General features: G+C 71.7%; 60 protein-coding genes, 2 pseudogenes and 1 riboswitch (2 of these 63 only partly in view). Of the genes and pseudogenes, 26 read left to right on the top strand and 36 right to left on the bottom strand.

Annotated features, from left to right (window positions below):
* Both KY462_01145 and KY462_01140 read left to right on the top strand, forming a co-directional pair.
* Positions 1-1,351 carry the 3' portion of a glutamate--cysteine ligase gene (locus KY462_01145; GenBank protein MBW3576350.1) on the top strand. It extends 140 nt beyond the left edge of the window, so the window shows 1,351 of its 1,491 coding nt (coding positions 141-1,491); its start codon lies off the left edge, out of view; it ends in the stop codon at positions 1,349-1,351.
* A complete protein-coding gene (locus KY462_01140; protein ID MBW3576349.1) occupies positions 1,348-2,445 on the top strand; it encodes a hypothetical protein in 1,098 nt (365 codons plus the stop codon). Before KY462_01145 ends, KY462_01140 begins: the two co-directional genes overlap by 4 nt.
* A gap of 26 nt (positions 2,446-2,471) precedes the next feature.
* Here the strand turns inward: KY462_01140 and mca are convergent, their stop codons facing one another.
* From mca to KY462_01125, 3 genes are all read right to left on the bottom strand, one after another.
* Positions 2,472-3,359 carry a mycothiol conjugate amidase Mca gene (gene mca, locus KY462_01135; protein MBW3576348.1) on the bottom strand — a complete coding sequence of 296 codons (888 nt, stop codon included), beginning with the start codon at positions 3,357-3,359 and terminating at the stop codon, positions 2,472-2,474.
* A complete protein-coding gene (locus KY462_01130) occupies positions 3,356-4,201 on the bottom strand; it encodes a competence/damage-inducible protein A (GenBank protein MBW3576347.1) in 846 nt (281 codons plus the stop codon). Before KY462_01130 ends, mca begins: the two co-directional genes overlap by 4 nt.
* 110 nt (positions 4,202-4,311) lie before the next feature.
* The gene (locus KY462_01125; GenBank protein ID MBW3576346.1) at positions 4,312-4,515 is read right to left on the bottom strand and encodes a CsbD family protein; all 204 of its coding nucleotides are present in this window, start codon (positions 4,513-4,515) and stop codon (positions 4,312-4,314) included.
* A 155-nt stretch (positions 4,516-4,670) separates the two neighbouring features.
* Between KY462_01125 and KY462_01120 the strand changes: the two genes are divergently transcribed.
* Positions 4,671-5,564 (top strand): hypothetical protein, encoded by an 894-nt coding sequence (locus tag KY462_01120; GenBank protein ID MBW3576345.1) that lies wholly within the window; start codon positions 4,671-4,673, stop codon positions 5,562-5,564.
* 17 nt (positions 5,565-5,581) lie between these two features.
* Here the strand turns inward: KY462_01120 and ccrA are convergent, their stop codons facing one another.
* From ccrA to KY462_01100, 4 genes are all read right to left on the bottom strand, one after another.
* Positions 5,582-6,916 (bottom strand): crotonyl-CoA carboxylase/reductase, encoded by a 1,335-nt coding sequence (gene ccrA / locus KY462_01115; protein MBW3576344.1) that lies wholly within the window; start codon positions 6,914-6,916, stop codon positions 5,582-5,584.
* A gap of 68 nt (positions 6,917-6,984) precedes the next feature.
* Entirely contained in the window at positions 6,985-8,769 is a 1,785-nt protein-coding gene (locus KY462_01110; protein MBW3576343.1) for a sensor domain-containing diguanylate cyclase, read from the bottom strand.
* Positions 8,770-8,776: 7 nt separating this feature from the next.
* Complete coding sequence (locus tag KY462_01105; GenBank protein ID MBW3576342.1) at positions 8,777-11,935, bottom strand: fibronectin type III domain-containing protein; 3,159 nt, start codon at positions 11,933-11,935, stop codon at positions 8,777-8,779.
* A 39-nt stretch (positions 11,936-11,974) separates the two neighbouring features.
* A complete protein-coding gene (locus tag KY462_01100) occupies positions 11,975-12,475 on the bottom strand; it encodes an FxsA family protein (GenBank protein MBW3576341.1) in 501 nt (166 codons plus the stop codon).
* Positions 12,476-12,481: 6 nt separating this feature from the next.
* On the opposite strand from KY462_01100, the gene KY462_01095 reads away from it, so the two are divergent.
* From KY462_01095 to KY462_01075, 5 genes are all read left to right on the top strand, one after another.
* Positions 12,482-13,243, top strand: a complete 762-nt coding sequence (locus KY462_01095) for a TrmH family RNA methyltransferase (GenBank protein ID MBW3576340.1) — start codon at positions 12,482-12,484, stop codon at positions 13,241-13,243.
* Between the two features lie 20 nt (positions 13,244-13,263).
* Positions 13,264-13,518: riboswitch (TPP riboswitch) on the top strand.
* 7 nt (positions 13,519-13,525) lie between these two features.
* Positions 13,526-14,932: a sodium:solute symporter gene (locus KY462_01090; GenBank protein ID MBW3576339.1), complete on the top strand. Its 1,407-nt coding sequence runs from the start codon at positions 13,526-13,528 to the stop codon at positions 14,930-14,932.
* 1 nt (position 14,933) lies between these two features.
* The gene (locus KY462_01085) at positions 14,934-15,578 is read left to right on the top strand and encodes a transcriptional regulator (protein MBW3576338.1); all 645 of its coding nucleotides are present in this window, start codon (positions 14,934-14,936) and stop codon (positions 15,576-15,578) included.
* The gene (gene tenA / locus KY462_01080) at positions 15,575-16,237 is read left to right on the top strand and encodes a thiaminase II (GenBank protein ID MBW3576337.1); all 663 of its coding nucleotides are present in this window, start codon (positions 15,575-15,577) and stop codon (positions 16,235-16,237) included. The genes KY462_01085 and tenA overlap by 4 nt, the downstream gene beginning before the upstream one ends.
* 72 nt (positions 16,238-16,309) lie before the next feature.
* The gene (locus KY462_01075) at positions 16,310-18,421 is read left to right on the top strand and encodes a DEAD/DEAH box helicase (GenBank protein MBW3576336.1); all 2,112 of its coding nucleotides are present in this window, start codon (positions 16,310-16,312) and stop codon (positions 18,419-18,421) included.
* A gap of 26 nt (positions 18,422-18,447) precedes the next feature.
* On the opposite strand, the gene KY462_01070 is transcribed toward KY462_01075, so the two are convergent.
* The 4 genes from KY462_01070 to KY462_01055 form a co-directional block, all read right to left on the bottom strand.
* On the bottom strand, positions 18,448-18,777 hold the full coding sequence (locus tag KY462_01070) for a hypothetical protein (GenBank protein ID MBW3576335.1): 330 nt from the start codon (positions 18,775-18,777) through the stop codon (positions 18,448-18,450).
* The gene (locus KY462_01065; GenBank protein ID MBW3576334.1) at positions 18,770-19,612 is read right to left on the bottom strand and encodes an AAA family ATPase; all 843 of its coding nucleotides are present in this window, start codon (positions 19,610-19,612) and stop codon (positions 18,770-18,772) included. Before KY462_01065 ends, KY462_01070 begins: the two co-directional genes overlap by 8 nt.
* 54 nt (positions 19,613-19,666) lie before the next feature.
* Positions 19,667-20,254 (bottom strand): LuxR C-terminal-related transcriptional regulator, encoded by a 588-nt coding sequence (locus tag KY462_01060; GenBank protein ID MBW3576333.1) that lies wholly within the window; start codon positions 20,252-20,254, stop codon positions 19,667-19,669.
* 189 nt (positions 20,255-20,443) lie between these two features.
* On the bottom strand, positions 20,444-21,292 hold the full coding sequence (locus KY462_01055) for a PHP domain-containing protein (GenBank protein MBW3576332.1): 849 nt from the start codon (positions 21,290-21,292) through the stop codon (positions 20,444-20,446).
* Between the two features lie 66 nt (positions 21,293-21,358).
* On the opposite strand from KY462_01055, the gene KY462_01050 reads away from it, so the two are divergent.
* Entirely contained in the window at positions 21,359-21,739 is a 381-nt protein-coding gene (locus KY462_01050) for an NUDIX domain-containing protein (protein ID MBW3576331.1), read from the top strand.
* A gap of 59 nt (positions 21,740-21,798) precedes the next feature.
* Positions 21,799-22,578 carry a hypothetical protein gene (locus KY462_01045; protein ID MBW3576330.1) on the top strand — a complete coding sequence of 260 codons (780 nt, stop codon included), beginning with the start codon at positions 21,799-21,801 and terminating at the stop codon, positions 22,576-22,578.
* Here the strand turns inward: KY462_01045 and KY462_01040 are convergent.
* Positions 22,562-23,323 (bottom strand): hypothetical protein, encoded by a 762-nt coding sequence (locus KY462_01040; protein ID MBW3576329.1) that lies wholly within the window; start codon positions 23,321-23,323, stop codon positions 22,562-22,564. The genes KY462_01045 and KY462_01040 overlap by 17 nt on opposite strands.
* Before the next feature lie 178 nt (positions 23,324-23,501).
* Between KY462_01040 and KY462_01035 the strand changes: the two are divergent.
* Positions 23,502-24,599 (top strand): annotated as a pseudogene (locus KY462_01035) (Mrp/NBP35 family ATP-binding protein).
* 10 nt (positions 24,600-24,609) lie between these two features.
* On the opposite strand, the gene KY462_01030 reads toward KY462_01035, so the two are convergent.
* The 6 genes from KY462_01030 to KY462_01005 form a co-directional block, all read right to left on the bottom strand.
* Positions 24,610-25,149, bottom strand: a complete 540-nt coding sequence (locus KY462_01030) for a phosphatase PAP2 family protein (GenBank protein MBW3576328.1) — start codon at positions 25,147-25,149, stop codon at positions 24,610-24,612.
* Positions 25,150-25,237: 88 nt separating this feature from the next.
* Entirely contained in the window at positions 25,238-25,540 is a 303-nt protein-coding gene (gene tatB, locus KY462_01025) for a Sec-independent protein translocase protein TatB (GenBank protein MBW3576327.1), read from the bottom strand.
* Between the two features lie 29 nt (positions 25,541-25,569).
* Positions 25,570-26,775, bottom strand: a complete 1,206-nt coding sequence (locus KY462_01020; protein MBW3576326.1) for a trypsin-like peptidase domain-containing protein — start codon at positions 26,773-26,775, stop codon at positions 25,570-25,572.
* Between the two features lie 62 nt (positions 26,776-26,837).
* Positions 26,838-27,902: a hypothetical protein gene (locus tag KY462_01015; GenBank protein MBW3576325.1), complete on the bottom strand. Its 1,065-nt coding sequence runs from the start codon at positions 27,900-27,902 to the stop codon at positions 26,838-26,840.
* A 30-nt stretch (positions 27,903-27,932) separates the two neighbouring features.
* Positions 27,933-28,358 (bottom strand): zf-HC2 domain-containing protein, encoded by a 426-nt coding sequence (locus KY462_01010; GenBank protein ID MBW3576324.1) that lies wholly within the window; start codon positions 28,356-28,358, stop codon positions 27,933-27,935.
* Entirely contained in the window at positions 28,351-28,962 is a 612-nt protein-coding gene (locus KY462_01005; protein MBW3576323.1) for a sigma-70 family RNA polymerase sigma factor, read from the bottom strand. Before KY462_01005 ends, KY462_01010 begins: the two co-directional genes overlap by 8 nt.
* A gap of 198 nt (positions 28,963-29,160) precedes the next feature.
* On the opposite strand from KY462_01005, the gene KY462_01000 reads away from it, so the two are divergent.
* Positions 29,161-29,880, top strand: a complete 720-nt coding sequence (locus KY462_01000; protein ID MBW3576322.1) for a class I SAM-dependent methyltransferase — start codon at positions 29,161-29,163, stop codon at positions 29,878-29,880.
* 56 nt (positions 29,881-29,936) lie between these two features.
* The gene (locus KY462_00995; GenBank protein ID MBW3576321.1) at positions 29,937-30,185 is read left to right on the top strand and encodes a hypothetical protein; all 249 of its coding nucleotides are present in this window, start codon (positions 29,937-29,939) and stop codon (positions 30,183-30,185) included.
* 95 nt (positions 30,186-30,280) lie between these two features.
* On the opposite strand, the gene KY462_00990 is transcribed toward KY462_00995, so the two are convergent.
* Together KY462_00990 and KY462_00985 are read right to left on the bottom strand one after the other, a co-directional pair.
* Positions 30,281-31,186: a cell wall-binding repeat-containing protein gene (locus KY462_00990; protein MBW3576320.1), complete on the bottom strand. Its 906-nt coding sequence runs from the start codon at positions 31,184-31,186 to the stop codon at positions 30,281-30,283.
* Positions 31,187-31,211: 25 nt separating this feature from the next.
* Complete coding sequence (locus tag KY462_00985) at positions 31,212-32,144, bottom strand: hypothetical protein (protein ID MBW3576319.1); 933 nt, start codon at positions 32,142-32,144, stop codon at positions 31,212-31,214.
* On the opposite strand from KY462_00985, the gene KY462_00980 reads away from it, so the two are divergent.
* Both KY462_00980 and KY462_00975 read left to right on the top strand, forming a co-directional pair.
* Entirely contained in the window at positions 32,115-32,498 is a 384-nt protein-coding gene (locus tag KY462_00980) for a hypothetical protein (protein ID MBW3576318.1), read from the top strand. The genes KY462_00985 and KY462_00980 overlap by 30 nt on opposite strands.
* Positions 32,499-32,602: 104 nt before the next feature.
* Positions 32,603-33,895, top strand: a complete 1,293-nt coding sequence (locus KY462_00975; protein MBW3576317.1) for a YibE/F family protein — start codon at positions 32,603-32,605, stop codon at positions 33,893-33,895.
* A gap of 19 nt (positions 33,896-33,914) precedes the next feature.
* Here KY462_00975 and KY462_00970 read toward each other — a convergent pair whose 3' ends face one another.
* Entirely contained in the window at positions 33,915-35,444 is a 1,530-nt protein-coding gene (locus KY462_00970) for a leucyl aminopeptidase (GenBank protein MBW3576316.1), read from the bottom strand.
* Between the two features lie 68 nt (positions 35,445-35,512).
* Here KY462_00970 and KY462_00965 point away from each other — a divergent pair, with 68 nt between their 5' ends.
* The gene (locus tag KY462_00965; GenBank protein MBW3576315.1) at positions 35,513-35,986 is read left to right on the top strand and encodes a hypothetical protein; all 474 of its coding nucleotides are present in this window, start codon (positions 35,513-35,515) and stop codon (positions 35,984-35,986) included.
* A 25-nt stretch (positions 35,987-36,011) separates the two neighbouring features.
* On the opposite strand, the gene KY462_00960 is transcribed toward KY462_00965, so the two are convergent.
* The 7 genes from KY462_00960 to KY462_00930 form a co-directional block, all read right to left on the bottom strand.
* A complete protein-coding gene (locus tag KY462_00960; protein MBW3576314.1) occupies positions 36,012-37,391 on the bottom strand; it encodes a hypothetical protein in 1,380 nt (459 codons plus the stop codon).
* A 142-nt stretch (positions 37,392-37,533) separates the two neighbouring features.
* Positions 37,534-38,808, bottom strand: a complete 1,275-nt coding sequence (locus KY462_00955; protein MBW3576313.1) for an AI-2E family transporter — start codon at positions 38,806-38,808, stop codon at positions 37,534-37,536.
* 271 nt (positions 38,809-39,079) lie between these two features.
* Positions 39,080-39,583 (bottom strand): hypothetical protein, encoded by a 504-nt coding sequence (locus tag KY462_00950; GenBank protein ID MBW3576312.1) that lies wholly within the window; start codon positions 39,581-39,583, stop codon positions 39,080-39,082.
* A complete protein-coding gene (locus tag KY462_00945) occupies positions 39,583-40,635 on the bottom strand; it encodes a galactose oxidase (GenBank protein ID MBW3576311.1) in 1,053 nt (350 codons plus the stop codon). The genes KY462_00950 and KY462_00945 overlap by 1 nt, the downstream gene beginning before the upstream one ends.
* The gene (locus tag KY462_00940; protein ID MBW3576310.1) at positions 40,619-40,930 is read right to left on the bottom strand and encodes a hypothetical protein; all 312 of its coding nucleotides are present in this window, start codon (positions 40,928-40,930) and stop codon (positions 40,619-40,621) included. Before KY462_00940 ends, KY462_00945 begins: the two co-directional genes overlap by 17 nt.
* 83 nt (positions 40,931-41,013) lie before the next feature.
* Positions 41,014-42,132 (bottom strand): VIT1/CCC1 transporter family protein, encoded by a 1,119-nt coding sequence (locus KY462_00935; protein MBW3576309.1) that lies wholly within the window; start codon positions 42,130-42,132, stop codon positions 41,014-41,016.
* Complete coding sequence (locus KY462_00930) at positions 42,125-42,598, bottom strand: SRPBCC family protein (GenBank protein ID MBW3576308.1); 474 nt, start codon at positions 42,596-42,598, stop codon at positions 42,125-42,127. The genes KY462_00935 and KY462_00930 overlap by 8 nt, the downstream gene beginning before the upstream one ends.
* A gap of 114 nt (positions 42,599-42,712) precedes the next feature.
* Between KY462_00930 and KY462_00925 the strand changes: the two genes are divergently transcribed.
* Both KY462_00925 and KY462_00920 read left to right on the top strand, forming a co-directional pair.
* Positions 42,713-43,483 (top strand): alpha/beta hydrolase, encoded by a 771-nt coding sequence (locus tag KY462_00925; protein MBW3576307.1) that lies wholly within the window; start codon positions 42,713-42,715, stop codon positions 43,481-43,483.
* A 39-nt stretch (positions 43,484-43,522) separates the two neighbouring features.
* Entirely contained in the window at positions 43,523-44,095 is a 573-nt protein-coding gene (locus KY462_00920; protein MBW3576306.1) for a hypothetical protein, read from the top strand.
* A 19-nt stretch (positions 44,096-44,114) separates the two neighbouring features.
* Here KY462_00920 and KY462_00915 read toward each other — a convergent pair whose 3' ends face one another.
* Complete coding sequence (locus KY462_00915) at positions 44,115-44,429, bottom strand: DivIVA domain-containing protein (protein ID MBW3576305.1); 315 nt, start codon at positions 44,427-44,429, stop codon at positions 44,115-44,117.
* A 189-nt stretch (positions 44,430-44,618) separates the two neighbouring features.
* Here KY462_00915 and folP point away from each other — a divergent pair, with 189 nt between their 5' ends.
* Complete coding sequence (gene folP / locus KY462_00910; protein ID MBW3576304.1) at positions 44,619-45,428, top strand: dihydropteroate synthase; 810 nt, start codon at positions 44,619-44,621, stop codon at positions 45,426-45,428.
* Here folP and KY462_00905 read toward each other — a convergent pair whose 3' ends face one another.
* Positions 45,429-46,037, bottom strand: coding sequence for a CoA-binding protein (locus KY462_00905; GenBank protein MBW3576303.1), 609 nt, complete (start codon positions 46,035-46,037; stop codon positions 45,429-45,431).
* On the opposite strand from KY462_00905, the pseudogene KY462_00900 reads away from it, so the two are divergent.
* The 5 genes and pseudogenes from KY462_00900 (at position 45,987) to KY462_00880 (ending at position 50,638) form a co-directional block, all read left to right on the top strand.
* A pseudogene (locus KY462_00900) lies at positions 45,987-46,262 on the top strand ((2Fe-2S) ferredoxin domain-containing protein). The gene KY462_00905 and the pseudogene KY462_00900 sit on opposite strands and share 51 nt — an antisense overlap.
* 322 nt (positions 46,263-46,584) lie before the next feature.
* Complete coding sequence (locus KY462_00895) at positions 46,585-47,595, top strand: L,D-transpeptidase/peptidoglycan binding protein (GenBank protein MBW3576302.1); 1,011 nt, start codon at positions 46,585-46,587, stop codon at positions 47,593-47,595.
* Positions 47,596-47,680: 85 nt separating this feature from the next.
* The gene (hppD, locus tag KY462_00890; protein ID MBW3576301.1) at positions 47,681-48,790 is read left to right on the top strand and encodes a 4-hydroxyphenylpyruvate dioxygenase; all 1,110 of its coding nucleotides are present in this window, start codon (positions 47,681-47,683) and stop codon (positions 48,788-48,790) included.
* Positions 48,791-48,912: 122 nt separating this feature from the next.
* Positions 48,913-49,470, top strand: a complete 558-nt coding sequence (locus KY462_00885; protein MBW3576300.1) for a dCMP deaminase family protein — start codon at positions 48,913-48,915, stop codon at positions 49,468-49,470.
* A gap of 49 nt (positions 49,471-49,519) precedes the next feature.
* Entirely contained in the window at positions 49,520-50,638 is a 1,119-nt protein-coding gene (locus KY462_00880) for a Coenzyme F420 hydrogenase/dehydrogenase, beta subunit C-terminal domain (protein ID MBW3576299.1), read from the top strand.
* Positions 50,639-50,654: 16 nt separating this feature from the next.
* Here the strand turns inward: KY462_00880 and KY462_00875 are convergent, their stop codons facing one another.
* On the bottom strand, positions 50,655-50,981 hold the full coding sequence (locus KY462_00875; protein ID MBW3576298.1) for a ferredoxin family protein: 327 nt from the start codon (positions 50,979-50,981) through the stop codon (positions 50,655-50,657).
* A gap of 88 nt (positions 50,982-51,069) precedes the next feature.
* On the opposite strand from KY462_00875, the gene KY462_00870 reads away from it, so the two are divergent.
* Both KY462_00870 and KY462_00865 read left to right on the top strand, forming a co-directional pair.
* Entirely contained in the window at positions 51,070-51,726 is a 657-nt protein-coding gene (locus tag KY462_00870; GenBank protein ID MBW3576297.1) for an alpha/beta fold hydrolase, read from the top strand.
* Position 51,727: 1 nt separating this feature from the next.
* Positions 51,728-51,967 carry a hypothetical protein gene (locus KY462_00865; GenBank protein ID MBW3576296.1) on the top strand — a complete coding sequence of 80 codons (240 nt, stop codon included), beginning with the start codon at positions 51,728-51,730 and terminating at the stop codon, positions 51,965-51,967.
* 10 nt (positions 51,968-51,977) lie between these two features.
* Here KY462_00865 and hypF read toward each other — a convergent pair whose 3' ends face one another.
* The 5 genes in view from hypF to KY462_00840 are tightly spaced (at most 39 nt apart) and all read right to left on the bottom strand, a layout consistent with a single transcriptional unit that may run on beyond the window.
* A complete protein-coding gene (gene hypF / locus KY462_00860) occupies positions 51,978-54,227 on the bottom strand; it encodes a carbamoyltransferase HypF (GenBank protein ID MBW3576295.1) in 2,250 nt (749 codons plus the stop codon).
* Between the two features lie 27 nt (positions 54,228-54,254).
* Positions 54,255-55,349 (bottom strand): hydrogenase expression/formation protein HypE, encoded by a 1,095-nt coding sequence (gene hypE / locus KY462_00855; GenBank protein ID MBW3576294.1) that lies wholly within the window; start codon positions 55,347-55,349, stop codon positions 54,255-54,257.
* Positions 55,350-55,388: 39 nt separating this feature from the next.
* Positions 55,389-56,531, bottom strand: coding sequence for a hydrogenase formation protein HypD (gene hypD / locus KY462_00850; protein ID MBW3576293.1), 1,143 nt, complete (start codon positions 56,529-56,531; stop codon positions 55,389-55,391).
* Positions 56,528-57,154 (bottom strand): SIS domain-containing protein, encoded by a 627-nt coding sequence (locus tag KY462_00845; protein ID MBW3576292.1) that lies wholly within the window; start codon positions 57,152-57,154, stop codon positions 56,528-56,530. The genes hypD and KY462_00845 overlap by 4 nt, the downstream gene beginning before the upstream one ends.
* Before the next feature lie 29 nt (positions 57,155-57,183).
* A protein-coding gene (locus KY462_00840) for a hydrogenase assembly protein HupF (protein MBW3576291.1) crosses the window boundary here: on the bottom strand, positions 57,184-57,545 show its 3' portion. Its footprint extends 370 nt past the window's final position; 362 of the gene's 732 nt are visible here — the last part of the coding sequence; its start codon lies beyond the right edge, outside the window; its stop codon occupies positions 57,184-57,186.

The raw sequence follows: 57,545 nt of genomic DNA, 5'->3' as shown, positions 1-57,545 counted from the left end.
CCTGGAGCTGGAGATCTACCTGGTGGACCGCTCCGGCACGCCGATGATGGTCAACGACGAGGTGCTGGCGCGGATCGAGGCCGGTGACTTCCAGACGGAGCTGGGCCAGTTCAACATCGAGTTCAACCTCTCCCCGCACAAGATCGTGGGGACGGTCTTCCGCGAGCTCGAAGACGAGCTGCGAGCCAGCCTCAACCACGCCCTGCGCCGGGCAGAGGAGCTCGACGCCCGGATGCTGATCGTGGGGATCCTGCCCACGTTGAAGGACCTGCACGTCACCCGTGAGAACCTGTCGAACAACCCGCGGTACCACGCGCTCAACGACCAGATCCTGGCGGCACGGGGAGAGGCGTTCCGCATCGAGATCGAAGGTCGCGAACGCCTCATGACGATGGCGAACTCGATCATGATGGAAGCGGCGTCGACCTCGTGTCAGCTGCACCTGCAGGTCGACCCCGACGACTTCGCCCGGTACTGGAACGCGGCGCAGGCGCTGTCCGCCGCTCAGCTGGCGGTCGGGTCCAACTCGCCCTTCTTTCTCGGCAAGGAGCTATGGCGCGAGACCCGCATCGCGCTGTTCGAGCAGTCGATCGACACGCGCACCGCAGAGCTCGCGGCGCAGGGCGTGCGCCCACGCGTTTGGTTCGGGGAACGCTGGATCGACCATGTCCTGGACCTGTACGAGGAGAACGTCCGCTACTTCCCCACGCTCCTGCCGCTCGTCGACGATGAGGACCCGTTCGAGGTACTCGATCGCGGAGACGTCCCCCACCTGCGGGAGCTGGCGCTGCACAACGGCACGATCTACCGCTGGAACCGCCCCGTCTACACCGTCGCCCGCGGCCGACCACACCTGCGTGTCGAGAACCGAGTGCTGCCGGCCGGCCCCAGCGTCGCGGACGTCATCGCCAACGCAGCGTTCTACTACGGCGCGACGCGGGCGCTCGCCGAAGCGTCTCAGCCCGTGTCCCAGCAGATGTCGTTCGGGGTCGCCACCGACAACTTCTTCGCCGCTGCGCGCGACGGCATCGACGCGCAGCTGTACTGGCCTGGCTTGGGAACGCTGTCGGCCAGCGAGCTCGTCGGTGAGCACCTCCTGCCGCTCGCGGACGAGGGGCTGGGACGCTGGAACATCGACGCCCAGGACCGTGAACGGTTCCTCGGGATCATCGAGCAGCGTTGCCTCACGCGCCAGATCGGCGCGACCTGGCAGGTCGCCACTGTCCGTCACCTGACCGAGCACGACGGCCTCGACCGCGACGCTGCTCTGCTGGAGATGACCCGCTGCTACATCGAGCACATGCACGCCAACGAACCCGTCCACACCTGGCCGGTACCCTGCCACGCGTGAGGCGCGCGTCCGACAGGTACTTCAACGATCTCTGCGACGGGCTGCCCGACCACCTGCTCGACCTCGACGACCTCGAGCTGCTGGGTGAGCTGCAACGACCGACGCTGATCAGGGTCCCCGGAACCGGCGACGCCCCCCCGCGCGGCCTGGCGTGTCTGCTCCACGGCGACGAGGACACCGGGTACCGCGCGACGCTGCGGATCCTGCGTCAGCGGCACCGCTACCCGTTCGACCTCTTCGTCGTGATCGGCAACGTCCGGGCGGCCCTGGCCGACGGCGGCTTCAAGGCCCGCTACCTCGACGATCAAGAGGACCTCAACCGGGTCTGGGGGCGCGAACCGACCACGCGACTACGCCTGGCCGCCAACGGGATCCTGGATGTGCTCCGCCAGGCGAAGATCGCCGCGATGGTCGACGTGCACAACAACACCGGCACCAACCCCTTCTACGCGATCGTGACGCAGGTCCGCACCGCCCAGCTCAACCTCGCCACGACCTTCACGACGATGCTGCTGCACTGGGAGCTCGGCGTCGGGACGCTGATGGAGGCCCTCGACGACGTCTGTCCGGCGATCGCGGTCGAGTGCGGGCTGCCCGGCCAGGAAGCGTCCCTGGCGTTCGCCGTCGACGGCCTGCGTCGCTACCTGTGGACGCCCACGATTCGCGACGACGTGGTCGAGCGCGACTACGACCTCCTCGGCGACCTGCGCAAGGTCATGGTCCGCCCCGAGGTGCGGTTCCGGTTCGGCGGCGAGCTCGGCGACGACGTCGACTTCGTGGTCGAGCAGGACGCCGACGCGCACAACTTCCGGACGGTCCCGGCTGGCCACCTGCTGGGCCGTGTGGCGCCGGGCGCAGCCAACCCGCTGCTGGTGTGCGGCCCCGGGGGCGTGGATGCCACCGCCAGCCACGTGCGGGTGCTTGGCGGACGGGTCGTGCTGACCCGGGAGGTGACTCCGGTGATGATGACCCGCACCGAGCAAGCCGCCCGCAAGGACTGCCTGTTCTACATCGCAACGCGGCCACAGACCGCGGGCGCGGCAACCCCCGCCAGAGTCGACACCGAGCCTGCCAGCCCGGACATCCGCCGATGACCGGTCGACGATCGTGACCGATCGGGTCACTCGGCCACGGCCGAAGCCGGCTGGTCGTGGCTGTCGCCGGTGACGTCCAGGCCAGTCAACAGGTCGTCCTCGCAGTCGGAGGTCGAGACGTCTGATCGCAACCGCGTGAAGCACTCCCACGGGTAGATCGCACGCTCGAGGTCACGCGGCCACGCGAACCAGGTCCCGCCGGGGTCGACCTGGGTGCGGTGCGCCCGCAACGCGTCGTCACGCCGTTGGAACCACGCGTCCACGCGGATCTTGGCGTCGCATGGCCAGCTGCGCCGCTGCGCGAGCCGCTCCATCCAGCCCTCGAAGGGGCTGTCGGCGCCCCGCTCGAGGAGCGCACCGTGCAGCGCCAGGACCCGTTGTGGCGGGAACGCGTGGCAGGCGTAGACCTTGGGGACCCGACAGGGCGCGCCGGCGACGTCCGCATCGGGGTCCTCCGCCAGCTCGAGTGCGCGGACGGTGACCTCGTGGCACATGACGTGGTCGGGGTGCGGGTAACCACCGTCCTGCGGGTAGGTGACGACCACGTGTGGCCGCTCGTGACGGATGATGGTCGCGAGGTCCGCCCCGGGGCGGTCCACCGGCTGGCGAGCGAACGCATCCGGGGGGATGCCCGCCGGATCCTCATGGAAGCCCGAATCGACGTAGCCCAGGTCGTAGTGGACCGAGAAGCCGATGACCTGGCAGGCAGCCGCGAGTTCCCGCGCCCGCGTCGCGCTCATGTCGGCGGGTGAGACCGGCCCACAGGTGGGGTTGAGGACCTCGCCGGCCTCACCACCGGTGCAGGTCACCAGCGCCACGCGCGCACCGGCGTCCACGTATCGTGCCGCGGTTGCCGCACCCTTGGACGATTCGTCGTCGGGATGGGCGTGCACGAACAGGAGCCGCCCGTTCACAGCCGCTCCTGCGTGGCGGCGAGCCTGTCGCTCCACGCTCGGCGCAGCCGGGCCCCGCCAGGTTGGTCCTCCAACTCGCGCAGATGAGCCTCGACCGCCGCCACCGCCGCCGCGACCGCCACCGCCTCGCCCCGCAGTCGCACGATCATCGGGACGCCCGGGTACGAGCCAACCTTGACCTGCGGGTGCTCCTCGGCGAGGCGAGCGAAGCACCGGTTGAGCAGCGACTCAGGGAAGCCGTGGGCGATCTCGGCGATCGTGTCGTCACGTCCGCGGCCGCGGAGCAGCTGCGGTTCGACGACGTCCGTGACGATCGCTCGCAGCTGCGCGGGGACGCCGGGCAGGATCACGATCACCGCGCCGCCGTCAGCGTCGAGCCCGTCGTCGACGTCGACGCGGACGCCGGGCGACGAGCTCGGCTCGCCGCCCAGCAACGATCCGCCCGCCGGGATCCTGGCCATACGCATCATGTGGTCGACGAACTGGTCATCGACGTCGACGCCGTGAGCGGCGGTCCACTGCACCGCCGCCTCGACCCGCCGCTCGATCTCCCCGGCCGTCTGTAGCGGCACGTCGAGTGCCGCCGCCACCGCCTCGTAGGTGACATCGTCCGGCGTGGAACCGATCCCGCCGGTGGTGAACACCACGCGTGGACGTTCGCGGAGGAGCTCGTGGCCCAGGACGTCGACGATCTCGTCGACGTCGTCGCCGACGGCCACGATCCGTGCCAGCTCGATCCCGTGGTGGCGCAGTCGACCTGCCAGCCACCACGAGTTGGTGTCCTGGACGAAGCCCTCGAGGATCTCGTCCCCGATCACCACGATCGACGCGCCCAAAGCCATCAGTCTTCAGGCTACGTGACGGTGTCCACAGCCAGCGACGGCCGTCGACGGTGCTGTTCAACGCCGAGGGCGACCCGATGGGTCGCCCTCCGCATCGACGGTGTCGGCACCTACTCCTTGCGGGTCTGCTCCGCTCGGGCGGCTTCGGCCTCAGCCTGCGCCTCGCGCGCTTCGGCGGCCTGCTGGCGGGCCTCGTCGCGCTTGTCGACCTTCTCCTGTTGCGCCTCACCGGCCTCCTTGGTGTCCTCCTTGCCGGTGACCGCCCCGACGGCTTCCTTGGCGCGGCCCTTCAGTTCTTCGATCTTGTCGCTCATGTTGGTCTCCTCACGTCGGTCACTTCGACTTTACGGTCGCAGCGACCCGCCGCCGGGATCCCACCTGGACTGACGGGAAGCGATCTGCTCGGCGGGAGCCGGAAAGGGACGCTGCTAGCGTGCGCCGGCGGCCAACGAGCAACGAGCGACCGCCGATGTGGACCAACCCAGAAGAGGCGCGGAGCGACTTCGTCCTGGCGGCGGCCACCGCCCTGTTCGCTCCCCTGGTGTTCCTCCTGATCCGCGGGGTCCTGCCCTTCCTGACCACGGGCCTGCTCGGGCTGGCCGTGAACGTCGCCCTGGTGTTCGCTGCGTACGGGCTGGTGCCGCTCCTGCTGGCGCGGTACCGCGGCGACGGCGCATCGGCGTTCGGTCTGGACGGCCCGCGACGCGGCACCGCCCCTGGCCTGCTGCTGGCCGTCCCGATCGTGTTCGTGGGCGTCGTGTACCAGTGGAGCCAGCCCACCGCGGTCCTCGACGGCCAGCCCGTACGCGACCAGTGGCTGGCGCTGCTCGGGAACCTCGCAGTCCTCCCTGGCGGGGCGACCGCGTCGGTGCTGACGCTGCTGGGGTTCGTCGCGGCGTTCGCCGGGGCGGTGCTGCTGTACACGTTCCTGGCGGTCAAGGCCCGTGACGGCTTCGCCCAGAACGACATCGGTCAGCTGCAGGCGCTGCGCACGTTCGGGATGGGCGCCGCGATCGGCGCGCTGGTCGTCGGGATGCTCGGGACGCTCGCCGGTCGGGTCTCGATCGCGCGGGCGCTCCTCGACGCGGGCGCACTGATGGCGGTGGTGCTGATCGCCGACCGGCTGGTGCAACCCGGGGCGCGCACCACCCGCGCCACCGTGCTGGCGCCGGCGATCGTGGCGCTGATCATCGGGATCGAGCTGTTCTCGGGGAACTTCCTCACCACCCTGCGGGTGGCGCTGCTGGGTGCCGGGACGGTGATCGTCGCGGCGGTGCTCGTCGAGACCCGCCGCTACGCGTGGGCCGTGGTGCCGCTGTTCGCTGCTCTCATCCTCTACCCCACGGGCCTGCGACCGGTGTGATCCGCGGCCGGCGGCGATCACTCGAAGCGCTGGAACCGGTCGATGCGATCCTGGTGGCGGGCACGCTTGGCGCGATCCTGCACCCCCAGACCCGCCTGTGGGGCGTTGACCAGGATCCCGATCTTCCCCGCGTGCAGGTTGTGGTGCATGTCGTAGGCACCCTGGCCGGCCTCGTCGAGGGGGAAGGTCTTGGACAGGATCGGGTGGATCATGCCACGGTCCACCAGCTCCGTCGCTGCCCATGCCTCGTTGTAGTTCGCGAAGTGGCTCCCGAGGATGCGCTTCAGGTTCATCCACAGGTAGCGGTTGTCGTACTCGTGCCGGTAGCCGGTGGTCGACGCGCACGTCACCACCACACCGCCCTTCTTCACGACGAACACCGACGCCCCGAAGGTCGCCCGCCCGACGTGCTCGAAGACGATGTCGACGTCACCGCCGATCAGCTCACGGATCTTCTTCCCGAGGCGGCGGAACTCGCGGTAGTCCTGCTCGCCGGCGTCCGTCCAGAACTGGTATCCCTCGGCTTTGCGGTCGATGATCGCCTCGACGCCGACGTCCTCGAGCAGCCTCACCTTCGCGTCGGACGAGACCACGCAGACCGGGATCCCTCCTCCGTTGAGGACCAGCTGTGTGGCGAAACCCCCGAGCCCGCCGGTGGCCCCCCAGATCAGCACCTTGTCGCCCTGCTTCATGCGGGCTTCGTTGTGACCGACGAGCATGCGGTACGCGGTCGCCAGGACCAGCCCCAGCGACGCCGCCTCCTCCCACGTCAGGTGGGTCGGCATCGGGATGAGCTGGTTGGCCTTCACCATGGAGATCTCGGCCATGCCACCGAAGTTCGACTCGAACCCCCAGATCCGCTGGGAGGGGTCCAGCATCGAGTCGTCGTGGCCCTGCGGTGACTCCATGTCGACGTAGTTGCAGTGCACGACGACCCGGTCACCGGGCTTCCACCGTGTCACCCCCGGGCCGGTGCGCAGTACGACCCCCGCCGCGTCGGAGCCGACGATGTGGTAGTCGAGGTCGTGGCGCGCCCCGAGGTCGCCTTCACGGGCGAAGCGCTCCAGGAACGCGAAGGTGGGCACGGGCTCGAAGATCGACGTCCAGACGGTGTTGTAGTTCAACGCCGAGGCCATCGGCGCGATCAGGACCTCGTTGGGTCCCAGTGGCGGGATCGGCACCTCGTCGACGTGCAACGACTTGCGGGGATCCTTCTCGTGGTGCTCCAACCCCTCGAACATCTCCTGCTCGTCCTTGCGGACGACCGCCGCCCGCATCGTCTCGGGCAGCTCCAGGCGGGCGAGCTCGTCGCCCACCGCCCCGTCGAGGATGGCGTCGCGGATGGCGTCCATCGGCACGGTCCGGTCTCCTCCTGCGCTGGTGTTCGGCCGCCGGGACGCTAGCAACGGGCGCGGGGGACTCAGAGTCCGGGCGAGGGTCCTCCGCCGTCGGTCGCCCGTGCCGGCTCCATCGCACGGTCGGGGGCCCCACCTGCCGCCGCTGGCTGCTCCGGACGTGGCGGCCCGACCGGCGTCGCGACGTCGGCTGCGGTGGCGGCGGTCAGCTCGCCAACACGGTCCTCGGCGTGCACGACCCTGTTCCGTCCATGGCGCTTGGCCGTGTACAGCGCGGCGTCGGTGTCGCGGATCAGGTCGCTGCGTGACGGCACCCCGCCGGCGAAGGTCGCGACCCCGAACGACGCGGTCACCAGGCCCAGGAACCGCCCGTCCGACGCCGCGAAGGTCGACCGCTCCACCGCCTCGCGGAGACGGCCAGCGACCTGGCGCGCGTCGGCGGCGTCGGTCTCCACCAGGATGACGGCGAACTCCTCGCCGCCGTAGCGGCACACCACGTCCGAGGAGCGCAGCACCCGCTGCATCAGACGCGACAGGGCCCGCAGCAGGTCATCGCCGGCGGGATGACCGAACCGGTCGTTGATCTTCTTGAAGTGGTCGACGTCGAGCAGGACCAGGCTCACCGGCCGTGGCGCGGACGGCGAGGACAGCCGGGCGCTGCGGTCGAGCTCCTCCTGCAGCCGCTGCTGGAAGTGCCGGTGGTTGTACACGCCGGTGAGCGCATCCGTGATCGACAGGTCGCGCAGCTCGGCGTGCAGCCGCGCGTTGTCGAGCGCCAGCGATGCCTCCGTCGCCAGCGTGCTGAGGATCCGCAGGTCGCGGCCGCTGACCCGCGGCACGCGTCCCAACGGCTCGTCGACCTCGACCGTCAGCAACGCCAGGATCCGACCCTCGGTCTGCAGCGGAACGATCACCAGCGGGCTGTCGATCGTGAAAGCGTCTGCGAGCGGCGCCGGACGGGCGTGCTCACGCGCGATCAGGACCGGCCGACGCGTCTCCACGGCACGCCCGACCGGGCCGGGGCCCACCACCAGCCGGAACGCCGCGATCCGCTCGAGGTCCTCGGGGGCGAACCCGGCCGCCCCGGCCGGGACGAGTTCCGCTCCGCCCTGGGCCATCCACACGATCGACCGGTTGTAGCCGAGTTCGTCGACCACTCCCCGTGCGATCGCTTCGGAGATCTCACCGAGGTCGAGGCTGGCTTCGAGGTCGGCGCTCAGCTCACGCAGCAGCGCGAGCTCCTGGTTGGAGCGGCGCAACGCACGCTCGTTGACCCGGCTGAAGAAGGCGGTCGCGCCGGTGATGATCCAGATCGTGACGACCGCAGCCATGGCGTGGACCCGCACGACCTGCGTGGCGACCCGGTCGGCGTCGCCCAGCGTCGGATCGAGCCGGATGTTGAAGAACCCCAGCGTGACCTGCGCGCTGGTCTCGGCTGCGAAGCCGACCGCGTGGCCGTAGAAGATCGCGAACACGGCGATCGAGTGCAGGATCGCCAACTTCACGCCGCTCCGCCACGAGAACAGCACCGTGGCCGCGACCAACTGCAGGTGCATCAGGAAGATGAAGCCGCTGGTGGTCCCGCCGGTCAGCCACATCACCGCCCCGGCCCACGCCGCATCGACCAGCAGGGACAGGTCGAGCAGCCACCGCGACGTCCGCGGCCAGCGGTGCAGCACCGGGAGGAAGAGCCCGTTGACGACCAGGTAGCCCACGCTGACGCTGGCCAGGATGCTGACGGTGTTCGGCGGCGCACCGCGGAACACCGGCGCCAGCGCCAGCAGCAGCGCACCGACCAGCGCGATGCGGGCGATGGCCATCACCCGCAGGCGGCTAGCGAGCAGGCTCACGTCGGCTTCAGAGGAGATACTCAGCGTCGTCGTCCTCACCCCCTGTCGGTACGTCGGTCGCGGCGGGCAGGGTCTCGCGCCCGAGACGTCCCTGCGCGATGGCGTAGGCCAGAAGCAGGAGCAGCAGCAGCAGCGGCACGCGGAACACACGCACCACCTCGGTCACGTTCTGGGCGACCTCCTCGGCTGACCGGGCGATCGCCCGCGGGACGTCGCCGGTCGCCAACAGCTCGTCGGCGCGGGTCCGGGGCGGCAGACCGGGCTGGTCGGAGGCCAGCGGGATGTCGCCGATGGCCAGCGGTGACGGCCCGCCGGGCGTCGCTGACGGTACCGGCTGACCGGCCCGGCGCGCCGGCTGGTCGCGTGTCCCGGCCCCGGGTCGCGCGCCACCCGCCTGCAGTCCCGGGTAGCCCAGGCCGCCGCCGGGTGTGGGGCCACCGGGGCCCGCGGTCGAGCCGGTCCCACTCGGCCCTGGGGCCCCGCCGCTCCCCCCCGTTCCGCCCGTCCCGCCACCGCCACCACCGCCGCCACCACCCGGGGTGGTCCCACCGGCGAACCCGGTGAACGTCGCCGACACGGCCTGCGACGGCCCCGAGTCGTTGCCTGCGGCGTCGAACGCGTGCACGACGTAGAAGTACCTGGTCCCCTGGGTCACGTTGGTGTCGCGGTACACCCGGCTGGTGACCACCCCGGTCACCGGCGCGAACGGCCCGGTGGGAGCGGTCGACCGGTACACCCGGTAGGAGGTCGCGCCGGGCGCCTGACTCCACGCGACGTCGAGGGAGGACGGCCAGGCACGTATCACGACGCCGGACGGCGGCGGCGGCGCGGTGCGGTCGGTCGGCGTCCCGGACGCCTCGGCCGACGGTTGGGAGACGTTCCCGACCCGGTCGACCGCCATCACGCGGTAGGTGTAGGTGACGCCGTCGGTGAGCCCGCCGTCGAGGTAGGTGGTGGTCCCCAGCGTCGCGACGCGGGTCCAACCGCCCCCGCCCTGTCGGCGCTCGACGCGGTAGGCGGTCACGTCACGTTCCGGGTTGGCCGCCCACAGGATACGCAGCTGCCCGCCGGCGCCGGTGTCGGTGACCTGCACCCCGGTGGGCGAGGTCGGTGGGCCGTCGCGGGGAACGACGGTGACCTCGTTCGACGGCGGTGACAGCGTTCCGTCGATCGCCTCGGCTTGAACGACGTACTGGTAGGTGCGGCCCAGCTCCAACCCGCCGTCGACGAACGTCGGGCTGTCGGCGCGCCCCATCACGACGTACCGACCGCCGGCCACCCGGCGGGAGATCACCCACCCGGCGATCGGCTCGCTGGTGCCGTTCCAGCGCAGCCTCGCCGACGTCTCGCTCACCTCGGCCGCGACCAGGCCGGTCGGCGCCGACGGCGGGACCGTGTAGCGCTCCTGGGTGGACGCGATCGAGCGGTTGCCGGCGGCGTCCTCGGCGATCACCACGTAGTAGAAGGGGATCGCGACCGGCAGGGGCCCATCGGTGAACGAGGTGCGGCCGGTCAGCCCGGAGATGTCGGTGTAGCCCCCGGCGGGCGTGGTCGTCCGCAGGACCCGGTAGCCCACGACGGCCGAGGGACTGGGTCCCCACGCCAGCTGCACGCGGTTCCCGAGCGGCTGTTTGACCAGGTACGTCGGTGGCGCCGGTCGGCCGGTGTCGGCCGGGGTCGCGCTCACCGCCCCCGACGGTGACGAACGCGCCCCGGAGGCGTCCACGGCCCGGATCCGGTACCAGTAGGTCACGCCGTTGGTGAGCCCGCTGTCGGTGAACGAGGTCCCTCCGACCGGCTTGGCGGTGATCTGCTGGTAGGGCCCACCGCTGCTCCCGGCCCGCTCCACCAGGTAGCCGGTAACCGGCTCGCTGGTGCCGTTCCACGCGAGCGCCACCGCCCCTGAGGCGACGCCGACCACGCGGAGCCCGGTCGGCGGGGACGGTGCCACGGTCCCGGCGGCCGGTGCGGTCGGGGCCGAGCGGAGGCCGTCGTCGTCGATCGCGACGATCCGGTAGTGCCAGGTCGAGGCGGCAGCCAGCCCGGTGTCGGAGAAGGTCGTCCCGGCGACACGGGCCACCGCGGCGAAGGGCCCGGCTGACGACCCCGAACGCTGAACCTCGTACCCGGCGACGTCCGTCGACGGGGACCGCGGCCAAGCGACGTCGAGCCGCCCGGAGCCGTTGGGAGCCACGCTGGGGTCCCCTGGCGCGGTCGGCGTCGTGGTGTCGGCCGGCACGGCGCTGGTGGCGTTCGACGGGCTGGAACGGTTCCCGCCAGCGTCGTATGCGACGACCGTGTAGTAGTAGCGGGTGCCGTTGCGCAGTCCTCCATCGGTGTGGGTGGTGCCCGACGTGGTGGCGACGTCGGCCCAGGGGCCGTCCGCCGAGGTGGCACGGCGCACCACGTAGCCGCTCACGCGGCCGTCGGCGGCCGCGGTCCACGCCAACGCGATCGTGTTGTCGCCTGTGCCCGTCACCCGCAGGTTGGTCGGCGCAGCCAGCGGCGGTGGGGTCAGCGCGCCGGGGGCGGTGACGTGGTCACCGCTGGCGCCGTGACGCAGTCGGGTCGTCCACGGGCCCGACGACGCAGCGTTGGAGGAGATCGTGAGGTACCACTCGGTGGCCAGGTGCTCGTCGTTGAAGACGAGCGTCGGGAGGCTCTCCGTCAGCTCGAACCTCGATGACGCCGCGGCCAGGACGTTGCGCGCGTCCTGAGCGACCGCCACGAGCTGGGATCCGCCGCGACCGACCTTGTACACGGCCACCATGAGCTTCCCCGTGGTCCGGGGGTCGGCCGGGATGGTCGTCTGCACGTCGACACCGAACCTCCAGGTCCCGGCCGGGACGGTGCCCGAAAGCCGGGACGGCGTGGCGTACCCGACACCGCTGGCTGCCTGACCCGGCCCGCTGCCGGGTTCCTTGACCGTCTTACGCGGATGGAAGCGGAACGTCCCGGTCTGGTTTCCGTGCTGGACCGCGGTCGAGTACACCTCCAGCGACGGCGACCCGGCGAGCTGGTCGTAGGAGGCCACCCCCGCCGTCGCACCGACCCGGTACCACGCCGGACCGGCGGCTGACGCGGCAGGCACGAGGAGGGCCGCGACGACGGCGGCCATCCCCAGCACCAGAGCGACCCGGGTCACCCCGCCGCTTGTGCTCCTCACGCATGCCTCGCCCGCGCCCGGGATCCTGCCGCGCGCACACTACGGTGTCGGTTCGCCGGAGGCGTCTCTTGACGAAGATCCGTCGTCGGGGCGTTCGACTGACACGACCTCGACGTCGATGGGGGGGCGATTCGTCCGGCCTGTGCGTTCGGTCCGGTCCCGATGCGGGGTCCGGCGCAGCGGTTCGGGGGTCAGTCTGCGACGCAGCCAACGCGAGAGGACGGCGCGGGTGGGGGCGAGCACCGCCAGGAGGCCGACGACGTCCGTGAGGAATCCGGGCGTGAGCAGCAGCGCCCCGCCGACCAGAACGAAGGCGCCCTGGGCGACCTCGTCCCCTGGCCAGCGCGCCTCGGCGATGGCGTTGCGGAAGGCGTCCCAGGCCCTGCGTCCCTCATGCTTGACCAGGACGGCTCCCAACACGCTGTCGACCATCAGCACGACCAGGGTCGGCCACCATCCGAGCCAGGCTCCGACCCGGAGGATGACGGCCAGCTCCACGATCGGGATGGCGATGAAGGCGAGGATCAACAGCGGCAGCACCTGCCCATGGTAGAGGCCGCGCGTGAAGAGGACGGCGGGCGCTCGACGCACGCCCTGGTGCAGCAGTTCGTCACCGCCCGCCGTGACGACCGGTACGTCGTCCTGGAGGGTCACCACGCGGTGAAGCACGCTCTGCGGTTCGGGGCGCAGCTGTCGGCGGTGGCGCTCCTGGAAGACACCCCCGACGCTGACCTGCCTCCGGAACTGCACGCCACGCAGGTCACCGTGCACCGACTGTCCCCGCCCACGTTCGACCGGTTGCTCCCGGGCCGGCCGCCCGTCCCGCTGGTGGCGGTCGCCGCCCGTCCCTCGGTCGACGTCCGCGCCGCGTTGGAGCCCAGCGACGCTCCGCTCGTCGTGCTGGAACGTCCGACCCACCACGGCAACGTCGGGGCGGTGGTGCGGGTCGCCGCGGCGGCCGGTGCGCACGGCGTCGTGACCGTCGGCGGGGCCGACCCGTGGCATCCCACCGCGGTCCGGGGCGGCGCCGGTCTGCAGTTCGCGCTCCCGGTGGCGCGCCTGTCCGGGCTGCTCCCCACCCGCCGGCCCGTCGTCGCGCTCGACCCCGCCGGGACCCCGCTGGGCGACGCGCGGCTGCCGCGCGGCGCGGCGTTGATCTTCGGAACGGAGCGCCGGGGGCTGTCCGACGAGGTGCGTCGCCGCGCCGACGTGTCGGTCGCCATCCCGATGCGGCCGGGTGTGTCGAGCCTGAACCTCGCCACGGCGGTGGCGGTGGTCCTGTACACCGGCCCCTGGCGCCGCTGGTGAGCGGCGTCTACGGTTGCCGCCGGCAACGCCGGGGGAGCCCGTCCAGATCAGGTCACTCATGTAGCGCCAGCGGTAGTGACCAGATCAGGTCACTCATGTAGCGCCAGCGGTAGTGACCAGATCAGGTCACTCACGTAGCGCCAGCGGTAGTGACCAGATCAGGTCACTCACGTAGCGGTAGTGACCGGATCACGGCTGAGAGTGCGCGACCGAGCGCAGACCCCTTGAACCTGAACCGGTTAGCACCGGCGGAGGGAGCGCGTCGTGGTCACCGCTGTCGGTGTGGTCCTGCTCGTGGCGACCCTGGCGGTGTTCGCGTGGGTCGGTTTCCGGGCGCGCGGTGGTGCCGAGGATCTCGAGGAGTACACCACCGCGCGGGACAGCCAGGGGGTCGCGGCGCTCGGGCTGTCGTTCTTCGCGTCGGGCATGGGTGCGTGGATCCTGTTCGCACCCCCGGAGGTCGGGGCGGGGGTGGGCCTGGTCGCGGCGCTCGGGTACGCGATCGGCGCGGCCGCCCCGTTGGTCGTGTTCGCCCTGCTGGGGGGTCGGTTGCGGGCCGTGGCGCCCCGCGGACACGGGCTGACGGAGTTCGTGCGTCTGCGGTTCGGGCGGACCTTCCACGCCTACGTGGTCGCGATCTCGATCCTGTACATGCTGATCTTCGTCACCGCAGAGCTGACCGCGGTCGGGGCGGTCGCCGCGATCACCGCCGGGATCGCCCCGTGGGTGGCGACCGTGGGGGTGGCGCTGGTCACCCTCGCCTACACGGCCTACGGGGGGTTGCGGGCGTCGCTGCGGACCGACCGTTGGCAGGCGTGGCTGATCCTGGTGTTGCTCGCGATCGGCGTCGTCGCGGTGCTGGGTGGGCTGCGCGACGGGCCGGGAGCGCTCACCCGCTCGGGGCTGCTGGGCGTCGACGCCATCGGGGTCCAGGCCGCCGTGACGCTGGTCATCGCGATCGTCGCGGCGAACCTGTTCCACCAGGGCTACTGGCAGCGCGTCTTCGCAGCGCGGTCGACCCGGGCGTTGGCGGGCGGGGCCGGCATCGGGATGGCAGCCACAGCTCCGGTCGTGGCTGTGGCCGGCGTCGTGGGCATCGTCGCGGCCGGGTCCGGCCTCGACCTGGGCTCGCCGCCCGTGCCGTTCTTCGCGCTGATGGCCACGGTGCCCGCGTGGGTGAACCTGGCGGTGCTGGTTCTGGGTCTGTCGCTCGTCGCGTCGTCGGTCGACACGCTCGAGAACGGGCTCGCCTCGCTGGTGGTGAGCGAGCGACCGTCCATGGATGTGGGCGCGGCCCGGGCCGTGACCGTCGTGCTGGTCCTACCGGCGCTGGCCGTCGCGCTACAGGGCTACTCGGTGCTCCGGCTGTTCCTCATCGCCGACCTGCTGTGCGCCGCCACGGTCGTCCCGGCGATGCTGGGGCTGTGGTCGCACGCGACGGCCGGCGCGGCGCTCGCGGGGGCCGTCGCGGGTCTGGTCGGCGCGGTGGCCCCCGGCTGGGTCACCACCGGGTCGCTCGTTGAGGGCGCCGTCGTGGCGACCTTCCCGCAGGGCGTGCCGACGTTGCCCCCGTTCGCCGGTGCGGTGCTGGCCTCGAGCGCCGTGGCGGTCGCCGGGTCGCTGCTGTCGCGGCGGACCACCGACCTGGCGGAGCTCGGCATGCGGATCCCGACCCTGGAGAGGACCTGACGTGAGCGTGTCCAGCCAACTGCTCGCCGACAACCGCGACCTGTGGGCGACGATCACCGACCACCCGTTCGTGCGCGCCGCTGGGAACGGGACCCTCGGCTCGGACGCGTTCCACCGGTGGCTCACACAGGACCACTGGTTCGTGGTGGGCTTCCGGCGCTTCCTGGGACGGCTGGTCGAGCTCGCCCCCGACGAGCACGCCCGCGACCTGCTGGCCGGCGCCTTCCCGTCGCTCCAGGCGGAGATCGACCTGTTCCGCCGCCAGGCGGCGCAGCACGGGCTGCCACTCGAGGTCGAGCCGTCGCCCACCACGCTGGGCTACACCTCGCTCGTCCTCGCCGCTCCCGCCGACGGGTGGCCCGTCTCGTTGACCGTTCTGTACGGGGCGGAGCGCGCCTACTTCGACGCATGGGCGTCGGTTCGCGAACGCACCGACGAGCGCTCCCCCTACTGGCCGTTCATCGACAACTGGTCGTCGCCGGCGTTCGGCGAGTGGGTCGATGACCTGGCCGCCCTGCTCGACGCGACCCTGACCGCGCCAGCGCCGCCCGAGGTCGAACGGGCCTTCCGGCGGGTCGTGCGCTTCGAGCTGCGCTTCTGGGACGCCGTGCACGCCGGCGAGAGGTGGGAGGACACCCCACGATGACGCTGACACAGACGCTGTGGTCCGACATCACCGACATCTACGCAGCGATCCTCGAGCATCCGTTCCTGGTCGGTCTGAAGGAGGGGACGCTCAACGACGACGCGTTCTCCTACTACGTCGTGCAGGACGCCCACTACCTCGAGGATTACGCCCGGGCGCTGGCTGTCTGCGCCGCGAAGGCCGCCGCCGACACCGACGTGGCGATGTTCGCCCGGCACGCCGCGGGCGCGATCGAGGTGGAACGCGAACTCCACGAGCACCTGCTCGGTGAGCTCGGGATCCCGGCCTCAACGGCGGCGGGGACATCGGTGGGGCCCACCAACCGCGCGTACACCAGCTACCTGCTCGCCACCTGCTACGGGGGGTCGTTCGCCGAGGCGCTCGCGGCGGTGCTGCCGTGCTACTGGATCTACTGGGAGGTCGGGAAGGAGCTGCTCGCCCACGGCTCACCCGATCCGCGCTACCAGCGTTGGATCGACACCTACGGCGGTGAGGAGTTCACGGCCATCGTCCGCGACGTCCTGGCCACAGCCGACCGGGTGGGCGAGGACATCGCCGCGGACCAGCTCGCCCGGATGCGGGCCCATTTCGTCACCACGAGCCGGTACGAGTGGATGTTCTGGGATGCCGCCTGGCGGGGGGAGACCTGGCCGGTGTAGGACTCGCGTCGGCGCAACCGGCATCGGTCGGAGTTCGGCAGTATCCCGGGGACGGTCGCCGGTACATTCACGATGGCGACGGCAGGAGGCAACGTTGGCAGACGCGGGAGGACCCACAGTGGTGGGGCGTCTGCTGGCACGCCTGCGCGGAGCCGACCCGGCTGGGCCCGACCCCGAACGGCGCAGCTCGTTCACCGCCCATCACCCTCCACAGCTGCCGCAGTCGCACCGCGCCGCGCCAACCGACGCGTGGACCGAGCCGGCCGCCACGCCCGTCGCCGCCACCGTCGGACAACCGTCGGACGACCGTGGCGTGGAGCAGGCGGCGGACGACCTGCAGGCTCGGGTGCACGCCGACATGATCGCACGGTCCGAGCCGCGCCCGCGAGCGATCACCCCGGACGTGCACGTCTACGACGAGCGGCTCGACGACCGACCGGGGCCGGTGGAGCTCACACCGTCCCAGGCGATCGAGCTGGCCCGCGAAGGGCCCGAGGCGCTGCGGCGCCGAGGCCCCGGGTAGCCGACCGCGTCGACGGCCGCCGGACGGCGAGCACCGAGGAGAGATCGATCACGAAGACCTTCCGCGACCTCGGCGTCGCAGAGGCCCTGTGCCGCACGCTTGAAGCACAGGGCATCGTCGAGCCGTTCCCGATCCAGGAGCTCACCATCCCCCTGGGGCTGGACGGTGCCGACATCATCGGCCAGGCCCGCACCGGGACGGGGAAGACGCTCGCCTTCGGGTTGCCGCTTCTGCAGCGGATCGAGGCAGGTGCGGGGCGGGTCCAGGCGCTGGTCGTCACCCCAACCCGGGAGCTGACCTTGCAGGTCGCCGATGACCTGGATCAGGTCGGGACGGAGCTCGGGACGCGGATCCTGACCGTCTACGGCGGGGTCCCGCTCGAGCCCCAGACGCAGCCGTTGCGCAACGGTGAGGTCGATGTCGTCGTGGGAACCCCGGGCCGGCTCCTCGACCACATCGGGCGCGGCAACCTCGACCTGTCGGGTGTGGCGGCCGTCGTCCTGGACGAAGCCGACGAGATGCTCGACATGGGGTTCCTGCCTGACGTCGAGCGGATCGTGGAGGCCTGCGCTGAGCCGCGGCAGATGCTGCTGTTCTCCGCCACCATGCCCGCCGACGTCGTGGCGTTGGCCCGCCGCTACATGCGCCACCCCACGTTCCTGCGTGCCGAGGCTCAGGAACCCCAGGTGGCGCCCGAGACCGAGCAGCACTTCTTCGTCGTCCACCGGCTGGACAAACCACGGGTCCTGGCACGGATCCTGCAGTCCCCCGCCGCGGATCTCGCCACGGTGTTCGTGCGCACCAAGCGGATGGCGGATCGGCTGGTGGAGGAGCTGCGCGGGCTGGGGATGAGCGCCACCGCCGTGCACGGCGACCTCCGTCAGGCGCGCCGGGAACGCAACCTCGAGCGGTTCCGTGCGGGCAAGGCCGACGTCCTGGTCGCCACCGAGGTGGCCGCCCGGGGGCTGGACATCGAGGGCGTCACCCACGTCGTGAACTACGACTGCCCCGAAGACGAGAAGATGTACCTGCACCGGATCGGCCGGACGGGGCGGGCCGGTGCGGCCGGCGTCGCGGTCACGTTCGCGACGTTCAACGAACTGGACCGCCTCAACGTGATCCGCAAAGCGGTGGGTGCCGCCAACGGCCCCCTCGAGGAGGTGTTCTCCACCTCCGACCTGCTGACCGAGCGGTTCGACCTGCCCGAGCACACCCCGTGGGAGCGCTTCGCAGGCGATGCCGACGCGTCGGTCGCCGACCCACCACCCCCCCCGGACGACCTCGAGGCGCCTCAGGACCGCGACGGGGGCGAGCAGCCGCGCAGCGACCGCCACCGGAGAGGTCGCCGTGGCGAGGTCGCGCGGCCGGCGACGGACGTGGAAGGCGGCAGCGACGACGATGAGCCGGCGCGGGTCCGGGTCCGCAGCCGCGACACGAGCCGGGCCCGCCGTGCCGGGCGGACCGCGACCGCCCCCGCCGATCCGAAGCCGGCCACACCGTCCAGGCCGGACCAGCGACCACGCGGCCCGGCGAAGGCGCCGACGCCCGATGCGGACGGCGACGGTCGGCCGGGGCTCGACCTGTCCGAGCGGGGTCCGGCTGCGCGGGGGGAGGGAAGGCCGACCTCGGCCCGCCGGGTCAAGGTCGAGCATCTGCCGTGATCCGCGCCAGCGACGGACGCCGCGGTCTATCCGCTCCGCGGCGGCCGGAAGGGCCAGGGCACTCCGGGGCCGAGCCGGATCCGCAGCCACGCGCGGCGTTCACACGTCGGGCAGCGTGTCCACAACCGCCCCCGGAACGGGTCGACGAGGATCGGCACGGACAGCAGCCCTGGCAACTCCGAGGTCGTCAACCCGCGCTCGACCTCGCAGCGCGGACACCGCACCAGCACGGTGGACGTGGGGTTGGCGTCGGGATCGACCGAATACAACGCGCGGGCGCCCTCCAGGTCCCGCCGACGAGGACGGGCAGGATCGGGGGCACGGACCCGGTCGAGTCCCCGCGGTGACTCACCCACGACCGGCCTGCTCCACGTCGAGGACCTCGGCCCGTTGCTCCCGCGACCAGCCGGCCGCCTCCAGCAGCTCCTCTTCCACCTCGAGGCCCAGCAGCTCGCGGGCGATCGCCCGGTAGGCCGCCGCACCGGGCACCGATCCCGCATGGTCGAGGATGGAGCGACCGCCTGCCGGCGCCTCGGCGAAGCGGATCGACTTGCGGACCGGTGGGCCGACCAGCGGCAAGCCGTACCGCTCGCCGACGTCGCGCAGGACCTCGCGGCTGTGCAACGTCCGAGGGTCGAAGAGGCTGGCCACCACCCCGCGGACGGTCAGCCCGCGGTTGGTCAGGCGGCGGACGTCCTGGATCGTCTCCAGCAGCTGAGAGACCCCGCGGTGCGCGAGCGTCTCACACTGGACAGGGATCAGCACCTCGTCGGCGGCCGTGAGGCCGTTGATGGTCAGCACGCCCAGCGACGGGGGGCAGTCGAGGAAGACCACGTCGTAGCTGCCAACGAGATCAACGAGCTCGCCACGTAGCAGGTACTCGCGACCGGTGCGGCTGAGCAGCGTCACTTCCGCGCCGGCCAGGTCGATGTTGGCCGGGGCGAGGTCCGCGACCTGGTGCTGCACGATGGTGTCGACCAATCGGGCCCGTCCGGCGACGACGTCGTGCAGCGACGGGTCGATCTGATCCGGGTCGTAGCCCAGCGAGAAGGTCAGACACGCCTGCGGATCGAGGTCGACCACGAGCACCGCACGGTCGAGCTCGACCATCGCCGCGGCCAGCGACAGGCAGGTGGTCGTCTTCGCGACGCCGCCCTTCTGGTTCGCGATCGCGTACACGGTGGCCGGCATACCCGGTACAGCTCCCCTCGGGGCCTGTCGATGATGGCCCGCTCGGACGGACGGTCAGACCTCGAGGATCCCCAGCTTGGCGGCCTCCGCGACGGCGCCTGCACGGTTGCGGACCCCGAGCTTGTCGTACAGCTCCTGGGCGTAGGCCTTGACGGTGCGCTCGGTCACGCCCAGCTGCTCACCGATCTCGTTGTTGGTCATCCCCTCTGCCATCAGCTCCAGGACCTGCTGTTGACGGGGCGAAAGGTGCGGCCCGGTCTCGACCTTGGGGATCTCCAACACCATGGTGGCGTCCTCGTCCTGGGCCGCCATCGCCGGGTCCTCGAAGATCGCCTCCACCGGACCGAAGGTGACGCGGTCGCCGTGCCGCAGAACCCGAGGACCGGTGAGCTCCTCGCCGTTGACCTTGGTGCCGGCGCTGGAGCCCAGGTCCGTCAGGATCACCGCGCCCGCATCCCGACGCACCGACGCGTGCACACGCGACACGCGCGGTTCCGGGATGACGATCGTGTTGTCCTCGCGGCGTCCGATGGTGCCGTCGTCGACCTCGATGCTCAGCGACGAGCCGGCCAGGGGACCTGACCGGAAGGTCAGCGTCGGCAGCGGGATCACCTTCGCTGCCTTCTTGGGAGCCTCAGACACGGCGGCCTCCTCACTGGGCACGAACGCTGACGTTGAGCTGTCTCCCGCGATGGAAGGTGGACCTTACCGCTTGCGGACCGCAGAGGCCGGTTCGGGCGAGGCGCCGTTGAGACGCTCGCCGGTACACCTCCGTTGCGGTCTTAGAAGACCGAAGACAGCTCCTCTCGCGCCGCCCCTGAGGAGCGGCGCTCACCGGCGCGCCCGTTCGCGCAAGACCTCGACACGGGCCCGGGGCGTCGTGGCCTGGCCGAGGTCGAGATCCTTGCGCTCCCCGTGGAAGTCGGAGCCGGCGGTGACCACGAGGCCGTGGGCACGTGCCACGTCACCGTAGCGGGCGACCTGCTCGGGGGTGTGGTCGGGGTGATGGGCCTCGATCCCGGCCAGGCCGGCCGCGACCATCTCCTCGACGGTTGCAGCCTCCAGGCCCACTCCCGCCCGCGCCTGTTCAGCCGGCCCGTACAAGCCCGGATGCGCGAGGACAGCCGCCCCGCCCGCCTCCACGATCAGGCGCACACACCGGACGGGATCCACCGCGTACTTGGGGACGTACGCGGGGCCGCCGTCGTGCAGCCACCGGTCGAACACCTCGGAGACGTCTCGGGCCGCCCCGGTGTCCACGACCGCCGCGGCCACGTGCGGGCGCCCGATCGGGGCGTCGCCGGCCAGCTGCCGGACCCGATCGAGCGTGACCGGAACGCCCAGCTCGACGAAGCGTTCAACGATCTCCTGGGCGCGCCGGTCGCGTTCCGTGCGCAGACGGTGCAGTTCGGCGGTGAGCGCTTCGTCGGTGGGGTCGAACCAGTAGCCAAGGACGTGGACGCTGTAGCCGCCGAGCTCCGCAGACAGCTCCGCGCCCGGGACGATCTCGAGCGCGGACCCGTCCGCGGCGGCGACGCTGTCGTCCCACGCCGCCACGGTGTCGTGATCGGTGACGGCCAGGCCATCCAAGCCGACGGCCACGGCCAGTCGGACGTTGTCCTCGGCGGTGGTCGTGCCGTCGCTGGCGGTGGTGTGGGTGTGTAGGTCGTAGCCGGACACGGTCCTGCCGTCATCGGGCTTCCTACGCTAACGGGCGTGGTAGCCCCTCCGGCACCGGTCGTGGGCGTGGGCGCGGTGGCTCGCGACCCGCAGGGTCGCCTCCTGGTCGTCCGGCGCGGGCGCCCGCCCGCCGCCGACCGCTGGACCCTGCCTGGCGGGCGGGTACGGCCGGGGGAGCGCCTGGCCGACGCCGTCCGACGCGAGGTCCGCGAGGAGACGGGGCTGGCCGTGGAGGTCGGCGACCTGGTCGGCGTTGCGGAGTCGATCGGCGACGAAGGCCACTACGTGATCATCGACTTCCTGGTGGATGTTGTCGGCGGAGTGGTGTCGGCAGGAGACGACGCTGCTGAGGTGGCGTGGGCGGGCCGGTCGACGCTGACGTCGGTGGCGACAACGTCGGGTCTGGTCGACTTCCTCGACCGCCACGGGGTCGACCTCGCGCCCTGACCCAGACCGACGCCACCTATACTGCGCCGCCGCCGCAGGTCCTACAGGGAAGGCACGGCATGGTGCGGGTCGCGGTCCTGTCGGCCCTGGTCTACGACCTCGGCTCCTACGACCCCGCGACCGGCGTCATCGACCCGGTCATCGTCGTCCGCGGCGAGCTGCCGGCACGCGCCCAGCCGTTCGGTGTCGATCGCCTCTACCGCGGGCCGCAGGGCGTCTACGACGAGTCGTGGGCGATCCTCGACCCCGCCGGGGCGCTCGTCTATCAGCACCCGTACGGGCGGATCGCCCTGCGCGGACAGATGTACGAGGATCGCTTCCGTGACCAGGTCCGCCGAGGCGTCACCCTGCACAGCGCCGAGGATCACACGCTCGTCCTGCTGCTGAACGACCAGGAAGTGGGTCGCGTGCCGGTGTTCGTCGAGGCACCGGAGTCGGCGGCCGCGGCAGGCGTGATCGGGGACGCGCTGGAGGCCACCCTCAAGAAGAGCGCGATCATCTGGGTGACCATCCCGCAGCCCGACGGGGGCACCGTCACCAAGCCGGCCTGGTTCGTCTACCAAGGCGGGAAGGTGTTCGTGGTGACGGGACCCGACGAGCAGGATCTCACCAACATCCAGGGAGCCGACGAGGTCACGCTCACCGCCCGGAGCAAGGACGTCCGGGCACGGATCGGCGAGGTCCCCGCGTCGGTGCGGATCATCGACAACGACAGCGACGAGTTCGACCGCATCGCACAGCTCGGTGTCAGCACCCGCCTCAACCTGCCCGACGGCGAGGCGGCGCTGGACCGCTGGAAGGACACCTGCACCCTGGTGGAGCTCACCCCACAGGTGTGAACCGGGTGTCAACCCGGCGGTGGCGGCGGAGCGCGGCCGCACCCGCGGCGGTCCCCGCGGCCGCGACCACGCCGACCACCACCATCAGCAGCGGTGGGACGCCAGGTTCTTCGGAGACCGCCGTGACAGGCCGGAGCCGCCCGACCGGCGCCTGCCATATCAGCGTGGTCCCGTGGACCTCGTCGGCGTCGTGCACGCGTGGCGGGGCGGGCAGGGTCACCCGCAGGTCGTAGCGGACCAGATCCTCGCCCCGCTCGGTCAGGACCCGCTGCACGTCGTCCGCATCGACCGCGACGCCCGCACCGCGGGCGCCAGGCGCCGCGGGGAGCACCAACCCCACCGCCCCGTCGAAGGCCACCGGCCCGCCAGACAGGCGCCGCAGCCGCAGATGCTCGAACAGCCGCGCGTCGTCGCCGTCGAGTGCGGCATGCAGCTCGTCGGTGAGCTGGGTGAACTGTTCGGCGCCGTCGAACCGCGCCCCCAACCGCACCGTCAGACCGCGATCGTCGTGTTCGGTGTGCACCGTCCACTGCGGCGCGGAGCGTCGAACCTCGTCCAAGCCGGCCAGCACGTCGACCCCGACCTCGTCGAGCAGCTGCGCGAGCTCGCCGTCCACGGCGACGATCAGCTCGAACGTCCCGTCGAGACCTGCGTCGACGACGACGTCGGCGGCCAAGCGCAGCTGACACGCCGAGGTGGCCACTGCCAGCAGCGCCGCAAGAGCGGCGACCGACGATCGGGGCACATGCTCTCCGGTGATCGAGACCGGTCGAGAACTCGGCGCGAAGGCGGCAGGCTAACGGATCGCCGGATCGAGGCGGCCGCGATCGCATCCGCCGGTAGCATCGCCGCGGCGGCGCTCACCGCAGCCGCCAACCCGATGATCAACCGTTGAAGGTCTTGTGGTGGCGACCCCTGAGCAGGTTCTCGACGCGCTCGGTGAGGTGACCGAACCTCACCTGGAGCGGCCCGTCACCGACCTGCAGATGATCTCGGACGTGGCGATCGACGGCGGCCGGGTCCGCGTCGCGGTGGACGTGCCGATCCCCGGCTCACCGGAGTTGGAGCGGCTCACCAGCGACCTGGAGGCCGCCGTGCGCCGGCTCGGCGGCGTCCGCCACGTCGATCTCGACCTGCGTGCCATGGCCGGCGAGAAGCGCGAGGCGCTCGGACGGCGGCTCCGGGCCGAACGCGGCCAGACCAGCGGCGACGAGATCCCGTTCGCCACGTCGAGCGCCCGTACGCACGTGTTCACCGTCGCGTCCGGGAAGGGCGGTGTCGGCAAGTCGTCGGTGACCGCCAACCTGGCAGTGGCCCTAGCAGCTGACGGTCACCGCGTCGGCGTGGTCGATGCCGACATCTACGGGTACTCGATCCCCCGCATGCTCGGCGTCTCCGGCCGACCGTTCGGCTTCGAGGGCATGGTGATGCCGCTGCGGGCCTACGGCTGCAAGGTGATCTCGATCGGCTTCTTCCTCCCCGACCCGGACCGGCCGGTGATGTGGCGCGGGCCGATGCTGCACCGTGCCTTGCAGCAGTTCCTCGCCGACGTCTACTGGGGCGAGCTCGATTTCCTGCTCCTCGACCTGCCCCCGGGCACGGGGGACATCGCGATCTCGCTCGGTCAGATGCTGCCCAACGCCGGGATGCTCGTGGTGACCACACCGCAGGAGGCCGCGGGGAAGGTCGCCGTCCGCGCCGGTCAGATGGCGGAGGAAACCGGCATGCACGTCGCCGGGGTGATCGAGAACATGGCCAGCTTCACCTGCCACGCGTGTGGCACGACCCACGACATCTTCGGGTCGGGGGCGGGGCGGCAGGTGGCAGACGAGCTCGACACCGATCTGCTGGGCCGCATCCCGATCGACCCGACCGTGCGCGAGGGCGGCGACCGCGGCGTCCCGATCGTCGACGCGCACCCCGACGTCCCCGCCGCGCAGGCGTTGCGCACGATCGCGCGGATCGTCGCCAAGCGGGCGCGTTCGGTGGTCGGCAGGACGCTCCCGCTGCTGCAAGGCTGACGTCCGCCGGTCAGCTGGTCATCCCGCGCGACCGCCGGTAGCCACGCGTGGCCAGCCGCCAGGCCGCCCCGCACATCCCTCCCAGGCCGAGGCCTGCCACGACATCGGTCGGGTAGTGCACACCGACGTACACCCGTGACGTCGCAACGAACCCGGCGATCACCCCACCGGCGGTCCGACTGGCGCGGGGCAGCTGCGGCGCCAAGGCGGTCAACACCGCTGCGGCCACGGCCGGATGCCCGCTCGGCCACGACGACCCGCCGGGTTCGGCGACCAGCCGCTCGGCGGCCTCGACCTGGTAGGGGCGGAGCCGCCGCACGCGCGTCTTCAGCGACTGGGCGGCGACCCACGCCAGCAGGCCGGCCGCCACGACGTCCACCGCGGCGCGGCGCCGGCCGGTCGCGGCCAGCACCGCCGCCACACCGCTGATCGCGAACACCGAGCCCAGGTCGGTCGCCGCGGAGACGGCCCGGTCCACGATCGGGCCGCGGGGACGGCGGACGCGGACGGCCAGCGCCCGCTCAGCGGCCTCGAGATCGGGGATGCGCATCGCCAGGTAGGACGCGGCGACCGCGGAGGCGGCGACCACCAGGACCACCGCCTGTCGGATCCGCTTCACGCCCCCGGGACACCGGCCGTCACGTGGCGTCGGGGTCGGTGGGCGGCGGCGACTCGACCCGCCGGGTTCCCGCGGGGCGGTCGAGGCCGGTCAGGTCCCGGCCGGCCGCGCGCAGCTCGGCCCGGACCCCCCGCAGCTCCCGGTTGAGGTCCTCGAGGTCGGCGGCCTGCTTCAGCTCGGTCACACTGCGTGACGTCTCCTCGCGCACACGCGCGAGCGCCCTGCCGGCCTGCCGCGCGAGCTCAGGAAGACGGTCGGGACCGAACACCAACAGGGCGAGCACGGCGATCACCAACAGCTCCTGGAAGCCGACGTTGCCCACGCTGCTCCTGCCGATGACAGCAGGCCAGCCTACCGGCGCCACTCGCCGAGGACGGCATCTACCTGCAACTCGCGTTCGCCGCGCACCACCGTCAACGACAGCACGTCACCCGGCTCCCGGGCGCGGATCTCGGCCACGAGCTGGTCCATGCCCGCCACCGGTCGTCCATCCGCGGCGATCACCACATCCCCGGGCTGCAAGCCCGCCTCCGCCGCTGGACCTGCGGGCTCCACCTGATCGATCAGCACCCCCTCGGAGACGTCGATGCCGAAGTCGCGGGCCACGCTCGGCGTGAGGTCGCGTGCCTGGATCCCCAGACGGGCGTGGCGCACGAACCCCTGCTCGATCAGCTTGTCGGCGACCGCGACGGCATCGTGCGCCGAGATCGCGAAGCCCACCCCGATGTTCCCCGCCTGTCCCGCGATCCTGACCGTGCCCAGGATCGCGGTGTTGATCCCGATCAAGCGACCTCGCGAATCCACCAGCGCCCCGCCCGAGTTCCCCGGGTTGATCGCGGCGTCGGTCTGGACGACGTTGGGGATCGAGATCACCCCCCCGGCGATCGGAGCATCGATGCTGCGGTTGAGAGCCGACACCACCCCCGCGGTGACGGTGGCGTCCAACCCGAAGGGGCTCCCGATCGCGACCGCCAACTCCCCCACCCGGACCGGCTCGTCGCGCACGTTGACGGCCGGAAGGCCTGCACGGCCGACCTTCAGGACGGCGACGTCGGTGAGCGCGTCGGTCCCCACGACCTCCGCCGGGACCGGTTCACCATCGGCGAAGCGGACCTGGAGACGCTCCGCACCCTCGACGACGTGGTTGTTGGTGATGATGTAGCCGTCGGAGCGGTAGATCACACCCGAGCCCAGCCCCTCCTCCACACCTGCGTCGTCGCGAACCGTGAGACGGTTGATCCGCACGACGCTGGGCACCACCGCCTCGGCGACGGCCGCGACCGGCGACAGCAGGTCGTCGCCACGGTCCTCGACGACTGGCGCACGGACCTGCGGCGCCGACGTTGCGGCGGTGCGCGCCAGGGCCAAGGTCGCGGCCGTCCCCAGGACCGCTCCGACCAGCGCAGCCAGCACCACGGTGGCGGTGCCGCGCCGCGCAGGGCGGCGACCCGGGGCGGTGACGGTCGCCGTGCGGTCGGGCTCGGCGACCGCGGTGGCGGGACCGTGGCGTGGGTCTTGAACCGCCCAGGCCCCGTCGCTCTCATCACGCTGTTCCATCGTGCCTCCTGTCCCCGACCTGACCGACCGCGTGTCCGAGGTTCAGTCCCCACGGCGACACGTCAGTGGAACGGCCACAGCCAGGTCCCGACCCGGCGTAGGCCTCGGCCCACACGCCGCAGCACCGAGGGCGGCGGATCGTGCGGCAGCGCCTCGAGCGCCTCGGCCACCGCGTCGGGGGCCACGTCGCTGACCGCCGTGAACGTCAGCCCCCCTCCGCCCCACACGTACGCATCGGGTTGCGCGCGTGGGAAGCGGAAGACGTGCAGCCGACCCAAGCGTCCGGGCTGCGCACCCTGCGCCAAGAGCGCCTGACCGTCGGGCGTGCCGTGCTGCTCGTACACCGACAGGGTGTACAGGCCATCACTGTAGAACAGGTGCAGCGACGAGCCCTCGCCGTCACCGACCGCGGAGGCGTCGACGAGATGGAAGGCGCCGGGCAACTCGTCGGGAACCACCCAACCCACCTCGCGCAGGATGCGCACGCTCCGCCGCGACACCGGGGCGTGTGTCGGGCGAACCTCGCGGGGCCAGCTCGACTCGACCGGGGGCAGGTCGGTCGGCGTGCGATCGACCGACGTCAGCGTCGCCAGCCGCACCGGCTGGCCGTCGGCGCGGTAGGTCTCGCGGCGCACCAGCAGGCCGGTGTGGCGATCGACGTACAGACGCTCACGCACATGAGGTGCGCCGCGCTCGCGGAGCACCACCACCGCCGCCGCGCCGCCGGCGGCGTCCGCAGCACCATCCAGGGACACCTCGTACTTCCGGGCCAGTCGGTGCAGGAGCAGTCCCGTGCGTTCGACCGCGCCCAGCCGAAGCAGGGTCCCTGTCTGGTGGTCACCGAAGAACGATTCATCACCGCGCTGACCCAGCAACCACGAACCGGTGCGGTCGGTCACCAGCGAGCCGTCCGCGCCCTGTGACACCGAGAACTGGTCGACGGTCGGTCCGTGCGCGCCGAACGAGACGACCACCAGCTGACCGCGGTAGGCACGGTCACGACCGGCCTCCACGGCCCGCTCGAGCACCTCGCGCCAGGGTTGGCGCTCGTCGGCGTCCGCCTGGACGCCGCTGAACGCGAGCAGCGTCGCCCCCAGCGCCACCAGCCCGACCCACCGAGGACGCACGCGCGCAGGCGCACCACCGCGCATCGACGGTCAGCGGTCGACGTCGACCGGTCTGAGGACCGGGCCGCTGTCGCTGCGGACGGCATGATCCACCACGAAGACATGCACAGGTGGCGCGATGGTGCCGCCGTCGTGCCCGGCCAGGAACGCCGCGGCGCCCACGAGCAGCCCACCGGCGACCGAAGCGGCCGCCCACCGCCAGCGTCGCGGGGCACGCCGAGGCGGTCGGAGCAGGGCCCGGCACAGCTCCGCCGGCGGCTCGACCGCCGGCAGGGCACGCAACGCCAGCCGAGCCAGGCGGATCGCGGTCAGCTCACGTTCGCAGCGTTGGCAGCGAGCGACGTGGCGGGTGACGGCCAGCGCCTCGTCGTCGTCCAGCTCGTCGTCGAGGAGCGCCGACAGCCGCTCCTCCTCGTGGCGCTCGCCGAACGGCCAGCGCGACCGCGCGTCACGCATCGGCGTCGCGGCGGTCAGCGGCGCTCTGTAGGACACCGCGCAGAAGCTTGCGACCCCGGTGGATGCGCGAGCGCACCGTGCCCAGTGGCCAGCCCGTGGCGCGCGCGATCTCCTCGTAGGACAGGCCCTGCACGTCACACAGCACCACCGCCGTGCGGAAGTCGGCGGGAAGCTCGGTCAGTGCCTGTTCGATGTCGCCCCGCAGCAGGCCCTGTTCCAAGCGGGCCTCCGGACCGGGACCGGCGTCCTGAGGCTGTCGCCACTCGTCCTCAGGGAGCGGCTCGAGGCGTACCCGTTTGCGCCGACGCACCCGGTCGAGGAACAGGTTCTTGGTGATCCGGTACAGCCAGCCCTCGAACGTGCCCGGCTGGTACTTGTCGAGGTTGCGGTACACCCGCACGAAGACGTCCTGGGTGAGGTCCTTGGCCTCCTCGGGATCGCCGGTCAGCCGGTACGCGATCGTGTAGATCTTGTGGCCGTACCGCGTCGCAACCTCGTCCCAGGTGGGGACGGGGTCTGTTCCGGCCGCCGCAGACCGATCGACGTCATCACCGGAGGCGGCCGGCGCGGAACCGTTGATAGCTCGGAACGGGCCCCCGAGCACAGGCGTCCTGTCGTCGCGCGTCGGCGCGAGCGTACCGCCGAGCACGCCTCGGAGCCCCTCCAACAGAGGCGGTGGAGCAGCACGTGTCACGTCTGGGGGCAACGCCGGTGCCGTGGCCGGAGGTTCCCGAGGTGTCGAATCTGCGCGCGCGGACCGCACGATGCCTGCTAGCGTTCGGCGGCCGATCAGGAGGCGACCGTGGAACGTCGAGCGAGCCTTCCGGGCGCCGACGAGCTGTTCCGTCCCACCGGCCCTCGTCCCTCGCGATCCGAGGCTGAGGTCTCCACTCCCGGTGGGCCCGCCGTCCCCGACGAGCTCACGTTGGCTCAGCTCACCGAGCTGGCTGCGGCCGAGGACGCGGCCATGGATGCCGTCCGCGGCCGCGTCGGCGTGGACGTGGCTGTCCCGTCGCCACCGGTGGGCGCGCTCCTGAGCTGGGTGGCCGCGGCCGTGTCCGCACGGACCGTGGTGGAGATCGGGTCGGCCGCGGGGATGACGGGCCTGTGCCTGCTCCGTGGCATGCCACCCAGGGGCATGCTCACCAGCATCGAACCGGACCCCGCGATCCAGGCACTGGCGAGCCAGGCGTTCGAGGAAGCAGCACCACCGGGCCGTGTCCGGGCCATCCCCGGCGATCCGCTCGAGGTCCTCCCACGGCTCTCGGATCACGGCTACGACCTCGTGGTGGTCTCGCGGAGCGTCGATCACCACGAGCTGCGCGACCACGTCCGTCGCCTGCTCCGCCCGGGAGGCACGCTGGTCCTCCTCGGCGCGGCGGTCGGACGCGGCCAGGAACTACGGTCGCGGCGGGCGTTCGTGCAGGGCCTCATCGACGACGAGGGCATCCACGTCGCGGTGATCCCGCTCGACGGCGGCATGGTTCTGGCCCGCTTCGGTCAGTCGGCCGTGGAGGCGTAGACGGCTGTGGCAGGCTGTCGCCTGATCGACCCGTGCAGCGACGAGGAGACCCAGCGGTGTTCCGACGGAGCAAGGACGACGACTCCACGGTGAAGGACAAGGCGAAGGAAGCGGCCAAGGTCGCCCTCGCCGGGAAGGTCGCCAAGGAGGCTGTGACCAGCGATGAGGAAGAGGACACGTCAGGCGGGAAGGGCAAGTTCGTTGTCCTCCTCCTGGCGGGAGCGGGCGCGTTGGGTTACGCGTTAAAGAAGCGGCGGGAGAAGGAACGGGACGAGACGTTGTGGCAGGAGCCGCGCCCGCTGTGACCCTCGCACTGCCTCCCAGCACCTGCGCCACTCGCTGAGGACGGGTCGGTACTGGTCGTACCAGCCAGGACACCCGACGCCTGGCAACTGGCGGGTCAGGCGTTGGCGGCTTCGTCCAGGAGCCGTTGAGGGACCGCGCCTGGACCGCCCAGGGCCACGACCAGCTGGGGCGCGAGTCGCCTGATCTCGTCGCGCACGACCGGCGGGAGGGGTTGGTCTGGCCACACCAGCAGGATCGGGCCGCGTTGCGCCAGCGGGGCGGCCGCGATGGCGTCCGCGGCGGTGTCGGCCCGCGCGAGGAACACCTGCTGCGCGCCGGTGGGGAAGGCATGGCGCGAGATGGCCACAGCCGTGTCGATCCGCGAGGCTCCTGCGATCCGCAACGTCGGTCGTGCCATCTGCGTCCTCCAGAAGTGTTGGGTCTGCTGCAAACCGGTCCCCGCGCCGTCCTCGGGCCAGCACGGCGGACGCAACCACCGGTACGCCCGCTGGAAGTGCCCGTCGGGGCAGCGCATGTAGTCGTCGTGGTCGGCGAGGTGAAACGTGGCCTGCGCCAACCGTGGCCCGGTCCGCCCCCAGGCCGGCCACGGGCCGGCCGCGACAGCTTCGTGGACCGCGCGGTGGTCGGGGTGGGTGTAGATGTGGCCGGGTTCCGCCTCGTTGAAGTAGCCGGCTGCCACCACAACGTCCGGATCACCGAACGTCGTCGCTGCCGAACGGATCGCGGAAGACACCCCCTCGGCCGTGGCGCGCTGGTCACCGAGGTCGAACACCAACCGGTCGTCGCGCGCGACGTAGTCGGTGGCGTCCAGGAACTGGTGCCACGACGCGACGCGCTGGTCCTTGCACGCCTGCGAACCGATCCCGCCATGCTCGGCGCAGCGCACGGAGCGCTCCCCTTGGGTCATCAGCAGGAGCACCGGCCGTTCGACGCGCGTCACCAGCGTCCACGCACTGAACTCGTCGTCCGGGTGGGGGACAACGAAGAACGTGACTCCCATCCGCCGCCTCCGTCGGACCGGGCTTCTAGAAGAAGCGGACCTTCGCCGCGAACTCGGCCGCGGGTGCCAGGATCACCGCAAGGTAGAACATCCCGGTGGATGCCTGGATGGATCGTCCCCCTTCGCGCGCGAGCTTGACGTTGAACGCCGCGATCAGGGCGATCACCACGATCAGACCGGCGCCCATCATCACCGTCACGCTCCCCACCGACAGCAGCGGCGAGTACCGCAGGCGACACAGCGCCAGCGCCCGGCCCTCCAGCCCCGCGCACGGGACCGGGTTCGTCGCCGACAGCAGGACCGAGGCGAGACCCGCCCCGACCGCGCCGACGTTCACCCACGCCATCCACACCATGTAGCGGTTGGAGAGCCGGCGCTCCACCAGGTACCAGTGGCCGAGGACCATCCCGTTCCACACCGCGCCGAGGAAGTAGGTCCCCGCCAGCAGTTCCGCCACCCCCCGCCAGGTCGGACCCGCCCCGGCGGCGGCCCCGCGGACCTGTGCCAGCGCCACCAGCGTGGCGATCCCCGCGGCCGTCCCCAGCGAACCCAGCGCTCGAGCGACGCCGGGGTGTCGCAGCACCAGGACGGCGACCGCCAGGAAGGTCGCCGTGGCCGTGACCAGCACCCCGGCCGATGTGACGCGGATCGCGGGAGCGTCCACCGCGAGTGAGAGTTCGGCGAGGGGGCCGCGCGACGCTGCCCACGCCGCCAAGGCCATCAGCCCCAGCGTCGTTCCGAGCAGCATCTCGTAGCCGTGGCGGACGGCGCCCCAGGTCGGGGCCCACCACAGCAGCGCCGAACCACCGACGGCCATCTCGAGCAGCACGACGGCGAGGACAGCGGCGGGGGTGTCCAGGTGGTGGGCTCCGGGCGGGGCCCGCCAACGGTAGCCTCGTCCCCACCGACCACCCGACCGAGGTCCCCGATGGGCCAGTGCGATCCTGGGCTGCGCCACCACACCACCTTCACGGTGACCGAGGACGCCACCGCCATCGCGATGGGTTCCGGCGACGTCCCCGTCCTGGCGACGCCCAAGGTGCTGGCACTGGCCGAGCACGCGTGCGTCACGGCCGTGGGGCGCGACGTTCCGGAGGGGCAGACCACGCTCGGCACGCACGTCGAGCTGGAACACGACAAACCCAGTCCGGTCGGGGCGACCGTCGAGGTGGAGGCGACCCTGATCGGTCACCACGGCCGGCGCCTGGAGTTCAACGTGATCCTCCGTCAGGACGGCGAAGTCGTCGCGACCGTCCGCCACCGCCGCGTGCTGGTCGACCGCAACCGGTTCTTGGCCAAGCTCGAGGCCTGACCACCGACGCACCGCGCTGGGTCGTCGACGGGTCACCAACGTGGGTCGGGCACTGGCGGCAGCCGGCGGGGCGTTACGGTGTGCGACCCGGCAACGGAGGCACGGTGCAGCACGTCGAACGCGCCATGCTGATCGCCGTGGCGGTCCTGGTGGCCCTCACCGCCCTTGGGATGTGGTTGCTGTGGCCGGGGCAACGGCCGCAGGCCCCCGGCGCCCCGCCGCTGTACGCCGGTCGCGTGGTGCAGGCACAGGACTACCAGTGCCCCGACCTCGGCTCTCAGGCCGAGGAGGCGTTCGGGTTCCAGCGCACGGGCCCGTGCCAACGGGTCGAGGTCGCCATCCTCGAGGGGCCGGGTGCCGGCGAGACGTTCCGCATCGATACGGCCGAGGAGGACTACCCGGCGTTCGAACACGGTGACCGTGTCCGCGTCGGCGTCGCGACGATCGGCGAGGCCGACCGCACCTACTACGTGGCGGACTTCGCCCGGCTGCGGCCATTGCTGGTGCTGTTCCTGGTGTTCGTGGCCGCCGCGGTGGCGGTGGGCCGCTGGTACGGGGTGCGGTCGCTGGCCGGACTGGCGCTGAGCCTGGCGATCATCGTGTGGTTCGTGGTCCCCGGGATCCTGGCGGGGAGCAACCCGTTCGCGGTCGCTGTGGTCGGGGCGTTCGCGATCATGCTGGTCACCTTGTACCTCGCCCACGGCTTCACGGTGAAGACCAGCGCCGCCCTGATCGGGACGGCCGCGGCGTTGGGCCTCACCGCCCTGCTCGGGGTGGCGTTCGTCGCGTTCGCCAACCTGACCGGACTCGCGTCGGAGGAGGCGAGCCTGGCTCGCTTCGCGGTCGAGGGGCTGGACCTGCGCGGCCTGGTCCTGGCCGGCCTGGTGATCGGGGCGCTGGGCGTCCTGGACGACGTCACCGTCAGTCAGGCGTCGACCGTGTTCGCCGTCCACGAGGCCAACCCCGACCAGTCCTTCGGTGAGGTGTTCCGGCGGGCGATGAGCGTGGGACGCGACCACATCGCGTCGACCGTGAACACATTGGTGCTGGCCTACGTCGGGGCGTCCATCCCGCTGATCGTGTTGTTCTCGACGGGTGGCCTGCCGGCGGCCGAGATCGTCAACGCCGAGATCGTCGCCGAGGAGGTGGTGCGGACGCTGGTGGGGTCGGTCGGGCTGATATCGGCGGTGCCCCTGACCACGGCCCTGGCGACCGCCGTCGCCATGCGCCGCGACGCCGGGGAGCTCCCCGTCCCAGCCCACCTGCGCGACGACGTCGACGAGGACGAGCTCAGCGACGAGGAGCTCGCGCACCGGCGGTGGATCGCGTACCTGCGCAGCGGCGCGACGGAAGGCGAGCCCCCCAGCGTCCCGTCCGCTGAAGAGGACGGCTCGTGATCGACTGCCTCGCGGGTCGTCAGGCGCCGGCGCCGGCGGTCAGCCACTCCAGGAGCGTGCGGACCGGCGCGCCGGTCCCGCCCTTGCGCACGTAGCCGTACTGCTTGTCCGACCAGGCGATCCCGGCGATGTCCAGGTGCGCCCAGGGGATCCCGTCGGCGACGAACTCCTTGAGGAACAGCCCACCGATGATGGTCCCGGCGACGCCCTGCTGGCCGATGTTCTTCAGGTCGGCGACCTCGCTCTTGAGGTCCTCGCGGTAGTCGTCGGGGAGCGGCAGGCGCCACAGACGCTCACCCGACGTCTGGGACGCGGCGAGCAGGCCGTCGGCCAAGCCGTCGTGGTCGGTGAGGACTCCGCCGATGCGGTTTCCGAGCGCCACGACGACCGCGCCGGTGAGCGTGGCGAGGTCCACGACGACGTCGGGCTGGCGTTCGCTGGCGTGAGCCAGCGCGTCGGACAGCACGAGGCGCCCCTCGGCGTCGGTGTTCAGCACCTCGACGGTCTTGCCGTTGCGGGCGGTGTACACGTCGCCGGGGCGCTGCGCCGTCGCCGATGGCATGTTCTCGGCCAGGGCCAACACGCCGGTCAGGCGCACGGGGAGTTGCAGCTCCGCGGCGGCCGTGACGGTCGCGACGACCGCCGCCGCACCGCCCATGTCCATCTTCATGGTCATCATCCCGCTCCCGGACTTCAGCGACAGCCCGCCGGAGTCGAAGGTGATGCCCTTGCCGACCAGTGCGACATGACGCTCGGCACCGTCTGGGGCGTAGCTCAGCTCGACCAGCCGCGGTGGCGCCTCCGATCCCTTCCCGACGGCGATGATCCCCCCGTACCCGCCCCGCTCCAGGGCCGCCTCGTCGAGGACGGTGATGTCCACGTCGGTGCCGTCGACCAGCGTTCGGACGCGGTCGGCGAATCCGGGGGGGCGCTTGTTGGCAGCAGGTTCGTTGACGAGGTCGCGGGCGACGGCGGCCGCCCGCGCGTGGATGTCACCGGTGCGGACGCCATCGCCGACAGCGTCCGTCGCGGTGCCGTGGACCGCGACCTGCTCGAGGCGGTGCTCGTCGGTCTTGGACTTGTAGTGGCTGAAGCGGTAGGCGCCGAGCGACAGCCCTTCCACGAACGCCTGTGCAGCGCGGGCCGGCTCCAAGCGATCGGCACCGGCCGGGATGGTCGTGGCCATCGACCGCTGTCTGGACGTCGCGTCGGCGACCGCGGCGGCGGCCTTGCGCACCGCTTCGGCGTCGAGGTCCTCGGATTTGCCCAGGCCGACGATCAGCACGAGCGACGCGGGGATCGCGCCCCGCGTCGGGATCCGCGCGACGCTCCCGACGCTCCCGTCGAACCGCAGTGCCCGGCACTCGGCGCCGAGGTCCACGTCGATCGCGGCGGCCAGCTGCTCCGCGCCGGGCCCGAGCGTCGGCACCGGGGGATCGGCCTGCTCGTCGGCATCCTCGTCGAGCGAAGGCGCCGCGACCGCGGGGATCGCGACGACGTCGGCCTCTGCCGCGGTCAGCTCCGCGGCGGTCACCTCGAACGTGGGCACCTCCACCTCCTGTCATCGACGGTCCATCCACGCTGAGGCTATGCGGTGGCCGCTACGCTCGGGCGCCCATGAGCCAGTCAGGCGACGCCTCGCCAGTTCCAAGCGCGGCCGTCCGCCCGGTCGATCTCCGCGACTACGCCGCGTTCGACCGTGAGCGCGCCGTGCGCGTCCGGGTGCTGGCCACCGACGTGCTGACCGTCGATCTTTGGTGCCTGGAGCCTTGGCAGCGCACCGACGTGCTCCTGTACGCCGAAGTCGACGTGGCCTACACCGTCCTGGGCGGCAACGCCTGGTTCGTCACCGACGAAGGCGAGCTCGGGCTCGGCGCGCTCGGGGCGATGCTGGTCCCCGCCGGGGTGGCCCACGCCATCGACAACCGCACCGCCGATCCGCTGGTGGTCCTGGCCAGCGCCAGCCCCCCGGATGTCCCCGCCGATGAGGTCGCCACCGATCACCCGGTCGAGGTCGGCGAAGCGGCGATCCACCGGCCTGAAGACAGATCGTCGCTGGCCGCGCGCCTGCGCTCGTTGCTGGGCCGGTGAGCACGCCGAGGGCGGTGTCGGCCGATCAGGCAGGTGGCGGACGGCTGTTGTCCGTCGCGGTCGCCAGCGGAACGCTCAGCAGGCTGGTCAGGTAAATCGGGAACACGAACCGGAACTCCTGCGCCATCACGATCAGGAGCTCGTTGACGACCAAAGCGCCAACGAGAAGGGCGGGCCACAGCAGCCGCCACTGTGTGCGTGTCCCAACGACAATGAAAGCAGCGACGGCGGCCAGCAGCGGCAAGGCGGGCCGCCACAGCACACCGAGAACGCTGGGCGATTCGGCCCACACGAACACGTGGCGGGTCACCCGGTAGGCAACCCCGGAGAGCGGCTGCCGGGCGATCCCGAGACCATTGTCGGGGATGGCGTAGGGCGGACGCTGCAGGTACGCGTCGGCGGGTTGGCGGGGGATCGCAAGGTAGGAGGCATTGCACAGGTGGTTGGCCGCCACGGTCAGTGGTCGTGACGCAACGGCGTGGAGGGCGACGCGCACGAACCGGGACTGATCTTCGAGGAGAGCTCCTCTGTTGAAGGCGGGATGGTAGGAGACTCGGTTGACGTCGTCGCAGGTGTGGTCATCCCACACCTCGTACGGGGCGATGCGCGTCAGGTACTCGCGCTGATCGGCGGTGAACGCCTGCGGATGCTGATCGAAGACCACGGCGACGTCGCTGATGAAGGGGTCGACGTAGAGCCTGGTGGTGTCGACGTCCGCCAGCCTGTAGACGCCCAGCTGCATGCTCACCACAAGTAGGACGGCGGTGGCGAGAACCACCAAGACCTGGCGGAGCCGGCGTCGGTAGGCGATGGCGATTCCCACAGCCACGATGGCTGCGGGAAGGATGCCGTTGTGCCGGAACAGGGTCAGCAGGCCGAGAGCAAGCCCGATGCGCAACGCTGTCGTGGGGCTGAACCAAGCCGCGTCCTGGTCGTTGCCGAGATGCACGAACTCTGCGAAGAGCCACACGACTGCGATCGTGTACGGCACGTCCTTCCACAGCGCGACGGTTGTCTGTGAGACGGGAGGCAGCGCGGCGATCAGCCATACCGCGCCCACCGCCAAGCGTGCGTCGACGCCGCTCTCGTCTAGCCGCGCGGCGACATAGCCCAACGCAGCAGCCATCGCCACGGCCTGGGCAAGCGTGACAGCTCCGGGGGTGTCCCACAGACGAGTGATCGCCCAGATCAGGAAAGTGTGTGACGCCGGATGAACGTCGTTGAACTCAACGGTGTCGACCTGGCGGAGCTGATCAAGCGAGTCGGGTGAGAGGAACCCGGGGAACCAACCGGCCCACCATGCAAGGAAGACGATCAGTGCTCCCGCGGAGGCGGCGACGCCCGTGCGGGCACGGGACGCTGGCTGACCATCGCGAGGGACCTGGGCTCCGCACCTGGACGTCACCCGACGGTCGCAACAGGATCGGCGTGGACGTCGACGGGGAGGTCGCCCGCTCCGATCCTCCGGTCATCCACGTCGAGGCGGACGCCGGGTAGCCAGCCGATCGGGTCGCGTTCCGCGGACGCTGCGACGACGACGCGCTGCCTTAGGACTGGTCCGCGGCGGGCCGCTGCGACGACGACGCGCCGTCCTCGGCCTCGTTCGCGGGGCGCGGCTCGGCGTCGTCCGGGTCCGGCTCGGCGCTCGCCGCCTCACGTCCAGCACGCTGAGAGCCTGGATCGCTGCTGTCGTGGTCGCTGCCCGAGCGCACCTCGTTCCCGACGGCCGCGAGGACGGCCGTGACCGGGACAGCCAGGAACGCGCCGGCGATGCCAGCGATGGTCGCCCCGGCGGTGAGCGCCAGCAGGATCACGACCGGATGCAGCTGGACCGCTCGCCCCATCACCACCGGCTGCAGGAAGTTGCCCTCGATCTGCTGCACGGCGACGAACAGGACGAGCACCAGCAGTGCGTCGACCGGCCCGCCGCTGACGACTGCGACCAGCACCGCGACCAGCCCGGCCGCGAACGCACCGACGATCGGGATGAAGCCACCGAAGAACGTCAGCAGCATCAACGGCAGGACCAGCGGCACACCGATCAGGACGAGCCCCAGGCCGACCGCGATCGCGTCGACCGCCGCCACGATCACCACGCCGTGCGTGTAGCCGGTCAGCGTGGCCCACGCACGTTCTGCGGCACGCTGCACCGTGGCGCGCCGCCCATCCGGGACCTGGCGCAGGATCCACCCGGCGATCGGTTCGCTGTCTTTGACGAAGAAGAACAGCACGATCAGGCTGAGCACCAATATCGTCATGATCTCGGCGACCAGCGCCAGGCCGGTGAACGCCCCGGTCAGGATCCGGCCGGCGTTGTCCCGGGCCTGCTGCGCCGCTCGGTCGACGAGCTGCCGGAGCTGGTCGGCGGAGACCGGCAGCGGCGAGCCCTGAAGCCACTGCAGGATGGACTCCCAGCCCTGCTGGACCTGCTGGCCGAGCTGTCCCATCTGGGACATGAACAGCGGGATCGCCACGCCGATCAGACCCGCGATGACCACTATCCCGCCGAGGACGGTGGCGGCCGCCGCCGAGGTGCGGGGCAGGCCCACCCGCTCCATCCAGCGGGCGGCCGGAACCGCGAGCGTGGCGAGGAACAGCGCGATGACGACCGGAGCCGTTGCCAGGTACAGACGTGCGAAGATCGCCAGCGCCAGCGCCGCGCCCGCCGCCACCACCAGCAGGCGCCCGCCGACCGCCGCGGAAGTGCTGAGCCAAGCCGGGACGGGGTCCGCTGACGGGTCGTGTGCCACGATCCGGTGGCCGCCGCGGCGGTCGGTCAGGGCAGCGGCGCCGGTCCACTCGCGCGAGGTCCTGTCGCCCACAGACCGTGAGCACCTGGTCGGTGCTGGTGGTACGGCGCCCGCGTCACCTGGCCCTGTTCGGTCATGACCTGCTCCTGTATCGCCGTCGTCGGAGGCTGTTCTGGCAACCGGGTTTCTGGCAACCGGGCAGGCTCCAGAGGCACCTCGACCTCGCCGACCGGTTCCGCGAAGGCCGTTCAGGTGGCGCGGCATCCTCGCCGATGCACGGGGGCCGGTCAAGGCTGCGGCGAGGATCGTCCGCTCTGCGGACGTCGACAGGGCGTCCGGCTGTTCAGGCGTCGGGGCGGACGTTGAAGGCGCCGGTCACCCGACCCTTGCCGAACCCCAGCGCGAACGTCGCCGCGTACCGCGGGTCGGCTTCGCGGACCACGACTGAACCGGACGTCGCGAACTGGCGCTGCTGGCCGCGACGGACCTCGATCACCACCCCGCCGGTCAGATCGTCGCAGTGGGGCAGGCAGCCGGCGCCGGCTGGTGCGACGACCGGCAACCGCTCCCCGGCCGCGAGCGCCGCCGGGTTGTCGATGACCAGCGCCAGCGGGGCGCCGTCGATCGAGAACGTCACCATGCACAGGTCCTCGTCCACACCGTCGTTGGGATCGCAGTCGCCGAGCACCACCTCGGGCTCGCCGTCGGAGACGTGGATCTGTCGTCCGCCGAGCGTGCCGGTCAGTTGGATGCCGTCGTCGGGTGCCACCGGGGCGCGCTGCACGGCCTGGGTCCCGCACCCGCCCGACAGCAGCGCGGCGGCCGCGACGACTGCGGCCCACCGCATCACGCCGTCGGCTCGCGGCGCAGCTCGATCACCTCCACCGCGTCGGAGAACGCGTAGCCGGGATCGGGGCCGCCTGCGATGGTGTAGACCCGCACGCCGATCGCCACCACGCCCAGCCCGTGGCGAGCGGTCGGCAGCGGTGGCAGGACCCGCCAGCGACCCTCACGCACGTCGAACGCCTCGGCGTCGGCGAACGTCCCGCTGGCGTCCTCCCCGCCCGCAGCGAGCACGAAGCCTGTGTCCGTGCCGGCCGCGCCGATCCCGCCTCGCGCGGTCGGCAGGTCCGGTAACCGCCGCCACTCGCCGGCTTGCGCGTCGAACTCCTCTGCGGCGGCCAGGTTCGTTCCGATCCCGCCGGTGCGTCCTCCAACCACGAACAGCCGGTCCTCGGTCGCTGCGACCCCCAGGTGCTCACGGAGGGTGGGAGGCCCCGGCGCCGTGCGCCATGAACCGGTGCCCGGATCGAAGATCAGCAGGGTGTCCGCCAGACCGTTCCGGCCCACCCCGCCGGCGACGTACACCTCGCCGGCCACCGCCGCCGCCCCGCCGGCGGCACGAGGTTCGGGAAGACGAGGAAGCTCCTGCCAGGCGCCCTCGTGCAGCCGGAACGCCCGATCCGAGGGGCGCGCGAGGCCGGGGCCGAGGTAACCGCCGAGGACGTAGACGGAGCCGTCCAGGCCGGTGGACATGGCGTGGTTGACGCTGACAGGCAGGTCGGGACCGTTGCGCCAGGCGCCAGCCCGCGGGTCGAAGATCTCCACCGTGGGGACGGTGTCACCGCCCTCCACGAACCCGCCGACCACCACGATCTCTTCCCCGTCGGTGGCGGCCGTCACCTCCGTGCGCCGCGACGGTGCGGCCACCAGGCGCTCCCAGCCGCCGGCCTGCGGCGCGGTCTGCGCGTCGGTCGCCGTTGCCGCGGTCGGCGCGGCTGCGGTCGGCGAGGACGGCGGCGGCGCCGGATCCGAACCGCGTGCGCACGCCACCACCAGGACGGCACCGGCCAACGTCGCCCAGGCCCCGCCGCGACGCACGTCAGCGGTGCGTGGCAAGCGCGGCAGCGGCGCGGCGGACCTCGGCCAGCGTGTCATCCAGCCCGGCGGGGACCTGCCCCGACACGTGCAAGTAGCGCGCCATCTGGCTGAGGTGGTCGCCGAGGCGCGCCAGCTCGCGACGGGCATCGTCGGTGACGGTCGGCACCTGCCCCGCGGCCACGCGCACCACAGCGCGCACCCAGTCGCCGAGGTCGTCGTGCCCGGCCGCCTGCCGGCGTCGCTCCCAGCCCTGCCACTCGTCCTCGGTCAGGTACACGGAGACCACACGGGTGCGCTGCTGGTCATCCGACACGGTCGGCCCTCTCCCCGCCTCCAGCGGCCGCGACGTCGGACGCTAGTTGCTCGTCCAGGGGCCGGCACCCGCACCGCGGCCGGTCAACCCACCGCGACCCCGAAGAGCGTGCCGATCAGGTAGGTGGCGGCGGCGGCCAGGACACCGACGCCGACCATACGTCCGCCAGACAAGGCCGCTCCTCGTCCGGTGAAGATCGACAGCGACGCTCCGACCGTGAGGAGCGCAGCGGCGGACAGCGCCGCCGCCGCGACCAGGGCCGCCACGCCGGCGCTGATGAGGAACGGGACGACCGGGACGGCTGCGCCCAGCGCGAACGACACGAACGACGAGATCGCGGCCACCCACGGTGACGCGAGATCCTCCGGGTCGACGCCCAGCTCCTCGCGGGCCAGCGTGTCCAGCGCGGCGTCGGGGTCGGACATGATCCGCGCGGCGACCGCTTCGGCCTCGGCGTGCGCCATGCCCTTGGCGCGGAAGATCAGGGCGAGCTCTGCCTGCTCCTCCTCCGGCCACCGGCGCAGCTCCTCGCGTTCGATGGCGATCTCGCGCTGGTACAGCTCGGTCTGGGAGCGCACGGAGATCCACTCGCCCGTCCCCATCGAGAAAGCGCCGGCGAACAGGCCGGCCACCCCCGCCAGCAGGATGACGCGGTTGTCCTGCGTCCCACCGGCGACTCCCATCACCAGCGAGAAGTTCGAAACGAGACCGTCGTTGACGCCGAACACGGCAGCGCGCAACGCCCCGCCCGCGCCGGTCCGGTGGCGACCCTCGGACGTGGCGATGCGGCCACCTGCGGTGGACACGCCTCCGACCGCCGCCAGGACGCGGCCGTGAGCGATCTCCTCCTGCGACATCGCTTCGGGAGCATGCGCCACCGTCCGGTACTTGTCGGCGTCGGTGGCCTCTGCACGGATCACGATCGGGAGGACAGCGTGGATGCCGAAGCGGCGAGCGACGAGGACCAGCAACCGGGTCCGCAGGTCCGGCCGAGGCCGGCGCAGGTCGTCCACGCCGGCTTCCGACAGCAGCTCGGCCCAGTGGGCGGCGTGGCGCTCTTCGGTCTCGGCCAGGGCGAGGAAGACGTCGCGTCGGTCGCCCGCGTGCTCAGCGAGACGCCGGTACAGGTCCGCCGCCCGCAGCTCGTCTTCCCAGAACTCACGGAAGCGGGTCGCGTCTTTGGCGTCGAGCGCCTCACCCATCGCGGCGCACCTCGTCCCGGCGGTGGGCCTCCCGTTGGCAGATCCGGGCGAAGGCGTCCAGGCTCCGTCCGAACAGCCGCACCAGGTACGGGCGCACGACCAGGGATGCGCCAAGATCCCCCAACGCACCCAACGGCGGATCGACCTCCTCCCACCACACCAGGTGCGTGCCACCGTCGGCCGGCTCCAGGACGAACGCGCCGACGCCGCTGATCAGGCGACCGGTGTGCCGGACCTCGAGCATGCGTGGCGGCTCCCACACGGTGACCCGCATCGTGTCCTGCACCGTCAGGCCCACGATCCGGGTCGGGACGCGCAGCTCCACGCCCGTCCCCTGGCGTCGGTCTCCGGTGACGTGCACCGCACGCGCATCGACCATCCACTCGGCCTGACGCTCCCAGTCGGTGAGCACCTGCCACACCACGCTCGGCGGCGCGGCCAGCTCCCGGCTGACTGCGACCCGCAACAGCTGCCTCCGCGTCGTCGCTCCGACCGTCGCTAGGCTCGGTCCTCAACATCCCGGCCGGCCGACGCCACACCGCGGGCGGTTGCCCGGCCGGTGACACCGACAGGGACCACGATGTTCGCCGAGATCGACGGCTGCACGCTGCACTACCTTAGCTACGGTGAGGGACCGCCGGTCGTGCTCGTCCACGGGCTCGGCGGGACCGCCAGCGTCTGGCACGGCGTCATGCAGGCCCTGCAGCAGCACCACCACGTGGTCGCGCTCGACCTGCGCGGTCACGGCCGCTCCGATGGCAAGGGCCGCTTCAGCATCGATGGGTGGGCCAACGACCTGCGTGGCCTGATCCGTCACCTGGACCTCACCGCAGTGACCCTGGTCGGCCACTCGCTCGGCAGCCTGATCGTCCAGCATCTGGCGCACAGCGACCCGGACATCTGTGACGAGATGGTGCTGGTGGGCGGCATCTCGTACTTCCAGCCGCCGACGTCCGATGCGTACCGCGACCGGGCGGACATCGTCGAGCGCGACGGGATGGATGCCGTGGTGGACGCCTGGCTCGATGGGGCCGTCTCCGCACAGACCCACGCCACCATGCCCGGCGCGGTCGGCTTGCTCCGGGAGATGTTCGTGCGCAACGACCCGGTGATGTACGCCAAGTCCTGCCGGGCACTGGTCAAGGCGCCGCAGATCCCCCGCACGGAGATCGGCCAACCGACCCTCGCGGTGGTCGGCGCGCATGACCGCTCCACGCCGCTGGCGATGGCCGAGGAGCTGCGTCGCGACATCCCCGTGTGCCGCGTGCGGGTCATCCCGCACGTCGGGCACTGGGTGCCGATCGAAGACCCCGGCACGCTCGCCGCAGCCGTCCTCGAGTTCCTGACCTGACGTGTCACGCCGCCTGACGTGTCACGCCCCGACAGCGCCGTGACCACAGCGGGGGGCGGTCGGGTTTGGCGACGACGGCTGGCCGCTTTGGCTGCGGTGTTGGCCGCGCTGGCGGCGCTGGCGGCGCTGGCGTACGGCGGTTGGCGCCTCGTGCGAGACACCCTCGAACCGCCCGACCGGCAACGGATCGAACAGGCCGCGGAACGCGTCCAGGCCGCGGTCCCGCGCGACGAGCTCGACGCGGTGCGTGGTGCGGTCGCCCGTGCACACCAACAGCTCAACGCCGACCTCGGCTACGGCGCGATCGGCTCGCTGGATCACGGCAATTTCCGCCGGCAGACCGCCGGCCCGATCGCCGGGCAGCTGCGCGAGGTGGCGATCCGCGTCGACGACCCCGCCATCAGCCGGGACCTCGAGACGGTCGCGACCCTGCTGCAGATCGGCGCCGAACGCGGCGACCCGGAGGCGCTGCAGCTCGCCCACCGCGTCGTGCACGATCTCGATCACTTCGCGTTCAACCCGGACCCTGGCCAGCGGGAGTACTGGGGCGCGACCGTGACGCTGGAGGGCGGCGACAACCCCGCCCAGCGCTACGTCGCCCAGCACCGGTAGCCCCGCATCGGGACGCCGATCAGGGTGAGCGGTCGTCGACGTCCAGCCGGACCGCCAGCCGCTGCCGTGCCTGGGCCACGACCGACGGTCCTGCTGCGGCGTACAGCTCCTCGTAGGCGGCGGCGAGCGCGTCGAGGTGGACATCGACGTGCTCGGGGTCGTAGCCGCGCCACGCCAGCGGGAAACGGATCCGGCGGACCTCCACTGGAGTGGGGACCAGCCAGTCCGGAGGGTGCGGTCCCCGACGCGTCGCCCGGCCCCCCGCGAGCAGCGCGACCAGGACCGCGACGTAGGCCACGCCGACCGCCACCCCGACCGCCACCCACGCGCCCACGCCGACCTCCGCACCGCGGCGAGCGAGGTTAGCCTCGTGTGCGTGACCGCCGCGCACCCCCACGGCCCCGCGCCACCGCGCACGACAGGCTCCCTTGCCACGCCGCTGGGGGACGCCGTCGCGCACCGCCGCCGACCCGTGCTGGCGCTGTCGCGCCGCCGCTTCGACTTCACCCGGCGGATCGCGGTCATGGGCATCGTGAACCGCACGCCCGACTCGTTCTACCCGCCCGGCGCCACGTTCGACCTCGACGCCGCCATCGCCCGCGTCCGCAGCATGATCGCCGAAGGCGCCGACATCATCGACGTCGGCGGGGTCAAGGGCGGACCGGGCGACCCGGTCGGTCCCCTCGAGGAGCGCGCCAGGGTCGTGCCCCTGGTCGAGGCCGTCCGGGCCGAGGCCGACGTGGTCGTGTCGGTCGACACCTTCCGCGCGGAGGTCGCCGACGCGGCGCTGGAGGCCGGAGCCGACCTGGTCAACGACGTGACCGGCGCCCACGACCCCGACATCCTCGCGGTCGTCTCCGAGCGCGGTGCCGGGTACGTCGCCATGCACCACGGCGGCCGACCACGGACCCGTCCGTTCCGCCGCGGGTACCGGCCCGATGTCACGACGGCCGTCGTGGCCGAGTGCGCGACGCTGGCCGACCGCGCGATCGCCCACGGTGTCGCCCCCGACCGCATCGTGGTCGATCCCGGTCACGACTTCGTCAAGACCACCTACCACTCGCTGGAGCTCACCCGCCGCCTGCCGGAACTCGTCGCGCTCGGCTACCCGGTCCTGGTCGCCCTGTCCAACAAGGACTTCATCGGCGAGACGCTCGACGCGTCCATCGACGCGCGCGTCGACGGCAGCGTGGCGGCCGCGGTCTTCGCGATCCTGCGGGGGGCGAGCATCCTGCGGGTGCACGAGGTCGCCCGCACGGTCGACGCGGTGCGGATGACCGAGGCGCTGCTGGGCTGGCGCGCACCGACCGTGGCGGTCCGCGGCCTGGAATAGTCAGCGTGGTGGGAGCTGCATGTCGTGCTCCAGGCGGGCGACCTCCACCTTCAAACAGCGGTCCTCGACGAGGTCCAGCCCGGCTTCGGCGGCGATCCGCCGCCCGTCCGCCGACCGCAGACCCAGCTGGTACCACACCGCCTTGGCTCCGACCTCGGCAGCCTGGCGGGTGACGTCGGGCAGGTGCTGCTCGCGACGGAACACGTCGACCAGGTCGATCGTCCCCACAACGTCGGCGAGCGACGGGTACGCGCGCTCGCCCAGGACCTCGTCGGCATGGGGGTTGACCGGCACGACGTCGTAGCCCTGGGTGATCAGCGCCGCCGCCACCCCGTGACTCGGCCGGTGCGAGCTGCGCGACAGCCCGACCACGGCGATCCGACGGGTGTAGCCCAGAACCCGCCGGATGGTCGCATCCTGGTCCCCGTCGCGATCGCCCACCGCCGTCCTCCCTGCCCCGCGCAGGATGGCACGCGACGCCACGGTCGCAGGCGTCCACCCGGCCAGGCGCTTGGTACGGTCGCCGTGACGACAGGAGCGATCGTGGCGCGCGCCGGCATGCCCGAGCGGTTCGTGTTCGTGTGCATCAACGAGCGCCCCGCCGACCATCCGCGCGGGTCGTGCGTCCAACGGGGTGGCGACGCGGTGTTCAACGCGTTCCGTGAACTCACCGGCCAGCGCGGCCTGGTGGACGTGAAGGTCACGTTCACCGGGTGTCTGGAGCCATGCATGGTCGGCCCGACGGTGCTGATCGTGCCGGACAACGTCTGGTACGGCGGCGTGACGGTCGAGGACGTCCCCCTGATCATCGACCAGCACCTGATCGGCGGGGAGCCGGTGGAGTTTCTGCGCATCGGCCGGCAGGAGTTCGAGCTGTCGCCGCTGGAGGGCCGGGCCGATCTCCCGCCGGGGTTCATCCCCCCCGCCGAACCGGAGATCTGATCGCCGCGGCGTGACCCGCCGTTGACCGCACGAGCGCCGTGTCGTGGTGTCACGGGCTGCGCGACGCTGGTCATGCCCCCACCAATCCACTCGCACCGCAGACCTGACTTGTCGTACTGTGACGGACACCACCAGCGACGGGGCGCGTGTGGGGGACCTCTGGACAGCGCGACCGAGGCGGTCGGCGCGGCGCGCGTGGGCCGTCGTCACCGCGGTGATCGTGTCCGTCGTCGCCGCCACAGGCACCGCCGTCGCCAACGACATGCGCCGGTACCGCCACGCGTGGCAGGACCGTGCCTTGCCCGGCGCCGTGATCCAAGCGGTCGACCTCGCCGGCATGGACCGAACCCGAGCGCTCGCCGCGATCGAGGACGCGTTGGCGCCGGTGTTGGACCGGCCGGTGACGCTGCGGTTCGAGGACCGGACGTGGACAACGTCGTTGCGGGACCTCGGAGCCACCACGGACGCCGAGCAGGTCGTCGACGCGGCCATCGACGCCTCGCGTGACGTGTCCTGGCGGACGTTGGCCGAGGTTCGGTGGCGCGGCCGGCAGGTGCCGTTCGAAGCGACGGTCACGGTCGACCAGCCCCGCGACACGGCGCGCCAGTTGGTGCGCGCCATCGCCGACACGCTGTACATCGCCCCCGCCAACGCCGAGCTGTCGTGGAACCGCGAACGGATCTGGACCACCCCGCACCGGGTCGGCCGAGCAGTGCAGTTCGAGCCGACCGCCGAGGCGCTGCTGGCGGCGCTGCGGGGAGGGCCCGACACGGTGACGGTCGTCACCGAGGAGCTGCGACCCGAGGTGACGACGGCTGCCTACGCGCAGGTGCTGTTCCTGCGGCAAGGCCAACACCGCCTCGATCTGTACCTCGACGGCCGCGTCGCGGGCTCCTACCGGGTCGCGGTCGGGACCGGGAACGACCCGACCCCCACCGGCGTGTACCACGTCAGCCAGAAGCGGTACCGGCCGACGTGGGTCAACCCCTCCCCCAACGGCTGGGGTCGGGGCATGCCCCGGCGGATCGGGCCGGGTCCCAACAACCCACTGGGGCTGCGGGCGCTGAACTGGTCGGCCCCCGGCGCCATCCGGTTCCACGGCACCGCCAACGTCGACTCGTTGGGACGGGACGCATCGCACGGTTGCGTCCGCCTGTCCAACCCCGACATCGTCGGGCTGTACGGTCAGGTCGACGTCGGGGCGGTGATCGTCTCGATCCGCTGAACCTCGTGTTGCGGAGCCGCTCGGGCAGTGCCGTCCGTTGCTGGCGCCTGCATCATGGAGGGTCGCCGGACACACAGGAGCGCGCGTGAGCACCGCCGACCGCAACACCGAGGATCTCACGATCATCGGTTGGGATGCGATCGAGTTCTGGGTCGGGAACGCCAAGCAGGCCGCGCACTACTACCGCACCGCGTTCGGGTTCCGGCTGGTCGCCTACGCCGGTCCCGAGACCGGGCTCCGCGACCGCGCCTCGTACGTGCTGCAGCAACGCGCGGTGCGGTTGGTGGTGACCTCCGGGCTCGACCCCGACCACCCCGTCAGCCGCCATCAGGCGTTGCACGGCGACGGGATCCACGATGTGGCGTTCACGGTCCCCGACGCCGCGGAGGCGTTTAGCATAGCGGTCGCACGCGGGGCGACACCCCACCGCGACCCGGAGGTCCTCGAGGACGAGCACGGCAAAGTCGTCGCGGCCGCGATCGCAGCCTACGGCGACACGATCCACTCGTTCGTGCAGCGTGGCGACTACGGGGGCGTGTACCTCCCCGGCTACCGCCCCGTCCCCAGCGACCCGATCGCGCGTCCGGTCGGCTTGTCGAGCATCGACCACGTCGTCTGCAACGTCGAGCTCGGTGCGATGAACGACTGGGCCGACTTCTACGCCCGGATCCTGGGGTTCAGCGAGTTCCGCCACTTCTCCGACCAGGAGATCGCGACCGACTACACCGCGCTGATGTCGAAGGTGCTGTGGGACGGGATCGGCCGCATCAAGCTCCCGATCAACGAGCCGGCCGAAGGCAGACGCAGATCACAGATCGAGGAGTACCTCGAGGCCTACCGCGGGCCGGGCGTCCAGCACGTGGCGATGTCCACCCCCGACATCGTCTCGACCGTCACGGCGCTGCGAGACAACGGCGTGCAGTTCCTGGAGGTCCCCGACCAGTACTACGTCGACGCCCGCGACCGGGTCGGCGACATCGATGAGCACTGGGACGCGCTGCAGCACCTGGGGATCCTCGTCGACCGCGACGAGGAGGGCTACCTGCTGCAGATCTTCACCGAGCCGGTGCAGGACCGCCCCACCCTGTTCTACGAGATCATCCAGCGGCACGGCGCCACCGGCTTCGGCGTGGGCAACTTCAAGGCGCTGTTCGAAGCGATCGAACGCGCGCAGGCCAGACGCGGCAACCTGTGACCGCCTTGGCGGGCCGCGTCCGCCGGGGGCGCAACCTGCGGCGTTGGCGGCCACACCACCGTTCGCGGTGCTAGCCTGCCGACCGTCTCGCGGTCCCACCGCCTTCCCCGGGACGTCGGGTGATGTTCCGCGCTGCGGCGTGGGGGAGGTTCCTCGTGCGTACGTCCTGGGATCCATCGAGCGTCGCCCACCCTGACCGCCAGTCGTGGGACGAGTACTTCCTCGATCTCGCCCGCGCCGCCTCCACCCGGGCGACGTGCGTGCGCCGCAAGCACGGCGCGGTGATCGTGCGCAGCCGCCGCATCGTCGCGACCGGGTACAACGGCGCCCCGTCGGGCTACCCCCACTGTGCCGACGGCGCGTGTCCCCGGGCGCGCTCCGACGCTCCACAGGGCCACGACTACGAGTCGTGCACCGCCATCCACGCCGAAGCCAACGCGCTGCTGTTCTCGTCGCCCGAGGAGCGCGACGGCGCGACCCTGTACTGCACCGGGGCGCCGTGCTTCGGATGCGCGAAGCTCATCGCCAACTCGGGGATCGCCGAGGTCGTGGCCTCCGGCGGTCGCTACGACGGCTGGGAGCATGTCCGCGACTTCCTGCGGGCGTGCGGCGTCCGCATCAGGCTCCTCGACGGGTTTGAGGGCAGCCCGGCGCTGGACCTGGCGTCCGCCACGGGGTGAGCCGTACCCTGCACCCGCGCCGCGCATGCGGTGGCGGGAAGGGGATGCAGTGGGCGACGTCCACTGGCGAGAGCTCTACCACGAGGTCGTCGACACCGGACTGTGCACGGGATGCGCCGCCTGCGTGATGGCCTGCCCCCCGGACGTGCTGGGCTACACGTCGGAGTACCTCCCCGTGCAGATCGGCGACGGCATGGGGATCGACCAGTGCCTGACCGGCGACCGCGGATGCGACATCTGCACCCGAGCCTGTCCCCGCTTCCGCGCCTGGGAGTCCGAGCTCGACACGGAACTGTTCGGCCGTCTCCGCCGACCCGACGAGGTCTCCGGCGTCGCGCGGTCGCTGCTGCTGGCTCGCGCCACCGACGAGGCGATCCACCTCGCCGGACAGGACGGGGGGTTGGTGTCGGTCCTGCTGATCTGGGGCTTGGAGACCGACCGCATCGAGGCTGCTCTGACCTCTCGGATCGTCGATGGCGGGCGTGGCCCGTTCGACGCCGAGCCGTTCCTGGCCCGCACCCGCGAGGACGTCGTGGCCACGGCCGGGTCACGCTACACCTACTCGGCGAACCCCCTGGCGATGCAACAGGCCGACGCCGAACGGCTCCGCCAGGTCGCGTTGGTCGGGATGTCCTGCCAGGCGTCGATCAACGGGACGGTCGCAGCGCGGGGCGTCAACAAGTACCGGCGGAAGATCGCGCTGACCATCGGGCTGCTGTGCTCGAAGACGTTCACCTACGACGGGCAGCGCCAGGTCCTCGCCGCCCACGGCATCGACATCGCCGACGTCATCAAGGTCAACGTCAAGGGCCGGTTCATGGTGTGGACCCGCGACGGCCGGTACGTCGAGATCCCGCTCAAGGAGCTGCATCCCCACACCCGACCCGGTTGCAAGCTGTGCCCCGACTTCGCTGCCGAACACGCCGACATCTCCACCGGGGGGATCGGGAAGGACAACGACTGGACGCTGGCGATGGTGCGCACGGCGCGGGGCGAGGAGTGGATGCGCGGCGTGATCGACGCCGGCCTCGTGGAGGTCCGTCCGGCTGAAGACGACGACGTCGCGATGAACCTGCTCGCCAAGCTGTCGATGACGTCGCGCAAGCGCTGGCCGGGTGACCTGCTTCCCGAGGCCGCCCGGACCCCGGGGATCCTGCCGCTCGGTTGAGTCGCGGCTCCGGCGGCTACAGCACCTCCCGGTCGACGACCTTGGGGTGGTCCGCGTCGACCTTCCCCACCTGGAAGGCCCCGCCCGGAGAGCCCAGCCCGGTCACGGAATCCTCGAAGAACTCGGCGTTGATCGCGGTGAACTCCGCCCACTCCTCGGGAACGTCGTCCTCGTAGGCGATCGCCTCCACCGGGCAGACCGGCTCGCAGGCCGCGCAGTCGATGCACTCGATCGGGTGGATGTACAGCATCCGCTCGCCCTCGTAGATGCAGTCCACGGGGCACTCCTCGACGCAGGCCTTGTCCTTGACGTCGATGCAGGGCTCGGCGATCACATACGTCACCAGGGTCTCCTGTGTTTCCGGGCGGGCCGTCTCAGCGCGTACCGTACGGCTGATCGCTGCAAGACGCGAAGCCGAACCAGGAGGGCGCGTGCCCCGGATCTCCTTCGCCGCGGCTGATGGCGTCGTGCTGGAGGGGCGGCTCACGCTCCCCGACCAGTCGCCGCGCGGCGCCGCGATCGTGTGTCACCCGCACCCGCAGGCCGGCGGATCGATGGATTCGTGGATGATGCCGGTCCTGCAACGGGCGCTGGTCGGCGACGGCTGGGTGGGGCTGCGTTTCAACTTCCGCGGCGTTGGCCGCTCCGAAGGTTCCCACGGCGGGGGGCAGGCCGAACTCGCCGACGTCGCCGGCGCGGTCGAGCGTGTCATCGACGAGACCGGCGCCGAGACGTGCCTGATGCTGGTCGGGTGGTCGTTCGGGGCGCACGTCGCGCTGCGGTCGGCGTTGGACGACGAACGCGTCGACGGATGGGTGGGAGTGGGACTGCTCGCCGACGATGGCGACTTCGAGCTCCCGCCGCTGGCCGTCGACCGACTCGGCGAGTGGCGGGCACGCAAGCTGTTCCTGCACGGATCGCGCGATCAGTTCACGAGTCTCGATCAGCTGCGCCCGATCGTGGAGGCAGCTGCCCAGCCCAAAGAACTGCACGTGGTCGACGGCGGCGACCACTTCCTCGCCGAGCACGGCGACGTGCTGGCGGCCGAGGTACGCCGCTTCGGGCGCGTCCTGTTGGGCGGCGAGTAGCGTGCGCGCCCGCTACGTCAACCGTCTGACCCGTGCCGACGTCGGCCGCCGGGTCGTGGTCCGTCGCTGGGTCGAAGACGACCGGCGCGGGCTGGTGCCCAGCGACGTCCTCGGCCAGCTCGAATCCTGGTCGGACGACGGCGTGCTGACGATCCGCACCAGGCGGGACGAGCAGGTGCAGGTCGACGAGCGCGACATCCTGGCGGCCAAGTCGATCCCGCCTCCGCCGGCTGGTCGTTGACCGCCGCGCGTCACTGCCGTCGGCAGCCGGAAGCGATCGCGGCCTGTCCGATCGCGATGCCGCCGTCGTTGGCAGGCACCGAGCGGTGGACGAGGACGCCGAACCCGAGCGCCCGGAGCTGATCGGCGACCAGGTGTGTGAGCCGGACGTTCTGGAAGACCCCACCGCTGAGCGCCACCGTCTCCAGCTGCCGTTGCCGCGCCAGCGCGGTCGCCAAACGGACCGTCGCCGCGGCCAGGCCGGCGTGGAAACCCGCCGCGATGCGCGCGACGTCCACGCCACGTCGGCGCTCGTCGAGGATCGCTGCCAGCAGCGGAGCCGGGTCCAAGACCCCGTGGTCGACGTCGACCGGGTAGACGGGAGCGTCGGCCGGGAGGACCGCACGCGCACGGGCCTCCAGCTCGATCGCGGCCTGGCCCTCGTAGGTGACCCGCCCGCGGATGCCCAGCAGCGCCGACACGACATCGAACAGGCGGCCGGCGCTGCTGGTCCACAGGGTCGCGTCGGACGTGGCGACCTGCGCCACAGCGTCCCAGCGGTCGTCCAGTCCCGGCCCGATCGCCTCCAGCGTCTCGCGCCCCAGCGCCTCGCCGATCCAGCTCACCGCCATCCGCCACGGCTCGCGGATCGCCGCGGCACCGCCCGGGAGGGGAGCGGGTCGCAGGTGGCCGACACGCTCGAACCCGTCGAGGTCGGCGACCAGGAACTCCCCGCCCCACAGCGTCCCGTCGGTCCCGAACCCCAGCCCGTCGAACGCGATCCCCAGGACCGGCCCAGGCTCGCCGTGGTCCACCAGGCACGACGCGATGTGCGCGTGGTGGTGCTGGACCGGGTGGGGGAGTAGGCCGAACTCGGTCGCGAACTTGGTCGACAGGTACTCCGGGTGCAGGTCGTGGGCCACCACCTCGGGGGCGACACCGAACAGGTGACACAGATGCTCGACGGCCTGCAGGAACGACGCGTACGTCGGGTAGTGCTCGAGGTCGCCGATGTGGTGGCTGGCGATGACCGCGGTTGCCTTGGCCACCGCGACGGTGTTCTTCAGCTCCGCCCCGACGGCCAGGACCTGCCGCTGCGCCGGTGACGGCAGCGTCAGCGGCTCGGGCGCGTACCCCCGGGAGCGACGGATCGGCTGGAGCCGGCCGTCGACGCCTGCACGGATGACGCTGTCGTCGCAACGGATGTGGATGGCGCGGTCGTGGGACAGGATGGCGTCGACCAGGGGACCCAGACGGGCGACCGCGTCGTCGTCGTCGTGCGCGATCGGCTCGTCGGAGAGGTTCCCGCTGGTGAGCACCAGCGGACCACCCAACCGCGTGGCGATCAGGTGGTGCAGCGGTGACGGCGGGAGCATCACCCCGAGCTCGGGCAGGCCCGGGGCGACCGCATCAGCGACCGGCGCGTCGCGGCGGCGGGGGGCCAGCACGATCGGGCGGCGTGGTGAGATCAGCTCGGACTCCGCGTGCGCGTCGAGGTCGCACACGGCGCGCGCGCCGTCGAGGTCGGTGACCAGCAGCGCGAACGGCTTGTCGTCGCGCGACTTGCGCCGGCGCAGCTCCCCGACCGCCCCCGCGTCGGCCGCATCGACCGCGAGGTGGTACCCGCCAACGCCCTTGATGGCCACGATGCGGCCCTGGGCGAGGTGCTCCAGGGTCAGATCGAGGGCGTCCGCGCCTTTGGCCTGCGGCACCCCGGCGGGGTCGGTCAGGGCCAGGTCCGGGCCGCAGTCGGGGCAGGCGTTGGGCTGAGCATGGAAGCGACGATCACCCGGGTCGTCGTACTCGGCCTGGCAGCGGGCGCACATCGTGAACGACGCCATGGTGGTCAGCGGGCGGTCGTAGGGGATGCGACGGGTGATGGTGTACCGCGGACCGCAGTTGGTGCAGTTGATGAACGGGTAGCCGTAGCGGCGGTCGGCCGGGTCGTCGAGCTCGGCCAAGCAGTCGTCACACGGTCCGACGTCGACGCTGACCGGGACGTTGGCAGGGCCGCGCTCGCTGCTCGACACGATCGTGAAGCCGCCCGCGTCGGCGGTGGGGGCGATGATCCGCTCGGTGGCGACCGTGGCGACGCGGGCCAGCGGCGGGGCGTCGTCGACGAGGCGTCGGCACAGCTCGTCGAGGTCGGCGGGGGCGCCTTCGGCCTCGATCACCACACCGAGGCTGTCGTTGGAGACGTGCCCGTCCAGCGCCAGGTCGACGGCCGTGCGGTACACGAACGGGCGGAAACCGACCCCTTGCACGGTGCCGGTGACCCGGATCCGCCGTCGTTCGCGCAGCACCGGGAGTCAGCAGATCCGCGGCAGCGGATCCCCGACGAGCATGTCGACGATGCGGCTGCCGCCGAACGAGGTCTGCAACAGCACCGTGCCGGCGGGTTCGGCGCGGACCTCACCGATCACCGCGGCGTCCTTGCCCAGCTCGTGGGCTCGGAGCGCGTCGAGCGCGGCGCGAGCCTCGTCGGGGGGGACGATCGCGACCAGCTTGCCTTCGTTGGCCACGTACAGCGGGTCGATCCCCAGGATGTCGCATGCTCCCAGCACGGTCCGGTCGATGGGGAGCGCATGTTCGGCCAGGACCACCGACAGATCGGTCGCCTTGACCAGCTCGTTCACGACGGTGCCCACCCCGCCGCGGGTGGGGTCACGCAGCCACCGCGTGTGGGGTGCGGCGTCCAGCAGCGTCTCGGTGAGACCGTTCAGCGCTGCGGTGTCCGAGCGGATGTCGGCGTCGAGGTTGAGGTCGCCGCGGGCGACCATCACCGCCATGCCATGGTCGCCGATGTTCCCCGTGACGAACACCTTGTCCCCCGGCCGGACCAGGTCGGCGGCCAGGCGACGCCCCTTGGGGATGACACCCACCCCGGTGGTGTTCACGTACAGCCCGTCCGCGGCGCCCTTGTTCACGACCTTGGTGTCACCGGTCACGATCGTGACCCCGGCGCGGGCCGCGGCCTCGGCCATGTCCTCGACGATGTCGCGGAGGTCGTCGACCGCCAGGCCCTCCTCCAAGACGAACGCGACCGACATCCACGTCGGTTGCGCACCCATGCAGGCCAGGTCGTTGACCGTGCCGTGCACCGCCAGGGACCCGATCGTGGCGCCGGGGAACCGCCACGGGTTGACCACGAACGAGTCGGTGCTCATCGCGAGCCGGTCACCCGACGGCAGCTCGAGGACGGCGCCGTCCCCAAGCGGCTCCAGCAGCTCGTTGCTGAACGCCTCGACGAACACCGCGTCGACCAGCGCCGCGGAAGCCTTGCCCCCCGCCCCGTGAGCGAGATTGACCGCGTCCTCCTTCAGCCGGGGACGCTTGCGGCGGAAACGCTCGATGCGGGCGAGGACCTCCTCCTCGCGGGGGTCGTACGCCTCGGTGCGGCTCATGGGCCAGTCCTCGTCGGTGCTTGCCGTCGCGCGGCTGTTCTAGGCCACCGGCAGGCTGGTGACGTCGTCGCTCGTGGCGACCACGTCGTGCAGCCGGCCGAAGTTGTAGTAGGCCGCGCAGGCGCCCTCCGACGACACCATGCAGGTCCCGATCGGCGTCTCGGGGGTGCACGACGTCCCGAAGACCTTGCACTCCCACGGCTTGATGACGCCCTTGAGGACCTCCCCGCACTGGCACGACTTGGGATCGGCTACGCGGACGCCGGGGACGTCGAAGCGCAGCTCGGAGTCCCAGTCGGCGAACGCGTCGTTGAGCTTCAGCGCGCTCTGGGAGATGAACCCCATGCCGCGCCACTCGAAGTGCGGCCGCAGCTCGAACACCTGCGCCAGGATCTGCAGGGCACGGGGGTTGCCCTCGTCGTGCACCACGCGGGTGTACTGGTTCTCGATCTCGCAGCGGCCCTCGGCCAGCTGCACCAGCAGCATGTAGACCGACTGCAGCACATCCAGCGGTTCGAACCCGGCGGTGACCAGCGGCTTGCCGTAGTCGCGCGTAACGAAGCGGTACGGCCGGTTGCCGATGACGGTGGAGACGTGCCCGGGACCGATGAACCCGTCGAGGCGCAGGTCCGGCGACTCGAGGATGGCGCGGATCGGGGGGACGATCGTGACGTGGTTGCAGAACACGCTGAAGTTGCGGATCCCGGCCGCCTTGGCCTTGAGCAGGGTCACCGCCGTGGACGGCGCGGTGGTCTCGAACCCCACCGCGAAGAAGACCACGTCCCGGTCGGGGTTGTCCGACGCGACCTTCAACGCGTCCAGCGGCGAGTAGACCATACGGACGTCGGCGCCCTGCGCCTTGGCCTCCAGCAGGCTCCCGCTCCCGCCGGGCACCCGCATCATGTCCCCGAACGAGGTGAAGATCACCCCGGGGGTCCGGGCGACGTGGATGGCGTCGTCGATGCGACCCATCGGGATCACACAGACGGGACAGCCGGGGCCGTGGACCAGCTCGACGTTGTCGGGGAGCAGTTGCTCGATGCCGTGGCGGTAGATCGTGTGGGTGTGCCCGCCACAGACCTCCATGAACTTGTAGTGGCGGTCGGGGGCCGCCAGGTCGCGGATCTCCCGCACCAGGGTGCGGGCCGCGGCCGGGTCTCGGAACTCGTCGACGAACTTCACGCGGCAGCCTCCCCATCGAGCCTGGTCTGGACGCGGTTCCACAGCTGGTACGCGGTGGCTGACTGCGCCTCCTGGATACGGTGGACGCTGTCGGAGCGGACGATCACGCAGTGCTGCAGGTCAGCACAGGCGCCCATCGCCCCGCCGTCGTAGCCGGCGAAGCCAACCGTGAGCACGTCGCGCCGACGGGCCTCCTCGAACGCCTTGATCACGTTGTCGGAGTTCCCGCTGGTGGAGAACCCCATCGCGATGTCGCCGGGGCGGGCGTGGGCGATCAGCTGACGCGAGAACACCCAGTCGAAACCGATGTCGTTGGCCAGAGCGGTGAGCACCGACTCGTCGCTGGCCAGCGACCGCCCCGCCAGTGACCGTCCGCCGGGCGGGTGGGTGAACAGCGCAGCGACCCCTGCCGCGTCCGTGGCGCTCCCGCCGTTCCCGAACGTGAACAGGCGCCCTCCACCGGCGAACCGCTCGGCCATCGCGTCGGCGATCTGGTCGAGCTGGGCGTCGCAGGCCTGGAGCGTGGCGGCCGACAGGGCAGCGCTCTGGGCGGCCTTGGCCTCCGCCGAGCGTGCGAGGTCGTCGAGGAGCGATCCGGCGTCGCGCTCGTCGCCGTCGATCATCGGGTAGAGGAAATCCGCACCTTGTTGGCTCACCGGCTGTCCTCGAGATCGATCCGTGACAGCGCCGAACCGGCGTGCACCAGGACCAGATCGTGCTCGTCGACGTCACCGACGAGCGTCGTGTCGATCTTCTCCCAGCCCTGCGCGGTGCGGGCGAGCGCTTCCCCACCGGCGCGGACGCTCACGATCTCGGCCAGACGTCCCTCGTCGGAGCAGGTGATGCAGACGTCATCGGTGCAGACCTCGTCGTCGGTCGTGAGCAGGCCGGGGTGCTCGAAGCAGACGTGGGTGAGTTCCCACAGCAGGTGGTACAGCAGGATGAACCGGCCGTCGTAGGGTGCGAGGACGTCGTCGGCGTGCAACCACAGGACGTGGTCAGCGGACCCGCTGG

This window comes from Actinomycetota bacterium, from assembly GCA_019347675.1.
GTDB lineage: Bacteria > Actinomycetota > Nitriliruptoria > Nitriliruptorales > JAHWKO01 > JAHWKW01.
This window is presented reverse-complemented; position numbering and strand designations above follow the sequence as displayed.

Coding starts and splice junctions, on each gene's coding strand:
- KY462_01130 (MBW3576347.1), bottom strand. CDS start 4,201: ATGGCTTTGGGCGCGTCGATCGTGGTGATCGGGGACGAGATCCTCGAG.
- KY462_01125 (MBW3576346.1), bottom strand. CDS start 4,515: ATGAGCGACAAGATCGAAGAACTGAAGGGCCGCGCCAAGGAAGCCGTC.
- KY462_01120 (MBW3576345.1), top strand. CDS start 4,671: ATGTGGACCAACCCAGAAGAGGCGCGGAGCGACTTCGTCCTGGCGGCG.
- ccrA (MBW3576344.1), bottom strand. CDS start 6,916: ATGGACGCCATCCGCGACGCCATCCTCGACGGGGCGGTGGGCGACGAG.
- KY462_01095 (MBW3576340.1), top strand. CDS start 12,482: ATGGTAGAGGCCGCGCGTGAAGAGGACGGCGGGCGCTCGACGCACGCC.
- tenA (MBW3576337.1), top strand. CDS start 15,575: ATGACGCTGACACAGACGCTGTGGTCCGACATCACCGACATCTACGCA.
- KY462_01075 (MBW3576336.1), top strand. CDS start 16,310: ATGGCGACGGCAGGAGGCAACGTTGGCAGACGCGGGAGGACCCACAGT.
- KY462_01065 (MBW3576334.1), bottom strand. CDS start 19,612: ATGCCGGCCACCGTGTACGCGATCGCGAACCAGAAGGGCGGCGTCGCG.
- KY462_01045 (MBW3576330.1), top strand. CDS start 21,799: ATGGTGCGGGTCGCGGTCCTGTCGGCCCTGGTCTACGACCTCGGCTCC.
- KY462_01030 (MBW3576328.1), bottom strand. CDS start 25,149: ATGCGCATCCCCGATCTCGAGGCCGCTGAGCGGGCGCTGGCCGTCCGC.
- KY462_01020 (MBW3576326.1), bottom strand. CDS start 26,775: ATGGAACAGCGTGATGAGAGCGACGGGGCCTGGGCGGTTCAAGACCCA.
- KY462_01010 (MBW3576324.1), bottom strand. CDS start 28,358: ATGCGTGACGCGCGGTCGCGCTGGCCGTTCGGCGAGCGCCACGAGGAG.
- KY462_00990 (MBW3576320.1), bottom strand. CDS start 31,186: ATGGGAGTCACGTTCTTCGTTGTCCCCCACCCGGACGACGAGTTCAGT.
- KY462_00980 (MBW3576318.1), top strand. CDS start 32,115: ATGGGCCAGTGCGATCCTGGGCTGCGCCACCACACCACCTTCACGGTG.
- KY462_00965 (MBW3576315.1), top strand. CDS start 35,513: ATGAGCCAGTCAGGCGACGCCTCGCCAGTTCCAAGCGCGGCCGTCCGC.
- KY462_00950 (MBW3576312.1), bottom strand. CDS start 39,583: ATGCGGTGGGCCGCAGTCGTCGCGGCCGCCGCGCTGCTGTCGGGCGGG.
- KY462_00935 (MBW3576309.1), bottom strand. CDS start 42,132: ATGGGTGAGGCGCTCGACGCCAAAGACGCGACCCGCTTCCGTGAGTTC.
- KY462_00925 (MBW3576307.1), top strand. CDS start 42,713: ATGTTCGCCGAGATCGACGGCTGCACGCTGCACTACCTTAGCTACGGT.
- folP (MBW3576304.1), top strand. CDS start 44,619: ATGGGCATCGTGAACCGCACGCCCGACTCGTTCTACCCGCCCGGCGCC.
- KY462_00905 (MBW3576303.1), bottom strand. CDS start 46,037: ATGGTCGGCGGGGCGCTCGTTGATGCACACGAACACGAACCGCTCGGG.
- KY462_00885 (MBW3576300.1), top strand. CDS start 48,913: ATGTTCCGCGCTGCGGCGTGGGGGAGGTTCCTCGTGCGTACGTCCTGG.
- hypE (MBW3576294.1), bottom strand. CDS start 55,349: ATGAGCCGCACCGAGGCGTACGACCCCCGCGAGGAGGAGGTCCTCGCC.
- KY462_00845 (MBW3576292.1), bottom strand. CDS start 57,154: ATGATCGACGGCGACGAGCGCGACGCCGGATCGCTCCTCGACGACCTC.